At 59.3% G+C, this 57,377-nt stretch carries 51 protein-coding genes (2 of these 51 running past the window's edge); 26 read left to right on the forward strand and 25 right to left on the reverse strand.

The window, feature by feature from the left end:
- Positions 1 to 32, forward strand: partial view of a nitrite reductase small subunit NirD gene (gene nirD / locus V6Z53_RS14340; protein WP_338586177.1) — the end only. 346 nt of this gene lie to the left of the window's left edge; only the last 32 of its 378 coding nucleotides appear in the window; its start codon lies beyond the left edge, outside the window; it ends in the stop codon at positions 30 to 32.
- Positions 33 to 155: 123 nt separating this feature from the next.
- Here nirD and V6Z53_RS14345 read toward each other — a convergent pair whose 3' ends face one another.
- Positions 156 to 587, reverse strand: coding sequence for a nuclear transport factor 2 family protein (locus V6Z53_RS14345; RefSeq protein WP_338586178.1), 432 nt, complete (start codon positions 585 to 587; stop codon positions 156 to 158).
- Between the two features lie 220 nt (positions 588 to 807).
- Here V6Z53_RS14345 and V6Z53_RS14350 point away from each other — a divergent pair, with 220 nt between their 5' ends.
- The gene (locus tag V6Z53_RS14350; protein ID WP_338586179.1) at positions 808 to 2,421 is read left to right on the forward strand and encodes a methyl-accepting chemotaxis protein; all 1,614 of its coding nucleotides are present in this window, start codon (positions 808 to 810) and stop codon (positions 2,419 to 2,421) included.
- A gap of 184 nt (positions 2,422 to 2,605) precedes the next feature.
- Positions 2,606 to 3,664 (forward strand): IS110 family transposase, encoded by a 1,059-nt coding sequence (locus V6Z53_RS14355; protein ID WP_338586444.1) that lies wholly within the window; start codon positions 2,606 to 2,608, stop codon positions 3,662 to 3,664.
- Between the two features lie 284 nt (positions 3,665 to 3,948).
- On the opposite strand, the gene ilvD is transcribed toward V6Z53_RS14355, so the two are convergent.
- The gene (ilvD, locus tag V6Z53_RS14360; RefSeq protein ID WP_338586180.1) at positions 3,949 to 5,631 is read right to left on the reverse strand and encodes a dihydroxy-acid dehydratase; all 1,683 of its coding nucleotides are present in this window, start codon (positions 5,629 to 5,631) and stop codon (positions 3,949 to 3,951) included.
- Between the two features lie 367 nt (positions 5,632 to 5,998).
- Between ilvD and mqo the strand changes: the two genes are divergently transcribed.
- Complete coding sequence (mqo, locus tag V6Z53_RS14365; protein ID WP_338586181.1) at positions 5,999 to 7,645, forward strand: malate dehydrogenase (quinone); 1,647 nt, start codon at positions 5,999 to 6,001, stop codon at positions 7,643 to 7,645.
- 335 nt (positions 7,646 to 7,980) lie between these two features.
- Here the strand turns inward: mqo and V6Z53_RS14370 are convergent, their stop codons facing one another.
- A complete protein-coding gene (locus tag V6Z53_RS14370; RefSeq protein WP_338586182.1) occupies positions 7,981 to 8,589 on the reverse strand; it encodes a hypothetical protein in 609 nt (202 codons plus the stop codon).
- 383 nt (positions 8,590 to 8,972) lie between these two features.
- Between V6Z53_RS14370 and V6Z53_RS14375 the strand changes: the two genes are divergently transcribed.
- Positions 8,973 to 9,269 carry a DUF6124 family protein gene (locus V6Z53_RS14375; protein ID WP_338586183.1) on the forward strand — a complete coding sequence of 99 codons (297 nt, stop codon included), beginning with the start codon at positions 8,973 to 8,975 and terminating at the stop codon, positions 9,267 to 9,269.
- Between the two features lie 349 nt (positions 9,270 to 9,618).
- On the opposite strand, the gene V6Z53_RS14380 is transcribed toward V6Z53_RS14375, so the two are convergent.
- Positions 9,619 to 10,005 (reverse strand): VOC family protein, encoded by a 387-nt coding sequence (locus V6Z53_RS14380; protein WP_338586184.1) that lies wholly within the window; start codon positions 10,003 to 10,005, stop codon positions 9,619 to 9,621.
- Between the two features lie 99 nt (positions 10,006 to 10,104).
- Between V6Z53_RS14380 and V6Z53_RS14385 the strand changes: the two genes are divergently transcribed.
- Entirely contained in the window at positions 10,105 to 10,683 is a 579-nt protein-coding gene (locus tag V6Z53_RS14385; protein ID WP_338586185.1) for a nucleotidyltransferase family protein, read from the forward strand.
- 36 nt (positions 10,684 to 10,719) lie between these two features.
- Here V6Z53_RS14385 and V6Z53_RS14390 read toward each other — a convergent pair whose 3' ends face one another.
- The 5 genes from V6Z53_RS14390 to V6Z53_RS14410 form a co-directional block, all read right to left on the reverse strand.
- On the reverse strand, positions 10,720 to 12,369 hold the full coding sequence (locus V6Z53_RS14390) for an arylsulfatase (protein ID WP_338586186.1): 1,650 nt from the start codon (positions 12,367 to 12,369) through the stop codon (positions 10,720 to 10,722).
- Positions 12,370 to 12,604: 235 nt separating this feature from the next.
- Positions 12,605 to 13,051, reverse strand: coding sequence for a hypothetical protein (locus V6Z53_RS14395; protein ID WP_338586187.1), 447 nt, complete (start codon positions 13,049 to 13,051; stop codon positions 12,605 to 12,607).
- A gap of 118 nt (positions 13,052 to 13,169) precedes the next feature.
- Positions 13,170 to 13,472 carry a DUF1330 domain-containing protein gene (locus V6Z53_RS14400; RefSeq protein WP_338586188.1) on the reverse strand — a complete coding sequence of 101 codons (303 nt, stop codon included), beginning with the start codon at positions 13,470 to 13,472 and terminating at the stop codon, positions 13,170 to 13,172.
- Positions 13,473 to 13,554: 82 nt separating this feature from the next.
- Entirely contained in the window at positions 13,555 to 14,223 is a 669-nt protein-coding gene (locus V6Z53_RS14405) for a type 1 glutamine amidotransferase domain-containing protein (RefSeq protein WP_338586189.1), read from the reverse strand.
- Positions 14,224 to 14,256: 33 nt separating this feature from the next.
- Positions 14,257 to 15,459 carry an MFS transporter gene (locus V6Z53_RS14410; protein WP_338586190.1) on the reverse strand — a complete coding sequence of 401 codons (1,203 nt, stop codon included), beginning with the start codon at positions 15,457 to 15,459 and terminating at the stop codon, positions 14,257 to 14,259.
- Between the two features lie 147 nt (positions 15,460 to 15,606).
- Here V6Z53_RS14410 and V6Z53_RS14415 point away from each other — a divergent pair, with 147 nt between their 5' ends.
- Entirely contained in the window at positions 15,607 to 16,521 is a 915-nt protein-coding gene (locus V6Z53_RS14415) for a LysR family transcriptional regulator (RefSeq protein WP_338586191.1), read from the forward strand.
- A 48-nt stretch (positions 16,522 to 16,569) separates the two neighbouring features.
- Here V6Z53_RS14415 and V6Z53_RS14420 read toward each other — a convergent pair whose 3' ends face one another.
- From V6Z53_RS14420 to V6Z53_RS14460, 9 genes are all read right to left on the reverse strand, one after another.
- Complete coding sequence (locus V6Z53_RS14420; RefSeq protein WP_338586192.1) at positions 16,570 to 16,788, reverse strand: DUF4287 domain-containing protein; 219 nt, start codon at positions 16,786 to 16,788, stop codon at positions 16,570 to 16,572.
- Positions 16,789 to 16,854: 66 nt separating this feature from the next.
- Positions 16,855 to 18,435 carry an arylsulfatase gene (locus tag V6Z53_RS14425; protein ID WP_338586193.1) on the reverse strand — a complete coding sequence of 527 codons (1,581 nt, stop codon included), beginning with the start codon at positions 18,433 to 18,435 and terminating at the stop codon, positions 16,855 to 16,857.
- An 84-nt stretch (positions 18,436 to 18,519) separates the two neighbouring features.
- On the reverse strand, positions 18,520 to 19,152 hold the full coding sequence (locus V6Z53_RS14430; RefSeq protein ID WP_338586194.1) for an SDR family oxidoreductase: 633 nt from the start codon (positions 19,150 to 19,152) through the stop codon (positions 18,520 to 18,522).
- Between the two features lie 244 nt (positions 19,153 to 19,396).
- Entirely contained in the window at positions 19,397 to 20,221 is an 825-nt protein-coding gene (locus V6Z53_RS14435; protein WP_338586195.1) for an SDR family oxidoreductase, read from the reverse strand.
- 30 nt (positions 20,222 to 20,251) lie between these two features.
- On the reverse strand, positions 20,252 to 20,668 hold the full coding sequence (locus V6Z53_RS14440; RefSeq protein WP_338586196.1) for a MaoC family dehydratase: 417 nt from the start codon (positions 20,666 to 20,668) through the stop codon (positions 20,252 to 20,254).
- 14 nt (positions 20,669 to 20,682) lie between these two features.
- A complete protein-coding gene (locus V6Z53_RS14445) occupies positions 20,683 to 21,123 on the reverse strand; it encodes a MaoC family dehydratase N-terminal domain-containing protein (RefSeq protein WP_338586197.1) in 441 nt (146 codons plus the stop codon).
- 30 nt (positions 21,124 to 21,153) lie between these two features.
- Complete coding sequence (locus V6Z53_RS14450) at positions 21,154 to 22,338, reverse strand: lipid-transfer protein (protein WP_338586198.1); 1,185 nt, start codon at positions 22,336 to 22,338, stop codon at positions 21,154 to 21,156.
- A 27-nt stretch (positions 22,339 to 22,365) separates the two neighbouring features.
- On the reverse strand, positions 22,366 to 23,466 hold the full coding sequence (locus V6Z53_RS14455) for an acyl-CoA dehydrogenase family protein (RefSeq protein ID WP_338586493.1): 1,101 nt from the start codon (positions 23,464 to 23,466) through the stop codon (positions 22,366 to 22,368).
- 298 nt (positions 23,467 to 23,764) lie between these two features.
- A complete protein-coding gene (locus tag V6Z53_RS14460) occupies positions 23,765 to 26,596 on the reverse strand; it encodes a LuxR C-terminal-related transcriptional regulator (protein WP_338586199.1) in 2,832 nt (943 codons plus the stop codon).
- 216 nt (positions 26,597 to 26,812) lie between these two features.
- On the opposite strand from V6Z53_RS14460, the gene V6Z53_RS14465 reads away from it, so the two are divergent.
- The 13 genes from V6Z53_RS14465 (at position 26,813) to V6Z53_RS14525 (ending at position 44,696) form a co-directional block, all read left to right on the forward strand.
- The gene (locus V6Z53_RS14465) at positions 26,813 to 27,616 is read left to right on the forward strand and encodes an enoyl-CoA hydratase-related protein (protein ID WP_338586200.1); all 804 of its coding nucleotides are present in this window, start codon (positions 26,813 to 26,815) and stop codon (positions 27,614 to 27,616) included.
- A gap of 54 nt (positions 27,617 to 27,670) precedes the next feature.
- Entirely contained in the window at positions 27,671 to 29,227 is a 1,557-nt protein-coding gene (locus V6Z53_RS14470; RefSeq protein ID WP_338586201.1) for a long-chain fatty acid--CoA ligase, read from the forward strand.
- A gap of 4 nt (positions 29,228 to 29,231) precedes the next feature.
- Complete coding sequence (locus V6Z53_RS14475; protein WP_338586202.1) at positions 29,232 to 30,755, forward strand: long-chain fatty acid--CoA ligase; 1,524 nt, start codon at positions 29,232 to 29,234, stop codon at positions 30,753 to 30,755.
- 250 nt (positions 30,756 to 31,005) lie between these two features.
- Positions 31,006 to 32,145, forward strand: coding sequence for an acyl-CoA dehydrogenase family protein (locus V6Z53_RS14480; RefSeq protein ID WP_338586203.1), 1,140 nt, complete (start codon positions 31,006 to 31,008; stop codon positions 32,143 to 32,145).
- A 31-nt stretch (positions 32,146 to 32,176) separates the two neighbouring features.
- A complete protein-coding gene (locus V6Z53_RS14485; protein WP_338586204.1) occupies positions 32,177 to 33,385 on the forward strand; it encodes a lipid-transfer protein in 1,209 nt (402 codons plus the stop codon).
- Between the two features lie 186 nt (positions 33,386 to 33,571).
- Entirely contained in the window at positions 33,572 to 35,404 is a 1,833-nt protein-coding gene (locus V6Z53_RS14490) for a DUF1302 domain-containing protein (RefSeq protein ID WP_338586205.1), read from the forward strand.
- Positions 35,405 to 35,430: 26 nt separating this feature from the next.
- Positions 35,431 to 36,798 (forward strand): DUF1329 domain-containing protein, encoded by a 1,368-nt coding sequence (locus tag V6Z53_RS14495; RefSeq protein WP_338586207.1) that lies wholly within the window; start codon positions 35,431 to 35,433, stop codon positions 36,796 to 36,798.
- A 126-nt stretch (positions 36,799 to 36,924) separates the two neighbouring features.
- Positions 36,925 to 39,117 carry a LuxR C-terminal-related transcriptional regulator gene (locus tag V6Z53_RS14500; RefSeq protein ID WP_338586208.1) on the forward strand — a complete coding sequence of 731 codons (2,193 nt, stop codon included), beginning with the start codon at positions 36,925 to 36,927 and terminating at the stop codon, positions 39,115 to 39,117.
- A 132-nt stretch (positions 39,118 to 39,249) separates the two neighbouring features.
- Positions 39,250 to 40,602, forward strand: a complete 1,353-nt coding sequence (locus V6Z53_RS14505; RefSeq protein WP_338586209.1) for a coniferyl aldehyde dehydrogenase — start codon at positions 39,250 to 39,252, stop codon at positions 40,600 to 40,602.
- A 28-nt stretch (positions 40,603 to 40,630) separates the two neighbouring features.
- Complete coding sequence (locus tag V6Z53_RS14510; RefSeq protein ID WP_338586210.1) at positions 40,631 to 41,713, forward strand: Zn-dependent alcohol dehydrogenase; 1,083 nt, start codon at positions 40,631 to 40,633, stop codon at positions 41,711 to 41,713.
- A gap of 144 nt (positions 41,714 to 41,857) precedes the next feature.
- Positions 41,858 to 43,051: an acyl-CoA dehydrogenase family protein gene (locus tag V6Z53_RS14515; RefSeq protein ID WP_338586211.1), complete on the forward strand. Its 1,194-nt coding sequence runs from the start codon at positions 41,858 to 41,860 to the stop codon at positions 43,049 to 43,051.
- A gap of 12 nt (positions 43,052 to 43,063) precedes the next feature.
- On the forward strand, positions 43,064 to 44,206 hold the full coding sequence (locus V6Z53_RS14520) for an acyl-CoA dehydrogenase (RefSeq protein ID WP_338586212.1): 1,143 nt from the start codon (positions 43,064 to 43,066) through the stop codon (positions 44,204 to 44,206).
- A 97-nt stretch (positions 44,207 to 44,303) separates the two neighbouring features.
- A complete protein-coding gene (locus V6Z53_RS14525; RefSeq protein ID WP_338586213.1) occupies positions 44,304 to 44,696 on the forward strand; it encodes a GFA family protein in 393 nt (130 codons plus the stop codon).
- Positions 44,697 to 44,709: 13 nt separating this feature from the next.
- Here the strand turns inward: V6Z53_RS14525 and V6Z53_RS14530 are convergent, their stop codons facing one another.
- Positions 44,710 to 45,585 carry a serine hydrolase domain-containing protein gene (locus V6Z53_RS14530; protein ID WP_338586214.1) on the reverse strand — a complete coding sequence of 292 codons (876 nt, stop codon included), beginning with the start codon at positions 45,583 to 45,585 and terminating at the stop codon, positions 44,710 to 44,712.
- Positions 45,586 to 45,827: 242 nt separating this feature from the next.
- Here V6Z53_RS14530 and V6Z53_RS14535 point away from each other — a divergent pair, with 242 nt between their 5' ends.
- Positions 45,828 to 46,376, forward strand: a complete 549-nt coding sequence (locus tag V6Z53_RS14535; RefSeq protein WP_338586215.1) for a cytochrome b — start codon at positions 45,828 to 45,830, stop codon at positions 46,374 to 46,376.
- Between the two features lie 3 nt (positions 46,377 to 46,379).
- Here V6Z53_RS14535 and V6Z53_RS14540 read toward each other — a convergent pair whose 3' ends face one another.
- A complete protein-coding gene (locus tag V6Z53_RS14540) occupies positions 46,380 to 47,051 on the reverse strand; it encodes a class I SAM-dependent methyltransferase (protein WP_338586216.1) in 672 nt (223 codons plus the stop codon).
- 134 nt (positions 47,052 to 47,185) lie between these two features.
- On the opposite strand from V6Z53_RS14540, the gene V6Z53_RS14545 reads away from it, so the two are divergent.
- The 4 genes from V6Z53_RS14545 (at position 47,186) to V6Z53_RS14560 (ending at position 52,773) form a co-directional block, all read left to right on the forward strand.
- Positions 47,186 to 49,390 (forward strand): OsmC domain/YcaO domain-containing protein, encoded by a 2,205-nt coding sequence (locus V6Z53_RS14545; RefSeq protein WP_338586217.1) that lies wholly within the window; start codon positions 47,186 to 47,188, stop codon positions 49,388 to 49,390.
- A gap of 214 nt (positions 49,391 to 49,604) precedes the next feature.
- Positions 49,605 to 49,988 carry a VOC family protein gene (locus tag V6Z53_RS14550; protein ID WP_338586218.1) on the forward strand — a complete coding sequence of 128 codons (384 nt, stop codon included), beginning with the start codon at positions 49,605 to 49,607 and terminating at the stop codon, positions 49,986 to 49,988.
- 158 nt (positions 49,989 to 50,146) lie between these two features.
- A complete protein-coding gene (locus V6Z53_RS14555; protein ID WP_338586219.1) occupies positions 50,147 to 51,427 on the forward strand; it encodes an OprD family outer membrane porin in 1,281 nt (426 codons plus the stop codon).
- Positions 51,428 to 51,465: 38 nt separating this feature from the next.
- Positions 51,466 to 52,773, forward strand: a complete 1,308-nt coding sequence (locus tag V6Z53_RS14560; RefSeq protein ID WP_338586220.1) for an amidohydrolase family protein — start codon at positions 51,466 to 51,468, stop codon at positions 52,771 to 52,773.
- Positions 52,774 to 52,831: 58 nt separating this feature from the next.
- Here V6Z53_RS14560 and V6Z53_RS14565 read toward each other — a convergent pair whose 3' ends face one another.
- On the reverse strand, positions 52,832 to 53,167 hold the full coding sequence (locus V6Z53_RS14565; protein ID WP_338586222.1) for a hypothetical protein: 336 nt from the start codon (positions 53,165 to 53,167) through the stop codon (positions 52,832 to 52,834).
- Positions 53,168 to 53,400: 233 nt separating this feature from the next.
- On the opposite strand from V6Z53_RS14565, the gene V6Z53_RS14570 reads away from it, so the two are divergent.
- Positions 53,401 to 53,829, forward strand: a complete 429-nt coding sequence (locus tag V6Z53_RS14570; RefSeq protein ID WP_338586223.1) for a hypothetical protein — start codon at positions 53,401 to 53,403, stop codon at positions 53,827 to 53,829.
- 5 nt (positions 53,830 to 53,834) lie between these two features.
- On the opposite strand, the gene V6Z53_RS14575 is transcribed toward V6Z53_RS14570, so the two are convergent.
- From V6Z53_RS14575 to V6Z53_RS14590, 4 genes are all read right to left on the reverse strand, one after another.
- Complete coding sequence (locus tag V6Z53_RS14575; RefSeq protein WP_338586225.1) at positions 53,835 to 55,109, reverse strand: flavohemoglobin expression-modulating QEGLA motif protein; 1,275 nt, start codon at positions 55,107 to 55,109, stop codon at positions 53,835 to 53,837.
- Positions 55,110 to 55,196: 87 nt separating this feature from the next.
- Positions 55,197 to 55,628, reverse strand: a complete 432-nt coding sequence (locus V6Z53_RS14580) for an HIT domain-containing protein (protein ID WP_338586226.1) — start codon at positions 55,626 to 55,628, stop codon at positions 55,197 to 55,199.
- 252 nt (positions 55,629 to 55,880) lie between these two features.
- A complete protein-coding gene (locus tag V6Z53_RS14585; RefSeq protein ID WP_338586227.1) occupies positions 55,881 to 56,759 on the reverse strand; it encodes a hypothetical protein in 879 nt (292 codons plus the stop codon).
- Positions 56,753 to 57,377: the 3' portion of an ATP-binding protein gene (locus V6Z53_RS14590; RefSeq protein WP_338586228.1), read on the reverse strand. The gene runs 1,154 nt beyond the window's last position; only the last 625 of its 1,779 coding nucleotides appear in the window; its start codon lies beyond the right edge, outside the window; the stop codon is at positions 56,753 to 56,755. Before V6Z53_RS14590 ends, V6Z53_RS14585 begins: the two co-directional genes overlap by 7 nt.

Genomic DNA, 57,377 nt, shown 5'->3' on the forward strand with positions numbered 1-57,377 from the left:
ATGACGGCAGGGTGGAAGTCGGTACGGCCTGACGAAAATTGCAAGTGCGATGAGTGAACTGTGGCGAGGGAGCTTGCTCCCGCTGGACTGCGCAGCAGGCCTTTTTTTGGGGCCGCTTCGCTGCCCAGCGGGAGCAAGCTCCCTCGCCACAAAGGTCAGAATTTAAAGGCTTGTCGTCCTACCAGTAACCATTTCCCATCCTGTTTCTGCCAGATCTGGAAGTTCTCGATCTCGGTGGGAACCACTTCCGTACCCTTAAGCGCCTGAGCCGAGAAGTGATGGCGGACCAGCGCGACATCGCCGGAAACGGTGATGGTCTGGTTCTGCATCTCAAGGGTCTTGAACGCGCTTTTGCCGGTTTCGATGTCGGCGATGAATTCCTTCTTGTTCTGGATCTTGCCGCTGGAATGCCCGTAGGTCAGGTTATCGGCGGTCAAGGTCTGAAGCTGCGTGATGTTCTTGTGCAGCATGGCGTCGGTCAGGTGATCGACGGCTTGCGCAACATCTTTGTCAGGCGAAGAAGAGGCGGCGGCGACGTAACCGCTGAACAGGCAGAGAAAACCAATCAGCACTTTGACTTTTTTCATGGGTGTTTCCTTGTTGTTGTAGGTTGTCGTACAACCTAGCAGATTTCTCCTGTAACGGAAGACGCAGAGCAGTGGATTGATGGCGGGCGGCAGCTACCGCAGGTCGTAAAAATCGCAATACATGGGCACAGGCTTTCAATAAGTACGCGGATCAGTCGATAACCTTTTCAGCAATCAGACTTTAGTCGACCGACGAACGTAAGAAGAGAGGAACCACAGAGTGTCCATAAAACTGCGTTTACTGTTGTTGATCGGCACAGGCGTGCTCACTGCCTTGATCATGGGGCTGGTCAGTTACCTGGGTAATGGCCAGATGGCGCAAGCGGTGCAGGACAATGACGTCGGCATGAGCGCGCTGCGCAATCACCTTGAAGCGGACATGATGCACGACGCCCTGCGCGCCGACGTGTTGTCGGCGATGCTGGTGGGGTTGGACAAAAGCACCAGCAGCAAAGCTGAGGTGCGCAGTTCCCTGGAGGAACACACCGCGCATTTTCGCGAGATGCTCGGGGAGAATCTCAAGCTGCCGGTCGATGATGCCCTGAAAACCGCGCTGAACCAGATCAAGCCCAGCCTCGACACTTACATCAGTGCCGCCGAGCGCATCGTCAGCCTGGCCCTGGAAAATCCCGATGCCGCGCAAAAGGAACTGGGCGCCTTCAACAGCGCGTTCAGCCAACTGGAAGACCGGATGGCGGCCCTCAGCGAGTTGATCGAGAGCAACACGCAACAGACCAGCCAAGGCACGGCGCAGGCCATCAGCAACGCCAACTTCACCGTCGGCGGTGTGCTCATCGCCAGTCTGTTGTTGCTGCTCGCGTTGGGTCGTTCGGCAATCGTCAGCATCATGGGCCCGTTGCAGACCGCCAGCCGCATCGCCGACAGCATCGCCCATGGCAACCTGAGCGAGCCGATTGTCGAGACGCAGCGCAACGACGAAGCCAGCCAGCTGATCCGCAGTCTGGCCACCATGCAGCGTGATTTGCGCGGCATGATCGAAGTGGTGCGCAGCAACGCCCATGGCGTCAGCGGCATGAGCGCGCAACTGAGCAGCGGCTGTCACGAGGTCGCGGGCAGCAGCCAGCAACAAAGCGCAGCCGCCAGCACCATGGCCGCCGCCGCCAGCGAAATGACCGCGAGCATCGAGGAAATCACCCGGCACGCCGAGCGCGCGCTGGACATGGCCAATCAGGCCGAGGCGCTGGCTAAGGATGGTGGGCGGGTGATCCATCAAGTGGTCAACGACATGGACGGCATCGCCCGTTCGGCGCAGCAGTCGGCACAGGTGATCCGTACGCTGGACAAGGAATCCGAAGGGATTTTCAGCATCATCCAGGTGATCAAGGGCATTGCCGATCAGACCAACCTGCTGGCGCTCAACGCCGCCATCGAAGCGGCCCGCGCCGGTGAGCAGGGCCGTGGTTTTGCCGTGGTCGCCGATGAAGTCCGCAGCCTGGCCGGACGCACCAGCGCCTCGACCCAGGAAATCGCCACCATGGTCGCGCGCATCCAGCAAAGCACCCGCGAAGCGGTGATCAGCATGGAGGAGGGCGTGGCTCAGGTCGATAAAGGCATGGCCGTGACCGCCGACGTCGAACGCGCCATCCGCGAGATCCTCGAAGCCACGCTCAACACCACGCAACTGGTCAACGACATCAGCCGCACCATCGGCGAGCAAAGCCTGGCCAGCAACGAAATCGCCCATCAGGTGGAGATGATTGCCGGCATGTCCGAGGGCAACAGCAAGGTGATCGGGCAGACGGCTTCGACGACGGATGAGTTGTCGAGTCTGGCGGGGCAGTTGTCGCAGTCGGTGGATCGGTTCAGGCTTTGAGGTGTGGCTGAAAAGATCGCAGCCTTCGGTGCTCCTACATTGGAATGCGTTTCCCTGTAATTGGATGGACTCGCCCAAGCCGAGGCGTCAATGCGCCACGGTGGCAGTCTAAACAGCCAACGACAGCGAGGGCGAGTCCATGAAAAATCATAGTTCGTTTGATCAATCCGTGTCTTCTTCCGATTTGTCGGCCTGCACAACCTTGGCGGTCGACCTGGCCAAACAGGTCTTTCAGGTCGCCGGTGAAGATATCCTCGGCCAGGTGTTCTACGAGCAGCGGATCAAGTCGCGCGAGGCGTTTTATGATTTTCTCCGACAGTTGCCGCCGCATGTCGTGGTTTTGATGGAGACCGGTCCGGGTGCCCAGGCTTGGGCCCGGCAGCTGCAAGACCAAGGCAATCCGGTGCGGATTCTTCCAGCCGGTTTGGTGGCCACACATCGCAGCGGGCCTAAAAATGATCGCAACGATGCGCTGGCGATTCTGCGGGCTAATCGCGATGAAAAAATCTGCGCAGTACCGGTCAAAAGCGTTACGGCGCTGGCAATGCAGGCGTTGCATCGCGCCCGCCAGGGCTATGTGCGTCGACGCACGGCCCTCAGTAATCAGATGCGCGGCCTGCTGCTTGAGCACGGCGTAGCCTTGGCGCAGGGCGATGTTGCGATCAGCCAGAAAATTCCGCGGGTGCTGGAAGATGCCACCCAACCGGTGCCGGGCCTGCTGCGTGAACTGATCGACGAACTGTTGGCCGAGTGGCGCCATTTGGGCGAGCGCATCAGCGTACTGACGGGACGCCTGGAAGTGGCCGCCAACACCGACATGACGGCGAAGCGGCTAATGACTGTGCGCGGCATCGGCCCGATCACTGCCACGGCACTGGTGGCCAAGGAAACCAAGCCTGAGCGATTTCCCAATGCCCGCAAGTTTGCCGCGTACTTTGGCATGGTGCCTGACCAGCACAGCAGCGGGGAGACGGTCCGGCTGGGGGGCATGACCAAGCGAGGTGATGCTTATTTACGCAGCCTGATGATCCAGGGAGCCCATGCGGTGCTGCAACAACTACGACCTGATTCCCAGCAACCCGATGACCGCCGCTTGTTGCACTGGATGAGCCGGTTGGGCCGTAAGGAGGCTGCGATCAGGCTAGCCAACCGCAACCTGCGAATCGTCTGGGTGCTTCTACAGAATGACCAGACTTATCGTCGCCACGCGGGTGATGGCCAGCCAGCGACGATGGGCCACTGAGCGACAGAGTTCTGCCACCGAGGTACTAACCGTCTGACCCTCTGCTGAAAAAAATTGACCCCAGGTAAGACCGGCGTGGATTGATGCCTAAGCTCCTACTGGCCTTCGAGGCCTGACTGTAATCGGCATACCACGAGCTTTTCCAATTTTGGCCAGAAGCCGAAGACGGCTTCCACGAATAGGCCTAATACATAGATGCAACGGGGCAGCGGTTTTTCAAAAGCGGGTAGACAGTGGGTGCGAGTCCATACATAGGAGCTGCCGAAGGCTGCGATCTTTTGACTTTAAAGATACTTATCCGTCACCGCCCCCTCCGAAGCACTGGAAACAGTCTTCGCATACTTGGCCAACACCCCACGCTTGTACTTCGATTCCGGCCGCACCCAGCGGGTCTTGCGCTCGGCCAATTCAGCATCGGACACATCCACCGTGATCTGCCGGGTTTCCGCATCGATGGTGATTTTGTCGCCGTTCTCGATTAGCGCAATCGGCCCGCCATCAAAGGCTTCCGGCGTGATATGGCCCACCACGAAACCGTGTGAACCGCCGGAAAAACGCCCGTCGGTAATCAGCGCCACATCCTTGCCCAAGCCCTTGCCCATCACCGCCGAAGTCGGCGAAAGCATTTCGCGCATGCCCGGCCCGCCCTTGGGTCCTTCGTAGCGAATCACGATCACTTCGCCGGGTTTTACTTCGCCGTTGAGAATCCCGGCCAGCGCGCCTTCCTCACCGTGATAAACCCGGGCCGAGCCTTCAAAGCGCAAACCTTCCTTGCCGGTGATCTTGGCCACCGCGCCGGTGGGCGAGAGGTTGCCGCGCAGGATGACAAGGTGCGAATCCTTTTTGATCGGCCGGTCGAAGGGCAGGATCACGTCCTGGCCATCGGGGTAGTCAGGCACGTTTTCCAGGTTTTCGGCCAGTGTCTTGCCGGTGACGGTCATGGCGTCGCCATGCAACATGCCGGCCGCCAGCATGCGCTTCATCAACGGCTGAATGCCGCCGATGGCCACCAGCTCGCTCATCATGTATTTGCCGCTGGGCCGCAGGTCGGCGACCACCGGGGAAATCTTGCCCAGTTCGACGAAGTCATCCAGGGTCAGCTCGACATCCACCGCGTGGGCCATGGCCAACAGGTGCAGCACGGCATTGGTCGAGCCGGCGAGGGCGATCACCACGCGAATCGCGTTTTCGAAGGCCTTGCGGGTCATGATGTCGCGTGGTTTCAGGTCGAGCTTGAGCAGCTCCATGACCTGCTGGCCGGCGCGGAAACTGTCCGAGGCCTTGTCGCTGCCGACGGCGTCCTGGGAGCTGGAACCCGGCAGGCTCATGCCCAACGCTTCGATGGCCGAAGCCATGGTGTTGGCGGTGTACATGCCGCCGCAGGAACCGGGACCGGGGATCGCCACTTCCTCGATCTGCTTGACCTGGATTTCGCTGATGTCACCGCGCGCATGCTGGCCCACGGCTTCGAACACGGAAATGATGTCGGTGTGGCCGGCGCCGGGGCGGATGGTGCCGCCATAGACGAAGATCGACGGCCGATTCAGCCGCGCCATGCCGATCAGGCACCCCGGCATGTTCTTGTCACAACCGCCCACAGTCACCAGCCCGTCGAAGCCTTCGCAACCGGTCACCACCTCGATGGAGTCGGCGATTACCTCGCGGGACACCAGCGAATATTTCATGCCTTCGGTGCCGTTGGCGATGCCGTCGGAAATGGTGATGGTGTTGAAGATCACGCCTTTGGCGCCGGCAGCATTTGCGCCTTTCTCGGCTTCGATCGCGAGCTTGTCGATGTGCATGTTGCAGGGCGTGACCATGGCCCAGGTCGACGCGATGCCGATCTGCGGTTTCAGGAAGTCTTCGTCGGTAAAACCCACCGCTCGCAACATGGCCCGGGCGGGCGCGGCTTCGACGCCGTCGATCACTTGGGAGGAGTACTTGCGCAGATAGTCGTTATCGCTCATGACGATGCACCCATTGAGGCAAACAGCATCAGTATAGAGGCCCGGCAGCGTGTATCCGGACTAACCAGTCGGGAACAGACGCGCGGGTTTGTCGTGACGTGATATTCTTTACGCCAACTTGGTTTGACCTATTCAGTTTTCCTGTCCTTGAGACGGGCGAACAGAATCACTGTCGCTCAAGTAGCTGAAGCCAAAAAAGATAAGAAGTCAGTTCAGTAGGGACATATAACGAGGGTCGATGCATTCAATCGGCCTTGTGTGCCCAGCCTGCGATTCGAAGGTGCCAGAGCCCGTGATCTACCGTGAAACACGGGGCTGCGTGCGTAAGAATGGAAGGGCGGATGGCGTTTTATCATAGGTGCTACAGATGTTTAAAAAAGTGAACACGGCCCTGCTGGGGTTGGCGTTGTCGTTGGGGATGACGACGGCCCAGGCCGAAGAGGCCAAAAAAGTCGATGTACTGCTGATTGGTGGCGGCATCATGAGCGCGACCCTGGGTGTGTGGCTCAATGAGCTGGAACCCGGCACTTCGATGGAAATGATCGAGCGTCTCGACGGCGTAGCCCTGGAAAGCTCCAACGGCTGGAACAACGCCGGTACCGGCCACTCCGCCCTGGCCGAGCTGAACTACACGCCGGAAGACGACAAAGGCAACGTTTCGATCCCGAAAGCCGTTGAAATCAACGAAGCGTTCCAGATCTCCCGTCAGTTCTGGGCCTGGCAGGTTCAGCAAGGCGTGTTGAAAAACCCGCGTTCGTTCATCAACTCCACGCCGCACATGAGCTTTGTGTGGGGCGACGACAACATCAAGTTCCTGAAAAAGCGCTACGAAGCCCTGCAAGCGAGCCCGCTGTTTGCCGGCATGCAGTATTCCGAAGACCCGGCAGTGATCAAAAAGTGGGTCCCGCTGATGATGGAAGGGCGTGACCCGAACCAGAAAATCGCGGCCACCTGGAGCCCGATCGGCACCGACGTGAACTTCGGCGAAATCACCCGCCAGTTCGTTGCCCATCTGCAAACCACACCGAAATTCGACTTGAAGCTGTCCAGCGAAGTGCAGGACATCACCAAGAACGACGACGGCACCTGGCGCGTCAGCTACAAAAACCTGAAAGACGGCACCAAGTCCGAAACCGACGCCAAGTTCGTGTTCATCGGCGCCGGCGGCGGTGCATTGCACTTGCTGCAGAAGTCCGGCATTCCTGAAGCCAAGGAATATGCAGGCTTCCCGGTAGGCGGCTCGTTCCTCGTGACCGAAAACCCGACCATCGCCGAGCAACACCTGGCCAAGGCTTACGGCAAAGCCTCCGTTGGCGCACCGCCGATGTCGGTTCCGCACCTGGACACCCGCGTGCTGGATGGCAAGCGCGTGATCCTGTTTGGCCCATTCGCAACCTTCAGCACCAAGTTCCTGAAAGAAGGTTCGTACCTGGACCTGCTGACCACCACGACCACGCACAACGTGTGGCCGATGACCAAAGTCGGCATCAAGGAATACCCGCTGGTCGAGTACCTTGCCGGTCAACTGATGCTGTCTGACGAAGACCGCCTCAACGCCCTGAAAGAATACTTCCCGAACGCCAAAGCCGAAGACTGGCGCCTGTGGCAAGCGGGCCAGCGCGTGCAGATCATCAAGCGTGATGAAGCTGCCGGTGGCGTGCTGAAACTGGGCACCGAAATCGTTGCTTCGCAAGACGGCACCATCGCCGGCCTGCTGGGCGCTTCCCCAGGCGCTTCGACTGCCGCACCGATCATGCTGACCGTGCTGCAGAAAGTCTTCAAGGACAAGGTCGCGACCCCGGCGTGGCAAGAGAAGCTGCACCAGATCGTGCCGAGCTACGGCACTCAGCTGAACGGCAATCCTGAAAAGGTTGCGCAGGAGTGGGCCTACACCGCCAAGGTGCTGGAACTGACTCCGCCACCGGTGATCGGGCAGGTAGCTGCTCCGGTGACTGCGCCGGCTGAAGCGCCTAAGGCACCGAAAGAGAATGCTGCGGCTGATATGGCGTTGTGATCGAGTTGCTTCACCGTTGAGGTGAGGCGCTTGGATTAGCTGATCCGCAGAAAAGAAAGCCCGCCGAACCGGTAACGGTCAGCGGGCTTTTGGTTATGGGTGGATATGCCACTATGGATTGGGTGCTTTTGAAAGGTGACAACGAAGTACCCACATGAGGATGTATCTATTTTTTGACTCTATACACGGCCTTTGGCTCCGGATTATTCTAAGAGCTTAACTATAAAATGACGAGTTTATAGGCTGCGTGGATCACTCAGTGGGTACAAAACAAATACAATTGAGTGATGTAAGGAAGCTTTGATGAATGCGCAAATAAAGAGGTTCTGTGGTTGTTATTTTATTAACCATCCCAGTAGTGCTCCAAAAGCGACTCCAAAGAGGTTAAATAAGGGCGATGAGAGCCAGCGTGTTTCTTGATTTTGCTGGATTGCTCTTTCGTGCAAGCTTATAGCTGTACTAATCAGGACCGAAATTTCTTCGCTGGTGAGCGGTGCCCTGGAAATAGGAGATTTTTCTAATTCGCTCAGATTGTTATATTCGGAGAATGTAAGTTCTCGCTGCTCATCGACTGCATACCGTCTCCTATAGCTTCTACGCCAGACTAACGAAGCTTTTTTGCCTTCAGTGTCAAACCGAAAAAACTCAGGGTGCTCTGAGAATATAGTTTTCCAGTGGTCGGATTTAGTCTTGTCACCACTAATGCGAGTCGCCCAGGTTTCAAAATCGAGTTTATAATAACCGTACTTTCCCATTACTTGAATGGCGGCAATTACATCGCCCAGTCTATTGTGACCTTTCAAATAAACCGAAGTTGAGTTTTTTGTCATTGTAATGCCACGCTGGCTATCAGTGAGGTTTGTCGTGGTTGCTTTGTTTTTTATGGGTTGAGCGTTTGCTGGGAATAACTTTTGAGTTCGATAAAAGTCTTGATGAGGACGCATCGTTAGGTGTGAGGTTAGCAGAGAGGTATAGATGTGTCTAATCTACTTCTCGATATAAGTTTGTAGTTTATAGGAAGTTAATTGTTTGTCTCCTCCGAATGCTTCAGAATTTCCCCATGTCTATTAAGACTTGCACTTCAATGGTCAGCTCGCTAACCTTCCCCACGTCGCTGCCAATTCAGCGAACGGGTGTGGTAGCCCGGATTCTTCATAGACCCAGAACGCCTCAGGGCGTTTTTTTGTGCTGGCTGCTTTGTGGCGGCTGTGCATGGGAGGCTTCGGCCTGCCGGGTTTCTATGACCGGTCTACCACCCTGTGTACAGCCGTCTCCCTATCTTGCGTGGTAGCAAATGGGGAGGTGCTCACTTCATAGGAGCTTCACAATGTTCAAACCCACTCCGAATCCTCCCGATACGGATAGCCAGATAGACACCGATCCCGAGTCGTCACCCCGCGGTCGCCGTCCCAACCCCATCTTCACCATCGCCCCCAACGTCAACAACGAAACCCTCCTGGTTCACGCCTGTGAAACCCTTGCCTCGGCCAGTGTCATGGCCAGTGAGTTGGCGTTTATCCTCGACGGTCCCAAATGCAATTTAGCCTTGGGAATCCAGCAGATGATTTCACTTGCAGAGTTGTCGGTGAACCGGGTGCTGGATCACCTTGATCCGCAGGAATAAGCGAAAACGCTTTTTGTAGGAGCGAGCTTGCTCGCGATGGTCTTCAGCGCGCCGCGTTTCTTCAGGGAGCGCGCGTCATCGTTCACGTCCATCGCGAGCAGGCTCGCTCCTACAGTAATCATCATCTGATCCGTATTTTTTGATGCTTTCTGCCTCTGTAATGCAATCAGCTGTAACCCCACAATAACAACACTTTCCGCCGCAACAGCAGCGGTTGCACCGCACATTCATGACGTAGGGGGCCTTATGGGCAAGATGGCGATTTTCCTCGGTGGTTTTTTGGTGGTGACGATTCTGATTGGCGTGCTGGCGACGATTTCGCCGGTGTGAGGTAACTGGTGTCGATGTTTCAGTGCCTCTGCGCAATCTGAATCAGATTGCCGCACGTGTCATCGAACACCGCCGTGGTCACCGGCCCCATCGCCGTCGGCGGTTGGGTGAAGCGCACGCCTTCGGCGCAAAGCCGTGTGTACTCGGCCTGCACATCGTCGACACCGAATGAGGTGTAGGGAATCCCGTCCTGCTTCACCGCCGACTTGAAGGGTTTGGCCGCCGGGTGGGCGTCAGGCTCCAGCAGCAATTCGACGCCATCGGGATCGCCCGGCGAGGTGAGGGTCAGCCAGCGGAACTGGCCCATCGGGATGTCATGTTTCAGTTCAAAACCCAACACGTCGCGGTAGAAGGCCAAGGCCTTGTCCTGGTCGTCGACCATCACGCTGGTCACCACAATCTTCATGAGTTTTTCTCCCGGCTGATGCGCAGTTTTTTGTCTCAGCGTAGCCGCTGATGGCGCAGATGTTTACGATGGGCGACCACAGGGAGCGAGGTATCGAAGATGACATTGACCGTCGAAAACCTGGTCAGGATCGCCATGGCCAATCCAGTCAACGCAGAAATCAGCGCACGCTTGCCGGCGCTCGGGTTGAGCCAGTGCATGCTGACCGCCGGGTGCCTGTTTCAGGCTGTGTGGAATCAGCAGGCGCAGTTGCCGCCCGCGTGGGGCGTGAAGGATTACGACGTGTTTTACTTCGATGAAGACCTGTCCTGGGAGGCCGAGAACGAGGTAATCCAGTCAGCGGCGCAGCTGTTTCGCGACCTGGACGTAAACGTCGAAATCAAGAATCAGGCCCGCGTTCACCTTTGGTATCACCAACGTTTCGGCGGGGATTATCCGCAGCTTCAGTCGTCCAGAGACGAGATCGATCGCTACCTGATTGCCGGTACGTGCATCGGCCTGGATATTGAAACCGGCGAAGTCTATGCCCCCAACGGCTTGACCGACACCGAGCAAGGGCTGCTTCGGATCAATCCGAAAAATCCCAAACCGGAATTGTTCGAACAGAAGGCCAGGAGTTATCAGGCACGCTGGCCCTGGCTGAAGATCATTGATCCCGCCACCACGGATCTGACCTGAACAGCGGCAGCCCCGAATGAGGCTGCCGCCAGACGGCTAGTTAGGTATTGCCAGGTTCACGCCTTCCTTCTGCAGGTCTTCGCGTATTGACTGGAATTTCTGGTACTTGGAGAGTTCGACCGGACCGTCGTAACCCATGCTTTGCATTTTGCGTGGAGGGTATTTGACATAGGTTTTCATCAGGTTGGTGATCGCGATGCTGATGGGCACCATTGTCCAGGTGTGCTCGGTGTAGTTGTTCATGAAGACGTCATAGCGTTCCTGGGGATCCTGCAGCAGGTCAAAGACTTGTGGAACGATCGCCACATACTTGCTCGCGCCTTTCCAGCCCAGGTTGGAATCGACCGCCAGGCCACCCGTCGGGGCTCCGTTGTCACCACGCAGGTTGAACACCGCCTTGTAGTGACCGACACGGGCGGCACCGGGCGACAGTTCGTTCTCGGTGAAGTAGAACCATTCTTTGCGTGGGTCAGGTCCGGTACCCAACAGCACAGGGGTCATGTCGTAGCTGTCAAACATGATCGGCTGGCCTTCGCGGTCTTTTTCCGGCAACTTCACTCCAGCCACGGATGCAAAGGTCGCCATCAAGTCCAGGCCACCGAGAATGTCGTGGTTTTTTGCATCGGCCTTGATTTTTCCTGGCCAGACCATGATTGCCGGCACCCGGTTGCCGCCCTCGCGCACCGTGCCTTTGGTGCCACGGAAAGGCGTGTAGCCGGCATCCGGATAAACATCCTGCCAGGCGCCGTTATCGGTGGTGTAAACCACCAGGGTGTTCTTATCCAGCCCCAGCGCCCTTAACTTGTCCATGATGCGCCCGATATGCGTGTCGAGTTCCACCACCGAGTCGGCGTACTTGGTCTTGGAGATCGACTTGTGCACGAACTCCGGTGCCGGCAAGTTTGGTTGGTGCACTTTCATGAAGTTGACGTTGATGAAGAAAGGTTTGTCGGACTTTGCCGCCGTGTCGAGAAATTCCAGCGCGGCTTTTTCCACGTAGTTGTCAAAGAACGGAATACCGACGACACCGGGTTTGCCGTCCACCACAGGCGTGTCGACGTACTGTCCATTGATCTTGAATTCCTCCACCGGCTTTTCACCGGCCTTGGCGGAAAGCGCGCCCTTGGTCACTTTGGCAAACATGGCGCGGGTTTCTTCATCCATGTCCGGGAACCAGGTAGGGTCGGCGTAGGTGTAGGCATTGAGGTGATACAGGCCGACGTATTTCATCACGTCGTAACCCTGGGCATTGGGCAGGGCGTAGTCGGCTTCGCCCAAATGCCATTTGCCGGTGAAATAGGTCTCATAGCCACCGGTTTTCAACACCGAGGCCAGTGTCCATTCAGCCGCAGGCAAACCACCGCCCTGACCCTGGAAGGCTACGGTGGTCATGCCACTACGGTTGGGGATGCGCCCGGTCTGCATGGCCGCCCGGCCCGGGGTGCAACTTGGCTGGGCATAAAACGAAAAGAAGGTGGTGCCTTCCTGCGCCAGCTGGTCGATGCTGGGCGTCGGCATGCCGCGACCGACACCGCCGCCATAGGGCCCGAGGTCACCGTAGCCGGTATCGTCGGATACGATGAACAGGATGTTGGTTTTTTCTGTCTGTGCAGCGTGACCTGTGTTCATTGCCATGAGCAGTGAACATGCAAGGTAAAACCTGGAGCGGTGCGAGAACTTTTTCATTCGGGTTTCCTTTCTCAAGTTCCGATCCTTGTTGCGGGCCGCTCAACCATCGAAGGCAATACAAGGATCTTTGTGAGTAACCCCCCAAACTTTTAGCCTGAATAAGCACGGGGCTTATCCCCATTACCATTCACAGCGCCCGTGAAAGACTAGTACGCAGTTTTCGTTCCGTTTGCTGTTGGCGATGTATTTCTGTGTCACTCGTCGTTTATATCGGGCCATGCCTAAAGTTGTTTCATTGAGCCTTTTGGTTGATATCGCCACAGAAAATATCAACGTTGCCATCGGTGGCTGCCGTTCGCACGACGATGGCGTGATCACTGGCAAGCAGTTCAGACAAGGGCACCGGTACGCTTCTTGAAAAGGTCCAGCCGCCTACGGGTTGGCGCTCGGTGTTGACCTTGTCATTCATCTCATACGCCACGGGGCCGGGTTGAGCGCAGCTGCCTTTGTAGATGAAAGAGTAGAGGCGCAAGGGCAGTACGACGCCGTTGGGAACGCCGCTGACGAAGAAGCTGAGCCCGGTTTGTTTGCCCCAGTCGGACAACGCCACATTGCCGATATGACCGCTGTTCTGCCGGGTGGCGTCCAGTTTCACCGACACACTTTTGTTTGATGATGTGGCGCACCCGAACAGACTAGCGGTGACCAATAGAACGGTAAGTGAGTTTTTGAGCTTCATTGCCAAACTCCTGTTGAAGAACTGCAAAGGGAGATTAGCGGGTATAGCTCAAATATCGTCTTCTGGCGGAAAGAGAACGGTCACAAAGGCTGCTATCGAACAATTAAATGCTCAACCGTTAAGCCGGTGAAACATCACTGCCTTCAACCAGCAGCATTCGATACTCCGCGCCATTGAATCGGTGCTGACGCGCCTCCTGATACGCAGGGCTGTCGTACCACGCGCGGGCGGCGGCCATGTCGGGAAAACGCAGGATGGCGACGCCTTCCGCTGGTGGGCCTTCCAGCACTTCGAGCTGGCCATAAAAGGCGAGGCGGGTGATGTCGTGGCCGGTGCGGGCGAGGGGAGCCTTCTGTGCGTACTGTTGCATTTGTTCGGCGTCGGTGGTGCGTTCGCGGATGAAAATGACGTAGGCGGACATGATGAATTCCTCAGTGAATTGAAAACGAACCTCGGGACGCTGGGCGCCGCACTGGCATGCCCAGCGTGTTTGCCTGCGAGGCTTAGCGCAGCGCTTCGATGATAGCTTTTGCCAAAGGGCCACCCGATGCCGGGTTCTGGCCGGTCAGCAGGCGGCCGTCGACCACGACCTTTTCCTGCCAGACCTCTGCCGAGGAAAACTCGGCACCGTCGGCGCGCAGCGCATCTTCAAGCAGGAACGGCACGTCAGCCTGGGCGTAGCCGGATTCTTCATCGTTGGAGAAGGAAGTCAGCTTGCGACCGCGAACCAGTGGGGTGCCGTCTTCCAGCTTGACGCCAAGGAATGCGGCCGGGCCATGGCAGACGGCGGCGACGAGCTTGCCGCCATTCCAGGCGCGCTCGACGGCGCGCTTCACGTCCGGGTCGGTGGCGATATCCACCATCGGGCCGAGGCCACCGGGGAAGAAGATCGCGTCGTAATCGAGGACATCCACTTCCGACAGTTTGCGGCTGTTGGCCATGCGGCGGATTGCCAAGCTGTTGCGGAACGCGAGCTGCGCAGGATCGCTTTCGTCGTAGCCGTCTTCTGGTGGCGTGCCGCCCAGTGGCGAGGCGTATTCGACCGCCACGCCCGCTTCGGCGAACACCTCGTACGGGTGGGCGACTTCAGGGAAGAAGTAGCCGGTGCGACGCTGGTTCGGACCGATTTCGGCAGTGTTGGTCAGGATGAACAGTACGTGTTTGATGCTCATGGTTTAACTCCTCGAAGATCGGAGACCTTCGTCTCAGGCGATTTGCGGCAGATTGACCGCGCGGGTGGATTGACGGGTGTTGATCAGGGTCAGGGCAAAGATCGCCAAACCGGCCAGGGTCAGGGCAAAACCGGCCCAGGCCACAGAGAGCAGGCCGTAGCCGGCATCAATCGTGTAGCCACCGCCCCAGGCGCCGATGGCGTTACCCAGGTTGCACGCGGCCAAAGTCATGGCGCCCACGAGGGAAGGTGCTTGCGGCGCAAAGCGGGTCAGGCGCACTTGCATGGTCGGGATGGCGGCCATCAAACCGGCACCGAGGACAAACAGCGCGGGGAACAGAATCCAGGGTTCTTGCCCGCCGGTAGCGATGATCAGCAGCACGCCGAGCGCTATACCAAAACCGAGCACGATGCCGCGCATCGGGTAACGGTCGGCCAGGCTGCCGCCAACCGAGTTGCCCACGGTCATGCCGATGCCGAAGAGGGCGAGGGCGACCGGGATCATGGCCGGTGCCAGTTTTGCCGCGTCGGTCACGATGGGGCCGACGAAGGTGTAGATCGCAAACAGGCTGGCAATCCCGGTGGTCGCAACCGCCATGACGCCCCAGACTTGCCCGCTGCGCAGCGCCGACAGTTCCTGGGTGATCGGAGCGCCGTTCAACGCCTCGGTACGTGGCAGCCACTGGCGGATCGCAAGCAGTGCCAGGCCGGAAAGAACAGCCACCGCGAGATAGGTTTCACGCCATCCCAGGTTTTGACCGAGGAACGTTGCCAGCGGCGAGCCGATGATCGTTGCGACGGTCAGGCCGGTCATGACGATGGCGAAGGCGCGGCCTTCCTGACCCGGCCCCATGATGTAGGACGCGACCATGGCGCCCGCACCGAAATAGGCGCCTTGGGGCAGGCCACTCAGGAAGCGGGCGGCCATCAGCAGGTTCAAATCGGTGGCGACCGCCGAAAGCACATTGCCGACGACAAACAGCGCCATCAGTGCTAGCAGCAATGTCCGCCGATTGAGCCGGGCCGCTGCAAGCGTCACCGCTGGCGCGCCGATGACGACTCCCACTGCGTAAGCGGTCACCGCGTTCGAGGCCTGCGGTACATCAATGCCCAGACTGGCAGAGACCAGCTGAATGATGCCCATGCTGGCAAATTCGGACGTGCCGATGCAGAAACTGCCGAGTGCCAGCGCAAACAGCGCCAGGGAGCGAGCGAGCTTGCTCGGTGAATTTGTCATGTAAAAGTCCTCGAATGAACTGGATGCCGTGAGCGAGCATTCCGTTGGATTTGGCGGATCCCTTTGGATGGGCTAACTTTGCTTCACGCCCAGATATTCGAGAAATTTACTTATCTGATTCTAGATATTCACAGAGCATTATGAGTCATGCGATACGACCTCAATCTCCTGCCGGTTTTCATGGCGCTCATGGAGGAGCGCAGCGTTACCCGGGCCGCCGCGCGCCTGGGCATCACCCAGCCGGCGTTGTCCAACGGGCTGAACCGGCTGCGCGACACGCTCAAGGATCCGCTGTTCATCCGTGAGCGCTACGGCATCAAACCCACGCAGTTCGCCGAAGAGATCGCGCCGGTCATCGCCGAGACCCTGGCCCGGCTGGATGAAGTGATCATCGGGAGGCAGCAATTTGATCCGGCGACTTCAAACCGGCAGTTCAACATTGCGCCGAACAGCTTCGTCGAGATCGTGCTGATGCCGAGCATCATCGCCCAGCTGCGATTGCAGGCACCCGGGGTCAAAGTGTCGCTCACGCCATTCGGCAATGACCTGACCGAAACCGGGGTGATTTCAGGCACGACGGACATGGCGCTCGGACGCATCATCGATCCGCCGGACAATTTGATCATTCAGCATTTGATGGACGATGGCCTGGCGTGCGTCGTGCGTGCCGACCATCCCGATATCGAAGACACGATGTCGCGCGAGCAATACGAGCAGTTGCGGCATGTCAACGTGCTGCCGCCGGGGCGAATGAAAGTCGGACTGTTCCAGGTGCTGGAACGTCAGGGTTTGCGCCGCGAGCTGGCCATTTCAGTCACGCATTTCCTGGCGGTGCCGGAGATCATCGCCGTCACCGATTATTGCGCGACGCTGCCTCGACTCATCTGCAACCAGATTGCCCAGGACCCGCGATTCAAGGTGGTGGAATCGCCTGTGGACCTGGGTACCTTCCCGGTGGAAATCGCCTGGCACGTTCGTTATCGCAACGATCCGGCCCACCAGTGGTTGCGACAGTTGCTGATTGAAACGGCTGCTGAGTTGACGGGAAAAAAGGAGGGTTGAACGAAGGCGCCGGTTTTGGCCGACGCCATCGTCAGTGACGCTGGAGGGTCAAGCGCTTTTGCTGGCGGCCAAATGGTAGGCAACCAAAGCGTTGGCATGGCCATGACCCATACCGTGTTCGGTCTTGAGCCAGGCCACCATTTCCATGTGCTTCTTGTCACTGGCTGTTTTGAGCAGATCGAGCCAGTGGTTGATAGGTTGCCCGTACTTCTTTTCGATGGAAGGGAAGTACGAAGCCGGTCCTTTGGTTTTTGTATCTTCGGTCACGGTGCAAACTCCACAAATTTGAGGAACGTCAGCCACGACCTTAGCCGTTTTTTTTCAAGCGTCTAGTCACGGCTTCGACGGGTTGTTGATCTTCTCCTGGATTTTCGCGTCCACCGTCGCACGGATCTGATCGATGCTGAAACTCGCCGGTTTCTGGCTGGGCGGGTATTCGACGAAGGATTGCAGGAAGCGCGCAGCCTTGGCCACACCGGCTGCCAGCAGGTAGGAGTTCTTCACGGTCCAGTCGTAATACTGGTCAGAAACCATGTCGGCCCGTTCATACGGGTCCATCCGCAGGTTGAACAGTTTCGGCACGCGCAACGGCACGAACGGGCTGCTCCACACGGCGAAACCACCGGGTTCACGCTGTTCGGCGAAGACCACTTTCCAATTGTCGTAACGCATGGAAACCAGCACGCCGTCGTCGTTGAAGTAGTAGAACTCCTTGCGCTCCCCCTTGGGCTGCTGACCGGTCAGGTACGGCAACTGGTTGTAGCCGTCCAGGTGCACTTTGAAACTGCTGGCGCCGGTAGTCGGAGCCCAGCCCTTGAGCAGTTTGTTTTTCACATCGGTTTCACCCGCCGCCGCGAGCAGCGTCGGGAACCAGTCCATGCCCGAGAACATCTCGTTGGAGACTTCACCGGCCTTGATCTTGCCCGGCCAGCGCACGATGGCCGGTACGCGGTAGGCGCCTTCCCAGTTGGAGTTCTTCTCGTTGCGGAACGGCGTGGTTGCCGCATCCGGCCAGGAGAACTGGTTCGGGCCGTTGTCGGTGGTGTAGACGACGATGGTGTTGTCGGCGATTTTCAGGTCGTCGAGGGTCTTCAGCAGTTTACCGACGTCGCCGTCGTGCTCAAGCATGCCGTCGGCGTACTCGTTGCCGGGCATGCCGCTTTGGCCCTTCATCGACTCGCGCACGTGGGTGAAGACGTGCATGCGCGTGGTGTTCATCCAGACGAAGAACGGCTTGTCCGCCTTGGCCTGTTTCTCGATGAAGGTTTGCGTAGCGGCGGTGGTTTCGTCGTCGATGGTTTCCATGCGCTTGCTGGTCAGGGCGCCGGTGTCTTCGATCTTGCCGTCGGCGTAGCTGTGGATCACGCCACGGGGTGTGCGGGTTTTGACGAAGTCCGGGTCATCCTTGGGCCAGTACGGGCGTTCGGGTTCTTCTTCGGCGTTGAGGTGATAGAGGTTGCCGAAGAACTCGTCGAAACCGTGGTTGGTCGGCAGGAATTCATCCTTGTCGCCGAGGTGGTTCTTACCGAATTGGCCGGTGGCATAACCCTGGGACTTGAGCGCCTGGGCGATGGTGATGTCACGCTTCTGGATACCGATCGGCGCACCCGGTACGCCGACCTTGGTCAGGCCGGTGCGCAGCGGCGACTGGCCGGTGATGAACGACGAGCGCCCGGCAGTGCAGCTGTTCTCCGCGTAGTAGTCGGTGAACATCATGCCTTCTTTGGCGATGCGGTCGATGTTCGGCGTCTTGTAGCCGACCACGCCCATGGAATAGGCGCTGATGTTGGTCTGGCCGATATCGTCGCCGAAGATCACCAGAATGTTGGGTTTGTCAGCGGCGTTCGCCGCCATAGCCATGACCGTTGTCGCCATGAAGGCGAGTTTCGGCAGCCACTTTGTTATGCGAGTCATCTGACTGGCTCCTTGTTGACGGGCGTCGCGCAGGGCGACCGGTCCCGATGTTCAAGGCCCGCCAGCGACAACGCGCCACCCGAATCAGGTAGCGTGATTGTCGATGTGCAATACCGCTCCGGTCACGCTGGCGCCCGCGCCGCTCGCCAACAGCAACAAAGGACCGTTGAGCTCTTGCAGGACAGCGTCCTGGCCTCGACCGGCAGCGATCACATTGACGCGAATCCGGTGCGGCGTCAGCGATTGGGCCATGGCGCGGCTCATGCGGATCAGGCTGCTGTTGGCCCGCAGGCACGGGTTGGGCTCGGAAATCAGACGCGGCGGTGGGTCGATGTTGACGATGCTGCCGCCACGTTCGGCTTTGATCATGTGCAAGCTGGTGCAGTGAACGATGTGGTTGTTCAGCGCAATGTGTTCACGCTCGGCGCTGTTGTTGATCAGCACATCGACGCTGCCGAAGCGCTCTTCAACCGCCGCCAGCGCCGCCTCGATACTGGGACGACGGGCGCTGTCGAGGCTGACGGTCAACACTTCGCCGCCTTCCCAGCGCAGGTCCGCCGTCAATTGTTCCAGCTGCGAAGGGTGCTGTGCGCCAATGGCCACACGGGCACCGGCAAGACTGATCAACCGGGCGAAATGCGCGCCCAAACGAGTGGTGGCATCGGCCACGAGTACGGTTTTTCCGGCCATGGAAAACGGTTGCATGAGGTCGCTCATCAACGTGCCTCCATCGGTGCGGCACGGCGCAGGGTGCTTTCAGTCATGTTCATGGGGTGATCCTGCGGTCATCAAGCTCATGCAGAGTGGTGGCAAGGGAGCTGTTGTGGCGAGGGAGCTTGCTCCCGCTCGGCTGCGAAGCAGTCGTCTCCCTGTCAATGCGCAGCAACTGACAGATTGTCGGGGGCCGCTTCGCAGCCCAGCGGGAGCAAGCTCCCTCGCCACAGTGTTTGTTGCTTATGGGTTATTGCAGATTGCCGGCGACGGCGATGGTCTGCGCCGTGATGTAGTTCGACTCCGGAGAGCAGAACAGGTACACGGCGTCGGCCGCTTCCTTGGTGGTGCCGGGGCGACCCAACGGGTTGCGCTGGGCGAACGACTTGGCCGCTTCCGGGCTGATGCCGACGCGGATGTCGCGGCCTTCGATGTTCACGGTCGCGCCGGCATGGGCGTCGGCGCTGGTCATGCGGGTTTCGATGAAACCGAAGGCCACGGCGTTGACGTTGACCTTGAAGCGGCCCCATTCGCGTGCCAGGGCACGGGTCATGCCGAGCACACCGGCCTTGGCCGAGGAATAGTTCATCTGCCCGGCGTTGCCGTTGAGCGCCGACACCGACGAGATGTTCACCACTTTGCGGAACACTTCACGTTCGGCGGCGGCGTCTGCCTGTGCTTGTGCCTTGATGATCGGGTAGGCGGCACGCAGGATGCGGAATGGCGCGGTCATGTGGCAGTCGAGAATGGCGTACCACTGCTCGTCACTCATCTTCTGGATCACGTCGTCCCAGGTGTAGCCGGCGTTGTTGACGATGATGTCGATGCCATTGAAGTTGTCCATCGCGGTCTTGATGTAGCGCTCGGCGAAATCCGGGGCGCTGACGTTGCCGTGGCAGACAGCGGCTTCGCCACCCATTTTGCGGATCATCTCAGCGGTCTCGTGGGCCGGATCGGCGTCGAGGTCGTTGATCACGATGCGCGCGCCTTCGCTTGCCAGTTTCAGGGCGATTTGCTGGCCGATGCCACGACCGGAACCGGTGACCAGTGCGATTTTGCCGTCGAGTTTTGCCATGGGGTGTTGCTCCTCAATTCTTGGGTTTGTTTACAGAGCGATCACAGCGTCACCAATAATCTTGGTGGCGCCGTATTGATTGGTGGTGCGCACTTCGACCTTGATGCGTTGCTCGCCGTCTACTTCAAAACGCTCGACTACAGCACCGGTGCAGGTGATCTGGTGGCCCAGGTGGGTGATACCGAGAAAGCGCACGCCGAACTCGCGCAACTGGCGCTGATCGACCCATTGGGTCAGCAGGCGACCGAGGTAGGCCATCGACAACATGCCGTGGGCGAACACGTCGGGCATGCCGGCCTTGCGTGCGTAATCGGTGTCGATGTGGATGGCGTTGTAGTCACCCGACGCACCGGCAAACAGCGCCAGGGTGGTGCGGTTGATCGGCGGCAGGGCCAGCGGTGGCAGGGTGTCGCCGACGTTGATTGTTTCCAGGCTTATGGCGTTCATGGTTGTTCTCCGCTTCAGCTGTTGCGCTGCACGAGCACGCTGCGCAGGTCCGCGACGTGCTCACCGTGCTGATTGGTGACTCGGGTTTCGCGCACCACGAATTCCAGCGCGCCACCTTTCTTGTCGTAGATGTCGGCGATGCGCACATCGAAGCGCAGGGTGTCGCCGGCATAGGCCATGCGGTGATAACGGAACGACTCTTCACCGTGCAGGATGCGCGCGGTGACGATGCCCAGTTCGTCACGCCAGGCGTTCGACGGGATCTGGAATTCCAGCGAGAACAGGAAGGTCGGCGGTAACGGCAGACCAGGATGGCCGGCATCGCGAGCAGCCTGCTCGTCGAAGTAGATCGGGTTGGTTTCCCCGGTGGCCCTGGCGAAGAAACGCAGTTGCCCGGCTTCAGCGGTGGCGAGGAACGTGGGCAGTTGTCTGCCGATGTGTTTCTTGTCGATCATCTGAGTGACTCCTCTTCAATGCCCGCGGCTTCAGTGCTTCTGGTACACGGTGACGACACAGGCACCGCCCAGGCCGAGGTTGTGTTGCACCGCGATGCGCGCGTCCTGCACCTGGCGTTTGTCGGCGGTGCCGCGCAACTGGTGGGTCAGCTCGTAGCACTGCGCAAGACCGGTGGCACCCAGCGGGTGGCCCTTGGAGAGCAGGCCGCCAGACGGGTTGGTCACCCACTCGCCGCCGTAGGTGTTGTCGCCATCGTTGACCAGTTGCTCGGCGCTACCTTCGGCGCACAGGCCCAGGCCTTCGTACGTCAGCAGCTCGTTCTGCGCGAAGCAGTCGTGCAACTCGATCACGTCGATGTCTTTTGGCCCGATGCCGGCCTGGTTGTAGGCGATGTCGGCGGCCATGCGCGTCATGTCGAAACCGACCACGCGGATCATGTCTTTGGCGTCGTAAGTGCTCGGCAGGTCGGTGGTCAGGGACTGGCCGGCCATCAACACGTCGGTGCGCAGGCCGTGCTTCTTCGCGAAGGCTTCGGAAACCACGATGCTGGCGGCGGCGCCGCAGGTCGGCGGACAGGCCATCAAGCGGGTCAGCACGCCTTCCCAGAGCATTGGCGCAGCCATGACTTCTTCGGTGCTGACCACGTTGCGGAACACCGCCAGCGGGTTGTTGGCCGCGTGACGGCTGGCCTTGGCGCGGATCTTGGCGAAGGTGTCCAGTTGCGTGCCGTACTTCTGCATGTGGGCGAAACCGGCACCGGCGAACTGGCGGATCGCCGTCGGCAGGTCGGGCATGCCGACCAGTTCGTTGGTCAACTTGAGCGCGCGTTCGGTGGCCGGCGCGCGATCGGTCCAGGCGGACTTCAGCGCGCCCGGGTTCATCTGTTCGAAGCCGAACGCCAGGGCGCAGTCCACCGCGCCGCTGGCCACGGCCTGACGCGCCAGGAACAACGCACTGGAACCAGTGGCGCAATTGTTGTTGACGTTGATCAGCGGGATGCCGGTCATGCCCACGCGATACAACGCTTTCTGGCCGCAGGTGGAGTCGCCGTAGACATATCCGGCGTAGGCCTGCTGGATGTCACGAAAGTCGAGGCCGCAATCGGCCAGGGCCAGGCGAATCGCTTGTTCACCCATGATGTCGTAGGGCTCGTTGGTCCCCGGTTTTTTGAACTGGATCATGCCGACGCCAGCCACGAACACTTTTTGGCTCATCGTTGTTTTCCTTGTTGTTAGAGAGATTCAGAGCTTGCGCGCGATCATTTCGCGCATGACTTCACTGGTGCCGCCGTAGATGCGGTTGACGCGCATGTCGACAAACGCGCGGGCGATCGGGTACTCCATCATGTAGCCGTAGCCACCGTGGAGCTGAACCATGTCGTCGATGCATTTCCACAGGGTTTCGGTGGTGTAGAGCTTGGCGATCGCGGCTTCTTCGAGGGTCAGGCGCCGACGCATGTGTTCGCCCAGGTAGTAATCGACCATGACGCGCATGGCGGTGGCCTGGGCCTTGATGTCGGCGAGCTTGAACTTGGTGTTCTGGAAGTCCCACACGGTCTGATTGAACGCCTTGCGGTCTTTCACGTACTCGATGGTCTGCTTGAGCAGGCTTTCCAGTTTGGCGGCGGCGGACACGGCGATGGAGAAGCGTTCTTGCGGCAGTTCGCCCATCAGGTAGGTGAAGCCCAGGCCTTCTTCACCGAGGCGATTGCCTACCGGCACGCGAACGTTGTCGAAGAACAATTCGGCGGTGTCCTGGGCGTGCTGGCCGACCTTTTCGAGTTTGCGCCCGCGCTTGAAGCCGGCGCGGTTGGTTTCCACGGCGATCAGGCTGATGCCCTTGGCGCCGGCGGTTGGGTCGGTCTTGCACACGACGATCACCAGGTCGGCGGTCAGGCCGTTGCTGATGAAGGTCTTGCTGCCATTGATGACGTATTCGTCGCCCTCGCGTACGGCGGTGGTGCGCACGGCTTTCAGGTCGCTGCCGGTGCCGGGTTCGGTCATGGCGATGGCGAGGATGATTTCGCCTGAGCAGATGCCCGGCAGCCATTTCTGTTTCTGTTCGTCGTTGCCGCAGCGGTTGATATACGGGGCGATAACGTCGGAATGCATGCCGAAATAGGCACCGCTCACACCGGCCCGGGCGAACTCTTCGTTGAACACCGCGCAGTGGCCGAAATCACCGCCGCCGCCACCGTATTCGGTGGGCAGGCTGATGCCGAGCAAACCTTCGCGACCGGCCTTGAGCCAGGTTTTCCGGTCGACCTGACCGGCCTTGTCCCACTCGGCCTGACGAGGCAGGCACTCACGCTCGAAGAAACGCCGCACGGTGGTACGGAACATTTCATGGTCGTCGCGGAAAACGGTTCGGGCGATGTGCACGCAAGACTCCTCATCGATGGCAGGCCGGCAGTGGGCCGAGCGCCTGTGAATGAGGCTTACGATAGGTGGGGGGCATCGGACGAACGCCACCCGAGGTGGGTGGCGGGTTGGAAATTCAGGACAACTGTTTTTTTTGAATCAAACACAATCCCTGTGGGAGCTAGCCTGCTAGCGATGGCGGACTGTCAATCAATTCAAATGTCGACTGTCACTCCGTCATCGCTAGCAGGCTAGCTCCCACAGGGTTCTCTATTGGCAGTTAGTGGGTGGCAGTGCCTGGATCGTCCCGCGACTCCAGATCCCGAACCCGCGCCACCGCTTCATCGCGGCTGCTGACGCCGAGCTTGCTGTAGATGTGGCTCAGGTGCCATTTCACGGTTTCCGGGGACAGCCCCAGGGCGCGGGCAATTTTCTTGTTGGGCAAGGCTTGGGCCAGCAGGCGCACGACTTCGATTTCCCGCTCGCTCAAGGGCTCGATGCCGGCCGCCAGCGGTTTGCTGGTTGTCGGTGTGGCCGGTTTATCCTTCGAGACGGCAGGCGCTGTCACGTTGGCCGCTTGCAGCCGCTCGACATAGAACGCCAGCACCGGGTCGAGGGTTTCCCGGCTGGCGATCTCGGAGATCAGCTTCAGCCCATCCTGATGGGCATCGAGCAGACTGCGCACCAGACCGAAGCGCTGCCCCCGGCGCAAGGCTTCCATGATCTTGTCCCGCGCCAGTTCATGATTGCCGCGCTCGGACTCGATCACCGCACCCAGGACCAGCAGGCGCACCGTGCCGAGTTGGCGGCGATGGCGTTCGCAGGTCTCGATCAATCGTTCGATGCGCGTCGCCGCACCGTTCAGGTCGCCTTGAGCCAGTTGCCAGCGCACACGGGCGTTTTCGGTGAGGATGTGGATTTCCTTGAGCGCCGTGTGCCCGGCATCCGGGTGACGGGCATCGATGGCCTCCAGGCGCGTCAGTTTGGCGTGGGCCGCCGCCGATTCGCCGAGGATCAACAACCAGCGCACCTGCCAGGTCAGGCAATACGCTTGCAGCCGTTCCAGGCCGAGCTTGATCGCGTACTCGTCCAGCCGTTCGACGAACGCCAGCGCTTCCTGCTGGTTGCCCGCCAGCCATTGCACGTTCCAAAGTACTTGCAGCACGCGCAGGACCGAGTCGGGGATCGAAATCCGCTCCAGGATATCGATCCAGCCCGACAGCAGTTTGAACGCTGCGTCGACGTCGTTGGTTTCGTACAGCACTTCGCCCAGCAGCGCAGCGGAGAGGTAAGTCGCGTCGGCGCCGGCCTTGCCGCACTGGCCGGCCTCATGCAGCACATCGCGATAAACCCTTTCCGCCTGGGTCATCTGGCCTTCCAGCGCCAGGCTCAGGCCAATCATGCAACGCCCCTGAAGGCTGCCCGCCGTGGTGCCCAGCAACGGCTCGCCATTGATCAGCAAGGCAGGGCGGTCGAGTTGCACCTGGCGGGCCTTTTCATATTCGCCGCGATGCATGTACAGCCACGACAGGATGTTCGCGCAAGAACCGATGGCCACGCTGTTGCTGCCCGGTGGCGGGTTGAGCAATTGCGGCAGCACCGACATGGCCGCGTCGGTGTCATCCCGCTGCAATGCCAGGGAAGCGCGCAGCAGCGAGATCATGAAACGGTCATGCACCTCGCTCTCGGGAACGTCGCGGAACAGTTGCTCCAGGCTGTTGGTGCAGGCATCGAAATCCCGGGCATAGAGTTGCATCCGGGCCTTGAGGATCCGCAGCTTGACCCGCGCCTGTACTTGCTCGACCGGCAGCAGCCGAACCAGCTCGATCAACATGCGCAGGTCGCCATGGGCATACAGCGCCTCGGCGTTCTGCTCCACCAGATCGGCAGCGGCCGAGGGATCGCCGCCCATCACCGCATGGTGCACTGCTTCGTCCAGGTAACGATGGTCACGGAACCAGTTCCAGGCACGGACATGCACGGCGTGTTGTTCGGCCTGGCTGCGTGAATCGAAATACTTGAGCAGGGTTTCGCGCAGCAACGGGTGCAGGCGGTACCAGGTTTCGCGTTCGGCGCTGTCCACCGGGATCAGGAACAAATTGTCCCGCTCCAGGCGCGCCAGCAGCGCATTGGCTTCGGAAACCGCCTCGGGATGACCACTGAGGGCGGCGCACAGCGAAGCACAAAAGCGGTTGCAGACGGCCATGAGCAACATCAGGTCGAGATCGGTCGGAGACAGGTGGGACAGCACCTCGACTTCAAAAAACTTGGCGAAGGCCTGATTGTCCCGCACCTGAATCTGTACTGAAGGGGTGCCCGTGGTCGCCGGTGGCCGGTTCTTTTTGCGGCTGACCGCGAGCAGTTGCAGGCCCGCCGCCCAACCGTCGGTCAGCTCGTGCATCTGCTTGGCGTCGCGGGCGTCGATCTCGCCCAGTTGCGCCTTGAGGAATTGCTCGGATTCCGCCGGGGTAAAGCGCAAGTCGCGCAGGTTCAATTCCAGCACCAGCTCCTGGCTGCGCAACCGCGCCAGGGACAACGGCACGGCGCTGCGCGAGACCAGCGCCAGATGCAGGTTGACCGGCGCGTAGTCGATCAGCCATTGCAGGGCCTGATGAATGCCCACGTCGGTCAGGTGATGAAGGTCATCGAGCACCAGCACCAGTTCGCGGCCGCGACTGGCAATGCTGCGCACCAGGGTGATGACCGTGCGTTCCACCGCTTCGCTGTCGATGCCGCGACCTTCCAGCTGGGTGGCTTCGCGCACCAGCGCGGGGTCGATCTGGCCGAGACTGGCGAGCAGATAATCGATGAAACGGGTCAATTCGTTGTCATCAGCCGACAGCGTCAACCACGCCACATCGAACCCCAACGGCATCAGCGCCTGGCGCCAGGCAATCAGCGTCGAGGTCTTGCCGCAACCGGCCGGGCCCTTGAGCACGATGCAGCGCTGGCGGCGGGCCTTGAGCATTTGTTCTTGCAGGCGTTCGCGGGAAATCAGGCGCCCGGCGCTGCGCGGCGGAACCAGTTTGGTGCTGACGATCGGCGACTGTGACGGATTCAAGACCTGGCTCGCGAGCGTGTCCGATGCATTGGACTTGCGGTGTTTGTCCATGGGGTTGTCCGAATCATTTTTGTTTTGAGAATGCATTGAATCCAATCGAGTGTAACCCACAGCCCGAATGTCATGACCCTGACTTCGGCATCCGCCACCCGATGCGGGTGGTCGTCGACGATTCACGGATTGATCTACTGGACGGCATAACAACAGGAGTGCCGCCTGGCGCTCCATCAGAACAGCGCAGCAGCGGTGGAGCGCAGGAGTTAGCCCATGGCCATTCAGTTCAAGATCATCGATCACGTGGCACTGATCACGCTCGATGCGCAACAGTCGAACAATGCGCTGAGCGCCAGCGACCTGATGCACCTGCGCAAGACCCTTGGCGCCTGCCAGGATGACGAGCAGGTGCGGGTCATCGTGCTGACCGGTGCCGGAGAGCGTGCCTTTTGTTGCGGCGCGAGCCACAAGGAATCATTGCGGCCGGCGTCCGGTTTTATCGCCGGGACGTTGAAAAGCCGCGAGACCGAAGCCGAGGAGGGTGGTTACACACGCCTGTTCGACCTCAGCGACCTGGACATCTGGAAGCCGATCGTCGCCGCGATCAATGGCGCCTGCCTGGGCGGTGGTCTGGAGCTGGCGCTGCAATGTGACCTGCGGATCGCCGCCGACACGGCCACCTTCGGCTTGCCGGAAGTGCGCGACGCGACCATTCCGGCCGCGGGCGGCGTGCAATTGCTGCTGCGCGCGATTCCCGCCGCCCACGCCATGAAAATCGCCCTGACGGGAGAGCCGGTCAGCGCCGGGGAAGCCTTGCGCATCGGGCTGATCATCGACCTGCTGCCCCAGGAGCGATTGCTCTCGACGGCCCTGGACCTGGCCGAGCGCATTGCCGCCAACGGCCCGCTGGCGGTGCAGTCGATCAAGCGTTTGGCCCTGCAAACCAGCCACCTGACGCCACGGGATTTCGCCATCCAGTCGCATCTTCATTGGGGTTTGTTGCGCGACAGCGAGGATCACGCCGAAGGGCGCATGGCCCTGGCCGAACAACGTAAACCGACCTACACCGGCACCTGACCCGCTGCGCCCATTTCGTCCCTGCCTGACAACAATAATTTACAGGAGAGCCCCATGTATCTGACCCAAGGCCTGCACCATGTGCTGCAACAACGCCCGAATGCACTGGCGACCGTTTTTCGCGACCGCCGCCGCACCTATGCCGAACTGGCCGACCGCGTCGCTCGCCTCGCCGGTGCGTTGCAGCAACTGGGCATGCAGACTGGCGACCGGGTCGGCCTGCTGGGCCTGAACTCCGACCGCTTCCTCGAATACTTCCTCGCGACCTGGTGGGGCGGCGGCGTGGTCAACCCGGTGAATATCCGCTGGAGCGTGCCGGAAATCGTTTATTCGCTGGACGACTGCGACACCCGCATCCTGCTGATCGACGACACGTTCCTGCCCATGGCCGAAGGCATCGCCAGCACCGCCAGGGTGCGACCGTTGCTGATCCATATCGGCGACGGTCCGTTGCCTGAGGGCATGCTCTCCTACGAGCAACTGATCCGGGACGCAGCGCCGGTCGACGATGCGTTTCGCGGCGGCGACGACCTGGCCAGCATCATGTACACCGGCGGCACCACCGGGCGGCCGAAGGGTGTCATGCAATCGCACATGAACCTGTGGTCGGCGGCCGTGGCCCGGGCTGCCGATGTGCCGGTGCCGACCGATGCCCTGACCCTGCACATCGCGCCGATGTTTCATCTGGCGGCGCTGTCGCGGGTGATCCTGATTTCGCTGCTCGGGCTGCCGAGCATCTTCGTCCCGGCCTTCGATGCGCTGGACGTGATGCGCACTATCGAGCGTGAACGCATCACCGACATCCTGATTGTGCCGACCATGTTGCAAGTGCTGATCATGCACCCGGAATTCGCAAAACATGATTTGAGTTGCCTGCGCTGCCTGACCTATGGCGCCTCGCCGATTGCCGTGCCTTTGCTGGAAATGGCCCTGAAAGCCTTGCCGAATGTCGAGTTCACCCAAGGCTACGGCATGACCGAAGCCGCGCCACCGATCACCGCCAATGGCCCGGAAAACCATAACGCCGCAGGCATCGCCAGTGGCCGGTTGCGTTCGGCCGGACGGCCGGGGCTGGGGGTGACCGTGCGCATCGTCGACGAACACGACAACCCGGTCCCGCGCGGCACCGTAGGCGAAGTGGTGGTGCGCGGCCCGAACATCATGCTCGGCTACTGGAACAACCCCGAGGAAACCGCCAAGGCCCTGCGCGGTGGCTGGATGCACACCGGTGACGGCGCCTACATGGACGACGAGGGTTACATCTACATCGTCGACCGCTTCAAGGACATGATCGTCAGCGGTGGCGAGAACGTGTATTCCGGCGAAGTGGAAAGCGCCATCGCCAGCCACCCGGCCGTCGCGGCCTGTGCGGTGATCGGCATTCCCTGTGCGCAATGGGGCGAAGCGGTGCACGCAGTGGTGGTGCTCAAGCCGGACAATCAAGTGGTAGACGCGCAGATCATCGAACACTGCCGCCGCCAGATTGCCGGCTACAAGACCCCGAAATCGGTGGAGTTCCGCATGAGCCTGCCATTGTCGGGCGCCGGCAAAGTGCTCAAGCGCGACCTGCGTGAACCGTTCTGGGCCGGCACGGATCGGGGTGTGAGCTGACAGCATGTACATGACTCAATGCCTGCAACGCACGCTGCAACAGAACCCCGACCATGTCGCGACGATCTTCGGTGAGCGCCGCCACAGCTACCGTGAATTTGGCGAGCGGGTCGCTTGCCTGGCGGGCGCCTTGCAGAACCTTGGAATGGCGGCGGGGGATCGGGTAGGCATGCTCGCGCTCAACTCCGACCGCTACCTGGAATACATCATGGGCGTGTGGTGGGGCGGTGGCGTGCTCAACCCGGTGAATGTGCGCTGGAGCGTGGCGGAGATTGTCTACTCGCTGGACGATTGCAGCACCGGCATCCTGATCGTTGACGAGCACTTTGCTGCGCTGGCTGACGACATCCGCAAGGCCGCTCGCCATGCGCCGCTCTTCATCTATGCCGGCGAGGGCGAAGTGCCGGTGGGCATGCTCGGTTTCGAGCAACTGATTGCCCAGACTGCACCAGTCGAGGACGCCGGGCGCGGTGGCGAAGACCTCGCCTGCATCATGTACACCGGCGGCACGACCGGTTTTCCCAAGGGCGTAATGCAGTCGCATTTGAACCTGTGGTCGGCGTGCATGCCGCGCATGATGGACATGCCGCCGATCCGTGGTGGCTTGCTGCTGCACGTCGCGCCACTGTTTCACGTGGCCGGCATGGCCCGTGCGCTGATTCAATTTTTAGCCGGTGAAAGTCATGTGCTGGTGTCGGGTTTCGATGCGTTGCAAACACTGCAAATCATCGAGCAGGAACGGGTCACCGAAACGCTGCTGGTGCCGACGATGATCCTGGCATTGCTGGCTCATCCGGATTTTGAACGCTACGACCTCGGCAGCCTGAAACGCCTGACTTACGGCGCGTCACCCAGTGCCGGCGACATGGTCGAACAAGTGCTCGCACGGTTTCCGGACATCGAGTTGTCGCATTCCTATGGATTGACCGAAGCGTGCCCGGTGGTGTCGAGCAATCTGCCGTGCAACCACACACCGGAGGCGCGCATCAGCGGACTGTCGCGCTCGGTGGGGCGCGGCGGCCTGGGTGTCAACGTGAAGATTGTCGACCCGCAAGGCTATGAAGTTCCGCGCGGCACGGTCGGAGAGATCATCGTGCGTGGGCCGAACATCATGCAGGGCTACTGGAACAAACCCGAGGAAACCGCCAAGACGCTGCGCAACGGCTGGTTGTACACCGGTGATGGCGCGTGGATGGATGAGCAGGGTTACTTGTACATCGTCGACCGGCTCAAGGACATGATCGTCAGCGGTGGTGAAAATGTTTACTCCGCCGAGGTCGAAAACGTTCTCGCCCGACACCCGGCCGTGGCCCAGTGCGCGGTGATCGGCATCCCCCATGAGCAGTGGGGCGAGGCGGTGCATGCAGTGGTGGTGTGCAAGCCCGGTTCGCACGTCGATGCCGAGCAGTTGCGTCTGTACTGCCGCGAATTCATCGCCGCCTACAAGTGCCCGAAAACTGTGGAGTTCCGCGACGAGCTGCCGCTGTCGGCAGCGGGCAAAGTCCTCAAGCGCGAACTGCGCAAGTAGCCACACCACATCCCCCCTGTGGGAGCGGGCTTGCTCGCGAAGGCGTCGGCACAATCAACATTGATGTTGACTGGCCAACCGCCTTCGCGAGCAAGCCCGCTCCCACAGGGTCGGTGTTCTATCCCTGAAATATGCTTTCAAACACCCCTAATCCGCTACCCGATCCGGGTGGCTGCATCACCACCCCCCGCCCATACAGTGGACTCACGAACCAGGCGCTCGTCTGCCTGGCAATCCACTGGAGATTCCGATGCACATCAACCGTACCGTCTACCGTGAAGACCACGAAATGCTGCGTGAAACCGCGCGCCGTTTCTTCGAGCGTGAATGCCTGCCCAAGCAAGCGCAGTGGGACGAGGCCGGGCAGGTTGACCGGGAAACCTGGCTCAAGGCCGGTCGCCACAACCTCCTGTGTCTCACCGTGCCGACCGAGTACGGCGGTGGTGGCGGTGACTTCGGTCACTCGGCGGTGTTGATCGAAGAGCTGTACCGCTCCGGTGTTTCGGGTTGGAGCCTGGGCGTGCATTCGGACATCGTTGCGCCGTACATCGTGCGTCTGGGCACCGAAGAGCAGAAGCAACAGTGGCTGCCGAAAATCTGCTCCGGCGAAACCGTCCTCGCCGTTGCGATGACCGAGCCGGGCACCGGTTCCGACCTCAAGGCGATCCGCACCACTGCCGTGCGCGACGGTGACGAGTGGGTGATCAACGGCAGCAAGACCTTCATCAGCAACGGCCTGACCTGCGACATGGTCGTGGTCGTGTGCAAGACGGATCCGAGCGCTGGCGCCAAGGGCTGCAGCCTGATCATGGTCGAGTGCGACCGCGAGGGTTTCCGTCGTGGCCGCAAGCTGGAAAAAGTCGGCCAGCACGCTGCCGACACCGCCGAGCTGTTCTTCGACAACGTGCGCGTGCCGGTGGGCAACCTGCTGGGCGAAGAGAACAAAGGCTTCATGCACCTGATGGAAGAACTGCCGCAAGAGCGCCTGGTGATCGCTCTGTACAGCGCCGCCAAACTTGAGCGTCTGCTGGAGCAAACCGTCGAGTACGTGAAGGACCGCAAGGCTTTCAACCAGACCGTGTGGGACTTCCAGAACACCAAATTCAAACTCGCCGACATCAAGGCCCAGGCCACCGCCGTGCGCCTGACCATCGACCACTACATCGGCGAACACATGCGCCGCCGCCTGACTGTGCAGGAGTCGGCCATCGCCAAGCTGTACGCCACCGAAACCCTGTGGAAATGCATCGACGACATGGTCCAGCTGCATGGCGGCTACGGCTACATGCTCGAGTACCCGATTGCCCGTGCCTTCGTCGACATGCGCGTGACGCGGATTTTCGGTGGCACCAGTGAAGTGCTGCGTGAACTGATCGCGCGCCAGTTGTGAGCCTTTCCTCCTTATTTTTTCAGGTGATTCCATGAGCGAAAAAGTACTGGTTGCCGGTGTCGGCATGATCCCGTTCAACAAGCCCAGCGCCAGCCCGAGTTACGTGCAAATGGGCGCCGAAGCGGTGCGTCGCGCCCTGGCCGATGCGGGTATCGATTACCACCTGGTGCAAGAGGCGTACGCCGGTTATGTGTACGGCGATTCAACCTGTGGCCAGACCGTGCTCTACGAAGTGGGCATGACCGGGATTCCGGTGGTCAACGTCAACAACAACTGCGCCACCGGTTCCACCGCGCTGTTCCTGGCGCGCAAGGCCATCGAATCCGGTTCCGCCGATTGCGTGCTGGCGGTCGGTTTCGAGCAGATGCAAGCCGGGGCGTTGAAGTCTCACTGGGATGACCGCCCGCCAACCCGCGAACGTTTCCTGCCGATACTTCGCGGCTTGACCGCCGACATGGATGGCATGCCCCAGGCCATCCGCACCTTCGGCGGCGCCGGGCGCGAGTACATGCACAAATACGGCACCAAAATGGAAACCTTCGCCGCCGTGCGCGCCAAGGCCAGCCGTCATGCAGCCAACAACCCGCTCGCATTGTTTCGCAAGGTGCTCAGCGTCGAAGACGTGATGAACGACCCGGTGATTCTGCCAGGTGTGATGACCCGACTGATGGCGTGCCCGCCGACCTGCGGTGGTGCTGCGGCAATCCTCGTTTCCGAGCGTTTTGCGAAAAAGCACGGCCTGCGCAGCGACGTGGAAATCGTTGCCCAGGCGATGACCACCGACACCCCCGAATCCTTCAATTTCGAAAAGCCGTCGATGCTCGATTGGGTCGGCACTCACATGACCCACGCTGCCGTCGGACAGGTCTACGAGAAGGCCGGCGTCGGCCCGCAAGACATCGATGTCTGCGAACTGCACGACTGCTTCGCCCAGAACGAGGTGATTTGCTACGAGTCGCTGGGTTTCTGCCCCGAGGGCGGCGCCGAAAAGTTCGTGATGGATGGCGACAACACCTACGGCGGACAGATCGTCATCAACCCGTCCGGCGGCTTGCTTTCCAAGGGCCATCCGCTGGGTGCCACGGGGCTGGCGCAGTGCTACGAGCTGACCCAGCAACTGCGCGGCAACGCCGAACAACGTCAGGTTGAAGGTGCACGTCTGGCCATGGCCCACAACCTTGGTCTGGGCGGCGCCTGCGTGGTGACGCTCTACGGAAAAGTCAGCGGCGCGGCGCAGTGATCAGCACGTTTTTCCAGTGAATGTCACTGAGCGTAACGCCCGGCGAGCACTGCTCAAACCGGGTTGTTACGCAGCGGATTTACCCATGAAAAACCCTGGTTCAAATCACCCGTTCGGGTGTGAGGACCTCACCGGAGCCCCGCTAGCATGGGCTCTCCAACACTTATCCTTAACCGGAGAAACCGCATGACAAAAACAACAATGCGCGGAGTCTTCCAGCCAAGTTTGCTGGCCGTAGCTGTGATGGTTGCAACCTGCGCGGGCAATCAGGCTCACGCTGTTGATTTCAACATCGGGGAGATTCAGGGCACGTTCGATTCGTCGCTGTCGATTGGCGCCAGTTGGTCGACGACCGACCCGGACAAGCAGTTCATATCGAATTTCAACTCACAGGGTGTGACCGGTGGCGAGTCCGCCTCGCGGACCACCGACGACAATCGCCTGAACTTCAAGAAGGGTGAAACCTTCTCGAAGATCTTCAAGGGTGTGCATGACCTGGAACTGAAATACGGCGACAGCGGCGCCTTCGTGCGCGGCAAGTATTGGTACGACTTCGAACTGATGGACGAGAGCCGGCCGTTCTACGATATCAATGACGCCGGACGTGATCGCGCGGCGAAGTCGTCCGGGGCGATGTTCCTCGACAGCTTCGTCTACCACAACTACACGATCGGCGATCAGGTCGGCAACGTGCGGCTTGGCAAGCAAGTGGTGAGCTGGGGCGAGAGTACGTTCATCGGCAATTCGATCAACAGCATCAACCCGGTCGACGTCGCAGCCTTGCGCCGTCCGGGCGCGGAAGTGAAGGAAGGCCTGATCCCGGTCAACCTGCTCTACGTGTCCCAGGGCCTGGCCGACAACATCACCGCCGAAGCGTTTTATCAGCTGGAGTGGGAAAAATCGGTGGTCGACAACTGCGGCACGTTCTTCGGCAACGACGGCGTACCGCAAGGTTGCAACGACCGGTTGGTGATCGCAGGCCTCGACCTGCCACCGGGTGCAGCGCGCAATACCGGTGGTCTGGCGGCCATCGCCGCCGGAACGGACGACGCCTTTATTCCGCGCGTGAAAGACAAGGATGCGCGCGACAGCGGCCAGTATGGCCTGGCGTTGCGCTGGTACGTCCCCGAGGCGAACGACACCGAGTTCGGTGCCTACGCGATGAACTACCACAGTCGTAGCCCGTACCTGAGCATCAACCAGATGAGCAACCCGGCAGGTGGCGTGGCATCGGCGCGCAGTGCCCGCTACTTCATCGATTACCCCGAAGATATTCGTCTCTATGGCTTGAGTTTCCAGACCAACGTCTCGGGCGTTTCACTGGGTGGTGAGGTCAGCTACCGGCCGAACATGCCGCTGCAACTGAACACCGCCGACCTGTTGTCGTCCGCGACCTTCGGCGCCACCTCGCCGTTGATCAGCACCGGTTTCGCCGGTCGCACCCTCGGCGGTGAGGTCAACGGCTACAAGCGCATGCCGGTGACCCAGGCCCAAGTGACCGCGACGCAGTTTTTCGATCAGGTGTTGGGCGCCAGTCGTCTGACCGTGGTGGGTGAGGTGGGTTACAACCACATCAATGGCTTGGGCAAGGCCGATGGTACTGACCTGCGCTTCGGTCGCAGCCCGGCCTTCGGTTCCGGTGAATTGCCGGGCGCTGCCGGGGCGGCCACCTGCCGAGGCACCGCCGCAGGTACGCCGACCGCCAGCAACCCGGCGCAGGAATGCAACGACGATGGCTTCTACACCAGCAACAGCTGGGGCTATCGCCTGCGCGGCAAGCTCGATTACCAGAACGTGATCGCCGGTATCAACCTGTCGCCGAACATCGCCTGGTCCCATGACGTCGAGGGTTACGGCCCGAACTTCGATGAAGGCTCCAAAGCGGTCAGCGTCGGTGTCGATGCGGACTACCTGAACACCTACAACGCCAGCCTGAGTTACACCAATTACTTCGGTGGCGATTTCAACACCAACGTCGACCGCGACTACGTTGCGCTCAGCTTCGGCGTGAATTTCTGATGCAACCCTGCCAGAGGAAACTGAACATGAACGCACGTATTATTCTGCGCGCTGGCGCACTGAGTCTGTCGTTGCTGGCCAGTGGTGTAATGGCCGCTGTGTCCCCACAGGAAGCCGCTCAGCTGGGCACCACGTTGACCCCATTGGGCGCTCAGAAAGAGGGCAATGCCAACGGCAGCATTCCGGCCTGGACCGGTGGCTTGAAACCCGGTGCCGCCGCGCTCGACAACGGTTTTCTCGGTGACCCGTTCGCCAGTGAAAAACCGCAATTCGTAATAACTGCGGCCAACGTCGACCAATACAAGGACAAGCTGACCCCCGGGCAGGTGGCGATGTTCAAGCGCTACCCGGACAGCTACAAGATCCCGGTGTACAAGACCCAGCGCACCGCGTCGTCGCCACAGAACATCTACGACATTGCCAAGAAAAGTGCGGTGACCACCGAGCTGACCCCGGACGGCAACGGTCTGGTCAATTTCACCCAGACCCGTTACTACCCGTTCCCGATTCCGAAGAACGGTGTCGAGGTTTACTGGAACCACACCAACCGTTATCGCGGCGGCAACATGGAGCGCCAGGCTGCTCAAGCCGCGCCGCAAACCAACGGTTCGTATTCCATCGTCGAGTACGACGACAAGCTCGCTTTCCCGCAGTTGATGGAAGGCGTATCGGGTGGCGAGGGCGATAACGTCCTGTATTACTACAAGCAGGAAATCACCGCGCCGTCACGCATGGCCGGCAGTGTGATCCTGATCCACGAGACCATCGATCAGGTCAAGGAACCGCGTCTGGCGTGGGTCTACAACGCCGGTCAGCGCCGCGTGCGTCGTGCACCGCAGGTGGCCTATGACGGCCCGGGCAACGGTTCCGACGGTATGCGCACCGCCGACAACACCGACATGATGAACGGCGCACCGGATCGCTATGACTGGAAACTGGTCGGCAAAAAGGAACTGTACATCCCGTACAACAACTACAAATTGCAGTCGCCGAAAGTGAAGTACGACGACATCATCAAGCCAGGGCACATCAACCAGGACCTGACACGCTACGAGCTGCACCGCGTGTGGCACGTCGAGGCCACGCTCAAGCCCGGCCAACGCCATGTCTACGCCAAACGCGACATGTACTTCGATGAAGACACCTGGCAACTGGCCGAAGTCGATCACTACGACGGTCGGGGTCAGCTGTGGCGGGTAGCGGAAGGTTATGCGATCAACGATTACGAGCGCGGTTCGCCCAACTTCGCCATGCTCGGCATCTATGACCTGATCGCCGGTCGCTACAACGTGCTGGCGATGACCAACCAGTCCAAGCACGCAACGACCTACGGCATGACGGCGAAGATGACCGATTTCACCCCATCGGCGCTGCGTAACGCCGGCATCCGCTGACGCATCCCCGCTTGAAACAACGCCCTGCTCGCAGGGCGTTGTGCGTTGTGCCCACCTGATGCGGGTGGCGCCTGTTCAGTCGCCTGGCTCAATGATGGAATCCTCTCTTCACCCGCGAGGTCCGTCATGTTTGTGCCACGGCCGCATCTGAGCGATCTACTCAAGCGCGAGCAGCGCCGCTTGCAACTGCTTTGTGCACCGGCCGGTTACGGGAAAACCGCGTTGGTGGATGAATATCTGCAAGGGTTGGAGCAATCCGGGCAGGTGGTGTGGCTGAGGTTGGGTGGGCGGGGGCAGACGCTGGAAAGTCTGAATGCCGCGTTGGCAAATGCGCTTGGGGTGGCGGCGGATGCCGTGCTGGCGTTTCTCGATTCAGGAAATGTGGTGACTGAAGCACCGCCATCGCGAGCAGGCTCGCTCCTACAGGGGAACGCGGTCAACTGTAGGAATGAGCCTGCTCGCGATGAGGCCCTTGCAAGCGCTGAAACCCTAAAGGTTCGCCTTGTTTTCGACGACCTGCCAGCCGAGTTGCCCACTGATCTGAACCACTGGTTCGACCAACTCCTGTCCCTGCAAAACCCCCATCTGCACATACTGGTCACCTGCCGCCAACGCCCCGACTGGAACCTGCCGCGCCTGATGCTCAACGGTCAGTTGCTGGAACTGGACGCCCGGCAACTGGCCCTGCGGCCTGATGAGTTCGAAGCGCTGATCAATGGGCTGGCAGCGCAAACCGACACGGCTTTGCGCGTACGACTGTGGCACGAAACCGGTGGCTGGTGCGCTGGTGTTCGCCTGCTATTGCCGTCGGCATTGGGCAATGCGCGGCCGTCATTGCTCGGCCAATACCTCGACCGGGAACTGTTGTCGCGCTTGAGCGAAGCACAGCTGGAGGTCCTGTTCGGCCTCGCGCATTTGTCCAAGGCCAGCGCTGAGCTTTGCGAGCAACTCTGGGAGGGGCAGCGGGCCGGTCGGGTGTTCAACAGTCTGCTGGAGTGCCAGGCCTTTCTGGTCCCGGTCGATCATCAACCCGGCTGGTTCCGCCTGTTGCCTGCGGTGGCGCAAACACTGCAAGGGCAATTGAGCGGTACATCACTGAACCGCTTGCGCCTGCGCGCCTGTCAGTTGCTCAGTGTGCTGGGGCATGTCGATGATGCCGTCGAGCAAGCCCTGTGCGCCGATCAGCCGGAAGTCGCCGCCAACTACATGGAGCGTTTGTGGCTCAGCTGGATTCTCGGCGAACGGCACCTGAACAAGCTCATGGACTGGCGTGAACGCATCGAACCGCAATTGCTGCAAAGCAGTCCGCGTTTGATTTACCTGTGCGCCAAGGCCTTGTTGTTCAGTGGTCGACTGGATGAAGCCGAAGCGTGCCTGCAACGTCTCGGGCACTTTTTGCCGCTCCCCGATCCGCAGCGAAACCGGCGCCTGCTGGCCAACTGGCAGGGTCTCTTCGGTACCTTGCACGCCTTGCGCGGCAATACTGAAACGGCGCGCCTGCACTGTCGCGCCGCCCTTGAAGACCTGACCACGCAGGACTGGCTGTCGGTGTTGTTGTGCCAGTGCATCCTGGCGCGCATCGCCATGCAGACTGCGGATCTGTCCGAGGCGCAGACGCTGCTGCAGTCTTCGCTGGAGCTCGCCCGGCGTCAGGGCAGTCATGAATCGGAAGTGCTGGTCAACACGGACCGGGCGCGGTTGATGATGCTTCAGGGCGATTTTAACCAGGCGCAAGCGCTGTTGCGCACCGAGCTCAAACGCTTGAACGGCAACCGGGCTCAGCCGTATCCATTGCTCGGTCGGTTACTGTTCCAGCACGGCGAATTGCTGTTGCAACAGGGCCATATCGGCGAAGCCGAGCAGGTCGCGCAGGCCGGGTTGATACAGGTGCGCGATTGCTGCGCGCCGTTTGTACTCAATGGTTACCTGTTGTTGTCCGAGATTGCCTCGCGCAATCAGCAACCGGAGAAGGCGCACCTGATGCTGTACGAAGCCGAGCGGCGCATGCATTGGGGCAAGATCGACAGCGCTTGTTACGAGGCGCCGATCGCTGCGCAAAAAGCCCGGATTGCGCAACGCGAACAACCGGCGCCGACCCGCTTGAGCGTCGTGCCGGATTATCAGGATGACCTGACGCCCCGCGAGGTGTCGGTGCTCAAGTTGCTGGCCGAAGGCATGTCGGTGCGGGAGGTCGGCAGCCGGCTGTTCATCTCGGAAAACACCGTCAAGACCCACGCCAAGAACATCAACGTCAAGCTCGGCGCCTGCCGCCGTACCCAGGCCATCAACAGCGCTAAGGCGATGGGCATCCTCGCTTGAATGTCCGCTGTCTGCCGCCACCCACCTGATCCGGGTGGCGGCGCCGCGCCAGTGATGATCAACCATGCAGCCAGACCCCACGCATGGCTGCCTGAGTGCGGCCGCGTCCTGACAAAAACAAGAGAGGTAGTGATGAGCGCCATCGAGAGTTCGCCGGGTACCGACATCCGCACGATCCTGGAAAAACAGCGGGCGGCCTTCCTGGCTCGCGAACCCTACAGCCTCGAAGAACGTTGCGAGTTGCTCGATCGGGCGATCGGCTTGTTGGTCAAGCATGAGCAGGAAATCATCGATGCCCTGACCGCCGATTTTGGCCATCGCAGCCCCGGTTTCTCCAAGGGCAGCGAGGTGCTGTCGCCGTTGGCGACACTCAAGCAGACCAAGGCCGAGCTGGCCGAATGGATGCGCCCGGAAAAACGCCAGGCTCGCACCGGTGACGCCTGGGTGCAATATCAGCCGTTGGGCGTGGTGGGCATCGTCACTGCCTGGAACGTGCCGGGCTACATGGTGTTCAGCGGTTTGGCCGGTGCTTTGGCGGCCGGCAACCGGGTGATGATCAAGCCGTCGGAATTCACCCCGCAGACCTCGGCACTGATCGCGCGGCTGATCCGCTCGGTCTACGCCGAAGAGCAAGTGGCGGTGGTGCTTGGCGGGGCAGAGGTCGGCCAGACCTTCTGCGGCCTGCCGTTCGATCATCTGCTGTTCACCGGCGCCACCAGCATCGGCAAACACGTGCTGCGCGCGGCGGCGGAAAACCTGGTGCCGGTGACCCTGGAACTGGGCGGCAAGTCGCCGACGATTATTTCCCGCACCGCTGATTTCAAGGACGCGGTGGCCAAGGTGGTCATCGGCAAACTGCTCAACGCCGGCCAGTTGTGCGTGGCCCCCGACTATGTGTTCGTTCCGCGAGAGTCGGTGGATGCGTTCATCGGCGTGGCCAAAGCGGTGGTCGCAAAGTTCTTCCCGACGCTCAAGGACAACCCCGAATACACCTCGATCATCAATGCTCGCCACCACGAACGTTTGCAGGGTTACCTGAACGAGGCGCGCGAGGCCGGTGTGGAACTGATCGAGCTGAACGCCGCCGCTGAAGATTTCAGCGAGGGCGCGCGCAACAAAATCGTGCCGACCCTGCTGCGCAATCCCGGTGATGACTTGCAGGTGATGCAGGACGAGATCTTCGGCCCGCTGCTGCCGATCATTCCTTACGACGACATCAGCGAAGTGATCGCCCGGATCAACGCCCGGCCACGGCCGCTGGCGCTGTATTACTTCGGCAACGACGCCGCAGAAGAGGCACTGGTCCTCACGCGTACCTGCTCGGGCGGCGTGACCCTCAATGGCGTGTTGAGCCATGCCAGCACCGAAGGCCTGCCGTTCGGCGGCGTCGGCCAGAGCGGCATGGGCGCCTACCACGGCATCGACGGTTTCCGCACGTTCAGCCACGCCAAAGCGGTGTTGCGCACAGCGGCCAACCCGGCCTGAACCCCACACTATTCTTGAGAGAACTGCCATGAAAGCTGCCGTATTCCATCAGGTTGGAGCCCCACTGGTCATTGAAGAAGTGGGCATCAGCAAACCGGGCCCGCGTGAAGTGTTGATCCGTACCAAAGCGGTGGGTGTCTGCCATTCCGATCTGCACGTGATCGATGGTTCGTTTCCGTATCCGGGGCCGCTGGTGCTGGGCCACGAGGCGGCCGGTGTGGTCGAACAGGTCGGTTCCGAAGTGCGCTCGGTCAAGCCCGGCGATCATGTAGTCACGTGCCTGACCGTGTTCTGTGGCCATTGCGACCACTGCGTGACCGGTCATCTGGCGCGCTGCGTGTCGCCGGAAACCAAGCGCGGCAAGGATGAAGAGTCGCGCCTGACTTACGTGCAAAAGCCGATCCCGCAATTCGTCAACCTGTCCGGGTTTGCCGAGCAGATGTTGGTGCATGAAAACGCCTGCGTGGCGATCCGCCGTGACATGCCGCTGGACCGCGCCGCTTTGCTCGGTTGCGCCGTCACCACTGGCACTGGCGCGGTGTTCAATACCGCCAAGGTACGTCCGGGCGAGACCGTGGCCGTGATCGGCTGCGGCGGTATCGGCCTGGCCGCGATCAACGGCGCGGCGCTGGCCGGGGCAGGGCGGATCATCGCCATCGACATGCTCGACTCTAAATTGGAACTGGCCAAACAGTTCGGTGCCACCGATGTGATCAACGGCCGCGATGGCGATGCGGCCAAACAGGTTTTGGAGTTGACGCGCGGCGGCGTGCATCACTCCTTCGAGTGCATCGGCCTCAAGCAGACCGCCGAGCAGGCGTTCGCCATGCTGGCTCGCGGCGGCACCGCCACGGTGATCGGCATGCTCAAGCCGGGCCTGAAAATCGAACTGGACCCGCTGCAATTGCTGCACGAACGACGCATCCAGGGTTCGCTGATGGGCTCCAACCGCTTCCCGGTCGACATGCCGCGCCTGGTGGATTTCTACATGGCCGGCAAGCTCAAGCTCGACGAGATGATTTCCCAACGCATCCGCCTCGACCAGATCAACGAAGCGTTCGATGAATTGCGTCGCGGTGAGCTGGCGCGTTCGGTGATCGTTTTCGAATAAACACCGCAATTACCCTGTGGGAGCGGGCTTGCTCGCGAAGGCGTCATGTCGGGCAACATCTATGGTGACTGACCCACCGTCTTCGCGAGCAAGCCCGCTCCCACAGGGGGTTGTGGTTTGTTCCAATGCTTTTGGAGTGATTGGATGGACATTGAATTCTCAGTGCACGAACAAGCCTTTCGCGAGGATGTCCGGGCCTTTCTGCGTGACAATCTGCCAAGCGAATTGTCCGAGCGCATCTCGCTGGGCAAACGCCTGAGCAAAGAGCATCAGGTGCAATGGATGCAGATCCTCGACCGCCAAGGCTGGCTGGCGCCGGGCTGGCCGCAGGAGTTCGGCGGCACTGGCTGGAGTGCCGTGCAGAAACATATTTTCGATGAAGAATGCTTTGCGGCGGGTGCGCCGAAAGTGGTGTCGTTCGGTTTGAAAATGGTCGCACCGGTGATCATCAAGTTCGGCACAGCAGAGCAGAAAGCGCACTTTCTGCCGCGAATTCTTTCGTGCGAAGACTGGTGGTGCCAGGGTTACTCCGAACCCGGTGCGGGCTCCGATTTGTCGTCGTTGAAAACCCGCGCGGTGCGTGAGGGCGATCACTACGTGGTCAACGGCCAGAAAACCTGGACCACCCTGGCGCACTTTGCCGACTGGATGTTCTGCCTGGTGCGCACCGACCCCGAGGCCCGTCAGCAGCGCGGCATTTCCTTTTTGCTGATCGACATGAAAACCCCGGGCATCACCGTGCGCCCAATCATCACCCTCGACGGCGAACACGAAGTCAACGAAGTGTTCTTCGACAACGTGAGGGTGCCGGTGGCCAATCTGGTCGGGCAGGAAAACGAAGGCTGGACCTGCGCCAAATACCTGCTGACCCACGAACGCACCAGCATCGGCGGCATTGCCCAGAACAAGGCGTTGCTCAGCCGTCTCAAGCGCATTGCCAGTCAGGAAGTGCGTGACGGCAAACCCTTGATCGAAGACCCGCTGTTTCGCACGCAGATCGCTGAAGTCGAGATGCAGTTGATGGCCGCCGAGATGAGCAACCTGCGCACCCTGGCCGCCACTCAAAACGGTGACGTACCCGGTGCCGAAAGTTCGTTCCTGAAGATCAAGGGCACCGAGATCCGGCAGGCCATCACCTACCTGATCAGCAAAGCGGTGGGGCCGTATGCCTTGCCGTTCCTTGAGGATGAACTCGGTTATGGCGGCGAGCCGTTGCTCTATACCGACTACAGCAGCGCGGCCACCTACCAGTATCTGGATGCGCGCAAAGCCTCGATTTACGGCGGGGCCAACGAAATCCAGAAGAACATCATCGCGAAAATGATCCTCGAACTGTAAGGCGCCACGATCATGGATTTCAAACTGACAGAAGAGCAATTGATGCTGCAGGACACCGCCGCGCGCCTGGTGCGTGACGTCTACGGTTTCGAGCATCGCGAGCAATACCGCCAGAGCCCACACGGTTTCAGCACCCCGTTCATGCAGCAACTGGGTGAGCTAGGCCTGTGCGCCGTGCCCTTTGCCGAAGTCTATGGCGGATACGGCGGCAGCGGCGTGGAGAACATGCTGATCATGACCGAACTGGGCCGGGGCCTGTGCCTTGAACCTTATCTGCACTCGGTGATTTTCGCCGGTGGCCTGATCGCCCAATTGGGCAGCAGCGCCCAGAAAGACCGGTTGTTGCCGCAAGTCGGCAGCGCAAGCCTGCAACTGGCCGTCGCCCTTGATGAGCCGCAGAGTCACTACCAGTTGCACGACGTTCAGACCGTCGCCGAGCCGGTCGCTGGCGGCTGGAAACTCAATGGTCGCAAGTCGGTGATCATCGGCGGGCAAAGCGCCGGGCTGGTCCTGGTGTCGGCGCGCACCAGCCACGGGGTTCGGGACGAGAAGGGCATCAGTCTGTTCCTGGTCGATCCGCAGACCAGCGGTGTACGTCGGCACATTTTCGAGACCATGGACGGGCGCAAGGCCTGCGAGCTTTACCTTGAAGACGTGTTCGTCAAAAGCGATGCGGTGCTCGGGGAACTGGGCAATGCCTTGCCGGCGCTGCGTTATCAGCAGGGCCGCTGTATCGCCGCACAATGCGCCGAAGCCGTTGGCAGCATGGAAGCGGCGTGCGCGTTGACCCTCGATTACCTGAAGACGCGCCAACAGTTCGGCCAGCCGATCGGCAAGTTCCAGGTGTTGCAGCACCGCATGGTCGATATGCGCATCGAGCTGGATCAGGCGACCTCCATGACCCTGCTCGCCGCGTGTGTCGCCGATCAGGCCGACAGTGAAGAACGCAGCCGTATTCTGGCAGCGGCCAAGTTCATCGTCAGTCGCGCCAGTCGTTTTGTCGCAGACCAGGGCATCCAGTTGCACGGCGGCATCGGCCTGACCTGGGAGTACATGCTGTCGCACCATGCCAAGCATTTGCTGATGGTCGCGCGTCAGTTTGGCGACGACGATCATCATTTGCAGGCCTATGCGAAGTTGATGCAGGTGGCGTGAGGCAAAGCTTTTTTATCGAGGACCAATGGTCGGGTCGGTCCTGATTGAGCTGCTACTTTTACAAGCACCCACCGCTTGCTTGTAGAGGAGACGCAGCATGGACCGATTTACCGGCGGTTGCCTGTGCGGCAACGTTCGCATCGTGGCCTCGGGACTTCCCTATCGAGTCGGGCTCTGCCACTGCCTCGACTGCCGCAAACATCACGGCGCGCTTTTTTACGCCTCGGCGATATTCCCTCAGGACGCCGTGATGATCGAGGGTGAAACCCGCGACTACGGCGGGCGCTTTTTCTGCCCCCGCTGCGGCTCGTCGGTGTTTGCCCGCAGTGACGACGAAATCGAAGTGAACCTGGGCTCGCTGGATGCCCCGGATCAACTCAAACCCACCTACGAAAGCTGGACCGTACGTCGCGAATCGTGGCTACCGGCGTTTCCGCTCGCCAGACACTACGAGCATGATCGTGAGGGAACCGGGCGCGTTGAGGAGTAGGGCGCGCAGCCGCTCAAACAGCTTGTCGTAGCGCTTGCATCAACTGCCGCACGCACTGCGCTTCGACAACGCCTTGCTCTACGCCTTGCTCAAACACCGCGCAACACGCCGAGGTTTCGCCATCGCAGCAACGATAAACCGCGATAACGCTACCGGGCCCGCCGCCGGTGTGCCCGCAAGTAGTCAAACCGCCCTCGATTTCGCCCTGCATCACACCCAGTCCATAACCCGGGACAACCCAAGGGCGACCGGCAATCGGACCGCCCAAGATCCGCACCGTCTGCATTTGCTCAAGCAATGGCAGGGGCAGAAGATGCCCGGCGAGCAATCGATCGAGGAACAGCGCCGCCTGCGAAACGGGGCCGATCAGCAAACCGTGATAGACCCACGCGGGGTCATAGTTCGGGCAAGTGTCGGCCAAGTCCACATGGCTAGCGGCGAAGCGAACATTCGACAGGCCCAAGGGTGTCAACGCACGTTGACTGACGGCCTCTTCAATCGTTAGCTCCGTGACCTGTTCAATCAACCGGGCGATGAGCATGTAGCCAACGTTCGAGTAGCCCCAAGCCGTTCCGGGACTGTATCGAAGCCGGGTGCCTTCCAGACGTTGCATCATTTCCTCCGCCGACCAGGCGGATTCATGGTTGGCGACGGCGGCGTGATAGGGCGCCAGTTCGCCATAATCGGCGAGCCCCGCCTCATGCCGCAGCAGTTGGCGCAAGGTAAAAGGTTGATCGGGGAGCGGGTCGTCCAGCCCGACCCGACCATCGCGCACCAGCGTCAGGGCGGTCGCGGCCAGGACTGTTTTGGTGAAGCTCCACCAAGGGACCATGATCGGCGGTTCATCGGGCGTCAGCGACTGGCCGTTCGAGATGAGTGAAATCAGCATGGATGGCCCTTGGAATGGAAAGCGAGTCGGCAGGATAGCCCATCCGTCAGTTAGCTCCAGAAGCTGTCAGCTACATCACTGAACCTGCTCAGGTCGACGTATCATTAAATTCAGAATGTTTCCGGTTTAATCATTTAAGTCCCATCGAATAACTCGATCTGATTAACCAACAATTCGCTGTTTTTTTGATGACGCAACGCCACGATAATTTCGCCACTATCAATGCTCAGAGGCAATTCGCGATGGCGAAGGAAGGAAACTACACCGGCACCGCAAAGTGGCTGCATTGGGGCATGGCGCTGATCTGGGTAGCCGCCTGGGTCATTGGTATCGTGGCGACGCATTGGCGCGATGAATTCAACGCTCACCATGAACTGACCTTCCTGCACAAGGCGATGGCCAGCACGTTGCTGTTTCTCATCGTCGCGCGTATCGCCTGGCGGTTGAGTCATCCGGCGCCGGCGCTACCGGATTCGATGAGCCCCATGATGAAGCGCGGCGCGTATGTCGGGCACCTGCTGCTTTACGCCGTGGCGTTGATCGGATTGCCGCTGTCGGGCTGGTATTGGAGTTCGGTCGCGGATAAACCGATCATGGTGGCGGCGTTGTTCGCACTGCCACCGCTGGTCGATCCTGATCAGAGCCTGTACGACCTGGCCAAGGCGATTCACACCTATACAGCCTGGGTTTGTGGCGCCTTGATCGGCGGTCATGTGCTGGTTGCGCTCAAGCATCACTTCGTTGAAAAGGACGACGTACTCAAGGGCATGCTGCCGGAGCGCGGCAACTGATACTTAGCTGCGTCGCTCGGCCACCAGCAGCAACGACTGCGGCAGCGGACTTTGCGGGTGCTGCGGCTCGCGCAGGCCGGTCAGCTGAAAACCGGCCATGTCCAGCGCAGTGAACCAACTGGACAAGGTGCGCAAATACCACGGCATCGGTTGCCACCGGCCCTTGAACCCGGCGAAGGTCTCTTCCCGCCAGCCATCCTGATAATCGCCGGCTGCTGCGGCCCACGGATGCAGCGTCTGGATCACCAGCGCGCCGCCGGGGACGAGCAGGGCGTGCATGGCGGCGAGCAGGGGGATGATGTCCTGGTGCAACAGGGCGAAGTTGGCGCAGATCACGTCGTAATCGCGGCCGATGTCCACTTTCGCCTCCACCAATTCTTCATAACTCGCCAGATGCACCGGCGAAGTGCCTGTCGTCTCCGCCGCCTCGACCAGCGTCGCATCGCCATCCACACCCACCGCATGAATGCCCCGGTCGGCCAGAGCACGCAATAGCCAGCCCTCACCACAACCCAGGTCGAGCACGCGCTCGGGCTGACGACTCAGCACCGCCAGCAGGACAGCCTGGTCGGTGACCTGGCGGCGGCTTTCGATGCTGCCGCTGCGCACGGCTTCGATCCAGTTGTGGGCGTTGTCATGCCAGCTTTGCAAGAGGGTGGATTCGAGGGTCGGCATGTCGATGTCCAGCGCTGATGTTTGAAGGAAAGCATAGGACCGGTCGGAGGTCATTGCCGAAAAGCACAAGACTTGCGGCTGAAAAGCCGGATAATGGCCGCCATTCGTTTAGCTCGTTATTCTGGTAATCCCGCATGGAAATCAAGGTCAATTTTCTCGACAACCTTCGACTTGAAGCCAAGTTCGACGACTTCACGGTGGTGGCCGACCAACCGATTCGCTACAAGGGCGATGGTTCGGCACCGGGTCCGTTCGATTACTTCCTGGCTTCGTCGGCGTTGTGCGCGGCTTACTTTGTGAAGTTGTACTGCCAGACGCGCAATATTCCCACCGAGAATATCCGCCTGTCGCAGAACAACATTGTTGACCCGGAAAACCGCTACAACCAGATTTTCAAGATTCAGGTCGAGTTGCCAGCGGATATTTCCGACAAGGATCGCCAGGGCATCTTGCGTTCCATCGACCGCTGCACCGTGAAAAAAGTGGTGCAGGCCGGGCCTGAGTTCGTGATCGAAGAGGTGGAAAACCTCGACGCCGATGCCCAGGCGTTGCTGATGCCTGCTTCCATGTCAGAGGCCGGCACCTATATCGCCGGCAAGGACCTGCCGCTGGAGCAAACCATCGCCAATATGTCGGGCATTCTGGCCGGCCTGGGCATGAAGATTGAAATCGCTTCGTGGCGCAATATCGTGCCTAACGTGTGGTCGCTGCATATCCGCGATGCGCACTCGCCGATGTGTTTTACCAACGGCAAGGGTGCAACCAAGGAAGGCGCGCTGGCGTCGGCGCTGGGCGAATTCATCGAGCGACTGAATTGCAACTTCTTCTACAACGATCAGTTCTGGGGTGAAGAACTCGCCAATGCACCGTTCGTGCATTACCCGAACGAGCGCTGGTTCCAGCCGGGCCCTAAAGATGCGCTGCCTGCCGAGATTCTCGATGAGTACTGCCTGAAAATTTACAACCGCGACGGCGAGTTGCGCGGCTCGCATCTGTACGACACCAACTCCGGCAATGAAGATCGCGGCATTGTTTCGCTGCCGTTTGTGCGCCAGTCGGATGGTGAGGTGGTGTACTTCCCGTCCAACCTGATCGAAAACCTGTACCTCAGCAACGGCATGAGTGCCGGTAATACGCTGGCCGAAGCTCAGGTGCAGTGCCTGTCGGAAATCTTCGAACGCGCGGTCAAGCGCGAAATCATCGAAGGCGAATTTGCCCTGCCGGATGTACCGGCCGAGGTGCTGGCGAAGTACCCGGGGATTCTGGCCGGCATTCAGGCGCTGGAAGAGCAGGGCTTTCCGGTGCTGGTGAAGGATGCGTCGCTTGGCGGCGAATTCCCGGTGATGTGCGTCACGTTGATGAACCCGCGTACCGGCGGTGTGTTCGCCTCGTTCGGCGCGCACCCAAGTCTTGAAGTGGCACTGGAACGCAGCCTCACGGAGTTGCTGCAAGGCCGCAGCTTCGAAGGCTTGAACGATCTGCCGCAGCCTACTTTTGAAGGCCATGCGGTGACCGAGCCGAACAACTTCGTCGAGCACTTCATCGACTCCAGCGGCGTGGTGTCGTGGCGCTTCTTCAGTGCCAAATCGGATTACGAATTCGTCGAGTGGGACTTCTCCGGCCAGGGTGAAATCTCCAATACCGAAGAAGCCGCGACGCTGTTCGGCATTCTCGAAGGCATGGGCAAAGAAGCCTACATGGCGGTGTATGAACACATCGGCGCAACGGCCTGCCGCATCCTGGTGCCGGATTATTCGGAGATCTATCCGGTCGACGATCTGATCTGGGATAACACCAACAAGGCGTTGTTCTTCCGCGCCGACATCCTGAATCTGCATAGCCTGGACGAAGCCGAACTGAAGAGCCTGGTAGAGCGTCTGGTCGAAAGTGAGCTGGACGACTACACCGACATCACCACGTTGATCGGCATCGAATTTGACGACAACACCGCTTGGGGTCAGTTGACGATCCTGGAATTGAAACTGCTGATCTATCTCGCCTTGCAGCAATTCGAAGAGGCGAAAGAAGCGGTGGAAATGTTCCTGCAGTACAACGACAACACGGTCGAGCGCGGCTTGTTCTACCAGGCTGTGAATGCGGTGCTGGAGATGGAACTGGACGAAGACCTGGAGCTGGAAGACTACGAGGCCAATTTCCGCCGGATGTTCGGCAGCGAGCGGATCGACGCAGCGATCGGCTCGGTGAACGGCAGCGTGCGCTTCCATGGCCTGACGCCGACGAGCATGAAGCTGGAAGGGCTCGATCGTCATCTGCGTTTGATCGACAGCTACAAAAAGCTGCACGCGGCGCGGGCCAAAGTGGCTGCCTTGTCCAGTTGATAGCTGTCGGGTCCTGAACCCGTTTACGTTCGTTTCACCCTGACGCCCGATGCATTGCATCGGGCGTTTTGTTTTTTAGGGCGGCTGAAGTTTCTATGCGCTCCTCACATAGGATTAATGCAGATACATCACTGTTCTTTCAAATGTCCGGGGCACATTCTTAGGCGAAACAGCAACGCCAACTCACCTCGTTCTTACAAAAGAGAGCCATTAAATGAGTGTGTTTACCCACGTTACCGTCGGCACCAATGACTTGAGCAAAGCCCGCAACTTCTACGACAACGTACTGGGCGAAATTGGCCATAAACGTCTAGCGGATCTCGGTGAAAACGGTTCTATCTGGGGCGAGGATGCACCGGCCTTCTTCGTTCTGAAACCGGCTGACGGGGCACCCGCCAGCGTCGGCAATGGTGTGACCGTCAGCTTCGAGGCGCCGACGCGTGCCGCCATCGACGCTTTCCACGCCGCAGCGTTGGCCGCTGGCGGTACCTGTGAAGGTCTGCCTGGGCCGCGTGGCTGGGCACCGAACGCCTATGCCGCATATGCCCGCGATCTGGACGGCAACAAATTGGCCGCCTATTGCTTCAAAGCGGATTAAGGCTGTCAGGAGGCCAGCCTTGAACGGGCCGGCCTCATCAACTGTTTGCTCTAAAAATTCCCAAGTAACGCCAATACATTTTCAGTCTTCGGGACCTGAAAAATACGTCGTACCCGCGTTTTCATAAAATAATAACAATCAAAGCCTTGAGGCCTTTAATGAAGAAGCGCTCACTGTTTGGCCTGTTCGTTTTTTCAATGTCCGCAAGTTCACTGCAAGCGCAGGCTGACGAAACCCAGGAAGGTTTTGTCGAGGGTGGGGCCGCGACGATCCTTGCACGCAATATGTATTTCAACCGCAACTCACTGTCCGACTATCCGGATTCAATCGGATGGGGGCAGGGTTTCCTGATGGACTACAAGTCCGGGTTCACCCAAGGCGAAATCGGCTTCGGCATCGATGCAAGTGCCTATACCGCTTACAAACTGGATGGTGGGCGCGGTACGGTGGGCACGGGCATGTTTCCCGCCGATGGCGATGGGGAAAGAACAGAGTCGTCTACCGCCAATGCGGCGGTGAAGATGAAATGGTCGAATACGGTGCTCAAGTATGGCGACCTGCGTCCTTACAATCCGGTCTTCGCAACGCCAGACTTGCGTTTGATGCCGATGACCACAAGAGGCATCCAGTTGTTAAGTGATGACATTGACAAGGTCAGCATTGATGTCGGGCACTTCTATTCATCCAGGGGTTATACAAGCACCGGCCACGATGGTGGTTTCATGGCCGGATACGCCGGAGTAGACGCCGGCAACGTGGACTACGCCGGTTTGACGTATCAGCCAGTCGATGAGGGTAGCGTCGCGTTTTATGCCTCCCGTGCAGAGGATTTATGGCGCCAGTACTACGTGAATGCGAACTACAGCTTCGCGCTCACGGAAGAGCAATCGCTGAGTTTCGACTTCAATCTGTATCGCTCACTTGATGAAGGGAATGCCAATGCTGGTGCGATAAACGTCACGGCCTGGTCGTTGGCGCCCTCATACGGAATCGGTCCACACACCTTCACGCTGTCTTATCAAAAAATCCATGGCAGCCAGCCGTTCGATTATCTGATGGCGTCAGATGGCACTTACATGGACTCCATCTACCTGGCCAACTCTTCGCAATATGGCGACTTCAACGGGCCGGGTGAGCAGTCGGTAGGCCTCGGTTATGCGTATGACTTTGGCAGTACAGGCTACTTACATACAACGCTCAGCTTTCGATATGTCTACGGGTTCGATATCGATAATGAAAAAGTCGATCCGGAAGGCCTGTACGCCTACTTCGCCCATTCGGACAAACAGATCGAACGAGACATCGACCTGAAGACCGTCGTGGAAAGCGGTGCCCTGAAAAACCTGTCGGTACGCGTGCGCTATGCCGACCAATCATTTACCGGGGACAGCGTTAAGCAACTTCGAATAATTACCGAATACCCGTTCGATCTTTTTTGATGTGCACATCCCAATCCAATAAAAACAAGAGGTTTCACATGAAGAACTTTCCGGTCAAGTGCATCGCCTTGGCGGTCACACTTTCTTGCATGGCGTTGTCCGCGCACGCCGATACCGTGTATGTCCATGCGGGCCGTCTGGTGGATGTCGAGAAAGGCAAGGTGCTGAACGATCAACGCATCAAGATCGAGGGTGAACGCATCGTTGCCGTGGAACCGTGGAGTGCGCCGCCGGCCGACAGCAAAGTGATTGATTGGTCATCCAGGACCGTGTTGCCGGGGCTGATCGACATGCACACGCATATCTCCGATTGGGACATGACCAACAACGTGGCTGAGCCGCTCCTGCATTCGCCGCAAGACGTCGCGCTGATGGGGGCCAAACATGCCTATCAAACCTTGCGCGCAGGTTTTACCACGGTGCACGACCTGGGCACCTATCGCGCGTTCACCGACGTCGCGCTGCGTGATGCGATCAACGAAAACCGCGTGCTGGGGCCTCGAATGAATGTCGTGGGTGCGTACATCACCGTTGCCGGTGGTGGCGGCGAGGTGACGGGATTTGCGCCGGGTGTGGAGATCCCGGCCGATATGCGCGTGGGTGTTTACCGCGATGCCAATGACGCCAAACTCAAGACCCGCTACCTGTTCCAGCATGGCGTAGACACCATCAAGATGATGGGCACCGGATCGGTTTTGGCCGAAGGCACCGAACCCGGCCAAATGGAAATGACCGAAGAAGAAATGCGCGCCGTCGTCCAGGAAGCCAAGGTTCATAAAAGCTATGCCACGGTCCACGCACATGGTGCAGAAGGGATCAAAGCCGCCATTCGCGCAGGCGTCAGGTCCGTTGAACATGCGTCGCTACTGGACGATGAAGGCATCAAAATGGCGAAGGACAACGGCACCTATTTGGTGATGGATATCTACAACGGCGACTACATCGATAAAGTCGGCCGCAAGGAAAACTGGCCCGAAAGTTACTTGCGCAAAAACACCGAAACCACCGACGTACAGCGTCAGGCATTTCGCAAAGCGGTCAAGGCCGGGGTGAAAATTGCCTATGGCACGGACGCCGGGGTTTATCCGATTGGCACCAACGCAAAACAGTTCGCGTACATGGTGAAGTACGGCATGACGCCCATGCAGGCGATTCAGTCCGCGACCGTCGTGGCGGCTGACCTGCTCAATTGGCAGGCGGATGTAGGCGCCGTGAGTGCGGGTCGCTTCGCCGATTTGATCGCCGTCGACGGTGATCCGATTGCTGACATTTCAGTGCTTGAAACCCTTCCCGTGGTGATGAAGGGCGGGGCAATCGTGCCGGCGGATGTGTTGCCCGGTCTGTAAAGCAGCAAGACGATAGAGCTGGAAGTCCGGGGTCAAATCCGGACTTCCAGCCAAGATTTTATTTGAAGGTAATCGCCCACGTGATAAAGGCTGCGATCCCGGTCGTACAAGTCAGCGCGGTAAGAAAAAGAATGTCGATCAACTTTTCCAGAAAATGATTGCGGGCCACTTTTCTGGTACGCAACGACCAGTACGAAAGTATGGTCGTGATCAAATACAGGATGGCGTTCACCGCAAGAAAGTCATCGCCCATCGAGTCTGCACTTCTCAGTGTTGAAACGACCTGGAAGATCCCGATCACCGTAATGCACACGCCCACCATCGCGGCTGACGCGGTAAACACATGAACGCAGATGTCTTCATCGAGGCTGATGAGGTCTTTTTTATCGTTCATGTCAGATGACTGCGTGTGCTGACGTTCGGCCGGCGCATCCATATTGCTTTGCAGGCTCGCATAGCGTGACTCCCGTTTTCATCATCGCTTTTGATTAATTGCGAAGTAAAAAAATAGTCGCATAGGCCATCTATTTCAAACTTGATGGTAGCTTGTCTGATCGACTGGGTTGTCGAGACTGATAACCGTAGGACAGCAACTCAAATCATGAACATGGAAAGGGAGATACGGAGATGGCCGAAGAAGTTTTGAAGTGGAAACTGGTGAATTTTCTGGTGGCCGATGCCGAGGTGGACTACCACACCGTGAGTGATGTCTACGACGTCGTCGGGAGTGGCGATGTGGACGTGTTGGGCGACGTGCTGGAGACCTTCAAGGAAATACATGGCGGGTTGTGGGTTGGCGGAGGGCTGGTGATTACCCCGCGTGTGGTGCGCTTGAGCGCCAATGCGCTGAATCGTGCCGTCCAGGAGGGAACCCTCGATATCGAACTCCCGCACTCAATGATCCGCAAGGTCAGCGTCGAAGGTGGGTTCATCACCAAAATCGTCCGTTTGGACACCCGTGCCGGCAGCGTTAAATTCCGCTGCTATGGGGCGAAGGCAGTCGCCGCGCTGATAGAAACGCTGATCCCCTCACGGGCGTCGATGTCCGCCGTATAAGCGTTTCACTGGGCGCTGGCATCGCTTTCATGCTCGTCTGCAAAGTCCATGAACACCTGCAGGTCAAGCGCATCCAGATTGATCCGGGCGATGAAGGCAGAGAAGGCCAGGTTGGCGGCGAGCAGGCGCAGATCAGAGGCCCAGGCGGGAAGGTAGGTCGGGCCCTTGAGCCAGCCGGATTCGAACAGTGGCGCCAGGCGTACCGTGTCGCCCAGGCTCAGGCGCCCGGCAAACAAATGGCCGACCAGGTCCGGCCGGTTATCGCGGATCGCAATGCGCAACAAGGTATGCACACCGAGCAATCCGGTCAGGTAAGCGGCATCTTTGGTAAACGCCGATCCGCCTCGCAGGTCGGTACCCCGGAACACCCGTTGGGTTGAGCGGAAGGACTCTTCTTGCGACTGTCCACCCGCCAGAAAACCTTCGAACACCTGGATGAAGTCGGCGCCATCCAGCGCTTGCTGGACCGCCAGCACACGCAAGGCGAGGCGCCGCAGGCGGTTGATGTCCATGCTGCCGGTGAACAACTCGGCCAGCGTGGCAATGCCTTCCTGAGTCTGGGTTGTGCGTGGCGCTCCCAAACCGAGGCTTTTGAGGTTGGGTTGCAGCGCACCGTTTTGTGCGGTGGCGACATGCACGAAGGCCTCATGCTGCAACAACTGATTCTTGTCCAGCTCCGAGAACAACGCACTGGCCCGCAGGCGGATACGACTCGCCCCGGCGATGGCTTTGGCGGCAAGGGTCGAATCGAGTATCACCGTGATCCGCCCCGCGCCGAAAAACCGGTCCAGTTCCGGTCGTATCCAGTCGGCAAAAGCCTCGGCCGGAATATCGGCCTGGGTCGGAGGAATCCGCGCACCACCCAGCAGGGCGTCGGTGGTCTTGAGGAAGAAATGCGCGGCGTCCAGCATGCTCAGTTTCTGGTTGGTGTAATAGAAATCCGGGCGCCGGTACAGCGCGGATGAATATTGAGTAAACGCGGGCGTGCCAATGGACCCGAGCATGCGTCCGGCGGTGGCATAGCTGCGGGCAGTCATGGCCAGATAGTTACTGGCCGGATGGCCCGGATCGCAGCGCTCGACAAAGTCCTCCAGGGCGGCGATATCGGCACTGTGGTCGCGGGAGTGAAGCTCGACTTTTGGCAACTGCGCACGCCCACCGCGCCATTTCGCCAGGAAATCTTCCTCGATGCCATCCGGCCAGGCCAAGGCATCCAGCACGCGGATCTTGCGGGTCAAACCGGGCAGGGCGGCATCGAGCTTGGACAGCGAGGCGCTCATGGAAAGCTCCTTGGCGGACAAGGTTCAATCGCAACAGCTTAGACGTCGCCAAGCGGACCTGCTTCAGGTCACTCGAGCTGATCCGCTTTAGCCATTCAGCAAAACAGCGATTTTTTTACGCAGATCCCCGTGGGTTTCTTCTGAGTAAGCGATTGCAGTTTTCCAGTCGTAAAACCATACGGGCATCTTGCGATTTTGCTCAGGCTCGGAGGCATAGCGGGGAAAGATGTGGCAGTGCAGTTCCGGCTCAGTATTGCCCAGAATTTCATAGTTCATGCGCAGGGCGCCGGTCGCCTGTAGAACGGCGTCGCCGATCCGGGCCATGTCGAGCAGATAAGTGGATCGGGCCTCGGCATCCAGATCGTTCAGGCTGGCAACGACCGGGTCGGGCAGCAGCAGGCAGTAACCCGGCAGGAATTGCACATCGCCCATTACTGCCCAACCGGAGGCCATTCGGCAGATGACTTTGTCGTTGGCGCCGTTACGGGCCAGTTCTACGCGTTGTGAGATGAGGGGCATTCATTTTCCTTAATGATGGTGTGGGGGGCTTTTTGTGGTCATGACTGGAGAGAACGACCAAGAGCTGATGGTGGCGACAGGCAGAAATTGGCCAAAAGCGGATGGTCAGCCGAAAGGCGACTACCTGCCCAAAGCGCACGTTCGACAGCGAATACCTGAAACCAAATGCAGATCATCACCTCGACTAAATCTAGAGTCAGTTTTACACATGACAAATCAACGCTATTTTAGCGTTGCAAAGTTGCATGTTAATTATAAAGCTTCTTCGTTCGCCAGCGCTCTAGCCCATGATTCAAGCGCAGGTAGGTCGGAATTTTCCAAGTGAGAAATTAATTCTTCATTTGCCAAGACGCTCTCGTAAAAAATGTATCCCCAAGAGTTCACTGACTTTCGACGCGCACTATTTCGAAATAATGTCAGTTGTTGGCGCATGTCAAGCTCCGCCTCTCGAATATCGGCGGCAGATCCAAGAAGATGTGTATATTTTTCGCGGAAAAAATGGTAATACCGCTTATTTATTTCAAGGCTTTCTATATGCCGCTCAACTAATGACTGAAATTGCGGAGTCAAGTTTTCGCTGGCACTAACTTCCATGGATTTCGGAGCCGAGTACGGTTGCCCAATACTAAGCTGCAACACTTGCTGATCAAGAAAGTCATCGAAGTAAGGGTGGAGAAATATGCGTTCTCCTTCTTCATTTAGTACCTGCTCGAGCTTTTTTCCTTGGCATGTATCGCACATCGGAAATAAATTGAGCGCTGTTACAGAAAAATCTGGGAATTCGTTTTTAGGCAAATAGTGATCTAAAGTGTTTGGTGTGCCATCCTCACCGCACGCAGGGCACATTTGTAATGTACGCTCCCTCAGTCTTTCCAATATCGGCTTTTGCACTGAATTATTTTGAGGGCTATTGTAAAGCGTCAAGAATCGAGTCTTAAATCTCACAGCCTGTGCCCACGGAGTTACAGTTTCTGGATTGCCACAAGCTTGAATATAGTCTCGTATTCGCTGCTTCCAAGGGGTCCTGATTCGTTCAAAAAAACCGCCGTTACGACCGCGTTGCCGCTGATCTACGACTTGGTGCACAAGTTCAACATCATCAACAACTGGGCGCGGAAGGCGAGTTACCATTTTCCCGCTCCCATAGCGCTGATCTGAATTATCATTTCTTCGTTGATATCATCACCTAATGCTTCGATGAGACTCTCGGCCGTACCAAATTCTTGAATTTGTTGGCGTATCCATGCTTCGAACGGCTTCGATACCGACTTGTCGCCAAAAACGTATGAAGAAATTCGTTGTATATCCCCCCCAAAAGTTTCGAAAGGTGGATGGTTGACGAACAATTCCCCCTCTTCTTTTTCAAATACATGCACGCAGCTTCGAGGCAGTTCCCTAACGGTCACTAGGGAGTGAGTAGCAAGCAAAGCTTTTGAACGATAGCTTTTGAGTACATCTTTAAGCATTGAAATGAAAGCGATTTCTAGAGTTGGATGCAAGAATAACTCAGGCTCATCAATGAGGATCAAACTATTTCGGCGAATCGCGCCTAAAATATTTATGACCACATAGGAGAATAGCCTCTGTCCCGAGCTTAACTCCACGACTTTCCCATTTTTTATAAAGTAAATGCCTTTGCTGGCTAACATGGATGTGGCGAGCACTTCTGAATTTAGTTCATCAATACGATCGGCTGCAATTGGTACAAGAGTTAAACTGCTGCCGTTTTCTTTGCTCTCCTTTTCCGGG

It is taken from the genome of Pseudomonas sp. MAG733B (genome assembly GCF_036884845.1).
GTDB lineage: Bacteria > Pseudomonadota > Gammaproteobacteria > Pseudomonadales > Pseudomonadaceae > Aquipseudomonas.

Excerpts from the sequence above, each read along its gene's own strand:
- V6Z53_RS14345 (WP_338586178.1), bottom strand. The coding sequence starts at position 587 with ATGAAAAAAGTCAAAGTGCTGATTGGTTTTCTCTGCCTGTTCAGCGGT.
- ilvD (WP_338586180.1), bottom strand. The coding sequence starts at position 5,631 with ATGAGCGATAACGACTATCTGCGCAAGTACTCCTCCCAAGTGATCGAC.
- mqo (WP_338586181.1), top strand. The coding sequence starts at position 5,999 with ATGTTTAAAAAAGTGAACACGGCCCTGCTGGGGTTGGCGTTGTCGTTG.
- V6Z53_RS14370 (WP_338586182.1), bottom strand. The coding sequence starts at position 8,589 with ATGCGTCCTCATCAAGACTTTTATCGAACTCAAAAGTTATTCCCAGCA.
- V6Z53_RS14375 (WP_338586183.1), top strand. The coding sequence starts at position 8,973 with ATGTTCAAACCCACTCCGAATCCTCCCGATACGGATAGCCAGATAGAC.
- V6Z53_RS14380 (WP_338586184.1), bottom strand. The coding sequence starts at position 10,005 with ATGAAGATTGTGGTGACCAGCGTGATGGTCGACGACCAGGACAAGGCC.
- V6Z53_RS14385 (WP_338586185.1), top strand. The coding sequence starts at position 10,105 with ATGACATTGACCGTCGAAAACCTGGTCAGGATCGCCATGGCCAATCCA.
- V6Z53_RS14390 (WP_338586186.1), bottom strand. The coding sequence starts at position 12,369 with ATGAAAAAGTTCTCGCACCGCTCCAGGTTTTACCTTGCATGTTCACTG.
- V6Z53_RS14395 (WP_338586187.1), bottom strand. The coding sequence starts at position 13,051 with ATGAAGCTCAAAAACTCACTTACCGTTCTATTGGTCACCGCTAGTCTG.
- V6Z53_RS14400 (WP_338586188.1), bottom strand. The coding sequence starts at position 13,472 with ATGTCCGCCTACGTCATTTTCATCCGCGAACGCACCACCGACGCCGAA.
- V6Z53_RS14405 (WP_338586189.1), bottom strand. The coding sequence starts at position 14,223 with ATGAGCATCAAACACGTACTGTTCATCCTGACCAACACTGCCGAAATC.
- V6Z53_RS14410 (WP_338586190.1), bottom strand. The coding sequence starts at position 15,459 with ATGACAAATTCACCGAGCAAGCTCGCTCGCTCCCTGGCGCTGTTTGCG.
- V6Z53_RS14415 (WP_338586191.1), top strand. The coding sequence starts at position 15,607 with ATGCGATACGACCTCAATCTCCTGCCGGTTTTCATGGCGCTCATGGAG.
- V6Z53_RS14425 (WP_338586193.1), bottom strand. The coding sequence starts at position 18,435 with ATGACTCGCATAACAAAGTGGCTGCCGAAACTCGCCTTCATGGCGACA.
- V6Z53_RS14430 (WP_338586194.1), bottom strand. The coding sequence starts at position 19,152 with ATGAGCGACCTCATGCAACCGTTTTCCATGGCCGGAAAAACCGTACTC.
- V6Z53_RS14435 (WP_338586195.1), bottom strand. The coding sequence starts at position 20,221 with ATGGCAAAACTCGACGGCAAAATCGCACTGGTCACCGGTTCCGGTCGT.
- V6Z53_RS14440 (WP_338586196.1), bottom strand. The coding sequence starts at position 20,668 with ATGAACGCCATAAGCCTGGAAACAATCAACGTCGGCGACACCCTGCCA.
- V6Z53_RS14445 (WP_338586197.1), bottom strand. The coding sequence starts at position 21,123 with ATGATCGACAAGAAACACATCGGCAGACAACTGCCCACGTTCCTCGCC.
- V6Z53_RS14450 (WP_338586198.1), bottom strand. The coding sequence starts at position 22,338 with ATGAGCCAAAAAGTGTTCGTGGCTGGCGTCGGCATGATCCAGTTCAAA.
- V6Z53_RS14455 (WP_338586493.1), bottom strand. The coding sequence starts at position 23,466 with ATGTTCCGTACCACCGTGCGGCGTTTCTTCGAGCGTGAGTGCCTGCCT.
- V6Z53_RS14460 (WP_338586199.1), bottom strand. The coding sequence starts at position 26,596 with ATGGACAAACACCGCAAGTCCAATGCATCGGACACGCTCGCGAGCCAG.
- V6Z53_RS14465 (WP_338586200.1), top strand. The coding sequence starts at position 26,813 with ATGGCCATTCAGTTCAAGATCATCGATCACGTGGCACTGATCACGCTC.
- V6Z53_RS14470 (WP_338586201.1), top strand. The coding sequence starts at position 27,671 with ATGTATCTGACCCAAGGCCTGCACCATGTGCTGCAACAACGCCCGAAT.
- V6Z53_RS14475 (WP_338586202.1), top strand. The coding sequence starts at position 29,232 with ATGTACATGACTCAATGCCTGCAACGCACGCTGCAACAGAACCCCGAC.
- V6Z53_RS14480 (WP_338586203.1), top strand. The coding sequence starts at position 31,006 with ATGCACATCAACCGTACCGTCTACCGTGAAGACCACGAAATGCTGCGT.
- V6Z53_RS14485 (WP_338586204.1), top strand. The coding sequence starts at position 32,177 with ATGAGCGAAAAAGTACTGGTTGCCGGTGTCGGCATGATCCCGTTCAAC.
- V6Z53_RS14490 (WP_338586205.1), top strand. The coding sequence starts at position 33,572 with ATGACAAAAACAACAATGCGCGGAGTCTTCCAGCCAAGTTTGCTGGCC.
- V6Z53_RS14495 (WP_338586207.1), top strand. The coding sequence starts at position 35,431 with ATGAACGCACGTATTATTCTGCGCGCTGGCGCACTGAGTCTGTCGTTG.
- V6Z53_RS14500 (WP_338586208.1), top strand. The coding sequence starts at position 36,925 with ATGTTTGTGCCACGGCCGCATCTGAGCGATCTACTCAAGCGCGAGCAG.
- V6Z53_RS14505 (WP_338586209.1), top strand. The coding sequence starts at position 39,250 with ATGAGCGCCATCGAGAGTTCGCCGGGTACCGACATCCGCACGATCCTG.
- V6Z53_RS14510 (WP_338586210.1), top strand. The coding sequence starts at position 40,631 with ATGAAAGCTGCCGTATTCCATCAGGTTGGAGCCCCACTGGTCATTGAA.
- V6Z53_RS14515 (WP_338586211.1), top strand. The coding sequence starts at position 41,858 with ATGGACATTGAATTCTCAGTGCACGAACAAGCCTTTCGCGAGGATGTC.
- V6Z53_RS14520 (WP_338586212.1), top strand. The coding sequence starts at position 43,064 with ATGGATTTCAAACTGACAGAAGAGCAATTGATGCTGCAGGACACCGCC.
- V6Z53_RS14525 (WP_338586213.1), top strand. The coding sequence starts at position 44,304 with ATGGACCGATTTACCGGCGGTTGCCTGTGCGGCAACGTTCGCATCGTG.
- V6Z53_RS14530 (WP_338586214.1), bottom strand. The coding sequence starts at position 45,585 with ATGCTGATTTCACTCATCTCGAACGGCCAGTCGCTGACGCCCGATGAA.
- V6Z53_RS14535 (WP_338586215.1), top strand. The coding sequence starts at position 45,828 with ATGGCGAAGGAAGGAAACTACACCGGCACCGCAAAGTGGCTGCATTGG.
- V6Z53_RS14540 (WP_338586216.1), bottom strand. The coding sequence starts at position 47,051 with ATGCCGACCCTCGAATCCACCCTCTTGCAAAGCTGGCATGACAACGCC.
- V6Z53_RS14545 (WP_338586217.1), top strand. The coding sequence starts at position 47,186 with ATGGAAATCAAGGTCAATTTTCTCGACAACCTTCGACTTGAAGCCAAG.
- V6Z53_RS14550 (WP_338586218.1), top strand. The coding sequence starts at position 49,605 with ATGAGTGTGTTTACCCACGTTACCGTCGGCACCAATGACTTGAGCAAA.
- V6Z53_RS14555 (WP_338586219.1), top strand. The coding sequence starts at position 50,147 with ATGAAGAAGCGCTCACTGTTTGGCCTGTTCGTTTTTTCAATGTCCGCA.
- V6Z53_RS14560 (WP_338586220.1), top strand. The coding sequence starts at position 51,466 with ATGAAGAACTTTCCGGTCAAGTGCATCGCCTTGGCGGTCACACTTTCT.
- V6Z53_RS14565 (WP_338586222.1), bottom strand. The coding sequence starts at position 53,167 with ATGAACGATAAAAAAGACCTCATCAGCCTCGATGAAGACATCTGCGTT.
- V6Z53_RS14570 (WP_338586223.1), top strand. The coding sequence starts at position 53,401 with ATGGCCGAAGAAGTTTTGAAGTGGAAACTGGTGAATTTTCTGGTGGCC.
- V6Z53_RS14575 (WP_338586225.1), bottom strand. The coding sequence starts at position 55,109 with ATGAGCGCCTCGCTGTCCAAGCTCGATGCCGCCCTGCCCGGTTTGACC.
- V6Z53_RS14580 (WP_338586226.1), bottom strand. The coding sequence starts at position 55,628 with ATGCCCCTCATCTCACAACGCGTAGAACTGGCCCGTAACGGCGCCAAC.
- V6Z53_RS14585 (WP_338586227.1), bottom strand. The coding sequence starts at position 56,759 with ATGGTAACTCGCCTTCCGCGCCCAGTTGTTGATGATGTTGAACTTGTG.